The organism is Caldalkalibacillus uzonensis (assembly GCF_030814135.1).
GTDB classification, from domain to species: domain Bacteria; phylum Bacillota; class Bacilli; order Caldalkalibacillales; family Caldalkalibacillaceae; genus Caldalkalibacillus; species Caldalkalibacillus uzonensis.
The window spans coordinates 1-57,671 of the sequence record NZ_JAUSUQ010000005.1 but is presented as its reverse complement, the minus strand read 5'-3'; the positions used below and the strand labels follow the sequence as shown (position 1 = coordinate 57,671).

Below are 57,671 nucleotides of genomic sequence, written 5' to 3'. Positions count from 1 at the left end.
CGCCGTACATTTCTTCTTTCACAATTTCAATATATTCCCCAATTCCTTCTACAATGGGATGGCCTGGCCGAACCACCCACAACCGCTCTTTCTCGCCAGCTTCACGCCACTTGAGATCACATGTGGTTCCCATCAGGGTTTTAAAAATTTTAGAAAAATGAGCAGAGTGTAGTACAATCAATCCCATGCCATCCAACACTTTCTGTTGCACACGGGCCACAATCTCATCTTGAACCTCGTGGTGGGCTTTATGTCCCCACCATATGAGTACATCCGTTTGGTCTAGAACCTCTGTGGTCAACCCATGTTCAGGTTGATCTAATGTGGCTGTTTTCATGTTAAAGCCAACCTTTTCAAGATAGGAAGCCAGGGCATGATGAATACCCTGGGGATATAGATTGCGTACTTTGTCATTTTCTTGCTCATGACGAAATTCATTCCAGACCGTGACACGCACGATTGTGGACATAACGAACACCCCTTTAGTCAAATAAAATTTTAACCATCAATAGCAGGCAGTCCTCTCACCACAGTCTCCTGAGATTATAGCAGCTCAGAAACATTGATCCACGCTCCTTCCCGAGCTGAGCGTGCAATCGCCTCCAGAACTGCCTGGTTTCGTACCCCATCCTCAAAAGAAGGAGAGACCTGCTTCCCTTCGGCAATCCCTTGAATCAGTTCATAAACTAAATTAATGAAGGTATGTTCATAGCCAATGATATGACCAGCTGGCCAGTACTGATTGACGTAGGGATGCACTGATTCTGTCACATTGATGGTGCGGAAACCTTGCAGGCTTTTGTCATCATCAGTGAAATAAACCTCAAGCAGGTTCATATTTTCCAGATCCCAGCGAATAGAACCTTTGGAACCGTTAATTTCAAATTTATTTTTATTGCGGTTGCCGGCAGCAAAGCGGGTTGCCTCGAAGACACCCAGTGCCCCATTATTGAAACGGGCAAGGAAAGCCACAGCATCATCAACATCCACTTTTCCTTTTTGAACGGAAGATTGGGCAGCATGCAATCCTTCCGTCATTTCACCCATGGGACGCTCTTTAATGAAGATTTCGGTCATCCCTGTCACCTGTTCAATCTCCCCTACTAAGAACCGGGCCAGATCAATGATATGGGAGCCAATATCCCCCAAGGCGCCAGAACCTGTTACATCCTTGCGCAGCCTCCAGACAAGAGGAAAGTCAGGGTCCATGATCCAGTCTTGAAGGTACTGTGCCCGGATATGATAGATTCGTCCTAATTTACCTTCTTCAATCAGCTTCTTAGCCAGCTGCACAGCGGGAGCAAAACGGTAATTATGGGAAATCATGTGCACGACACCAGCTTCCTGGACGGCTTTTAGCATCTCTTTGCCTTCTTGCACATTCATGGCCAGTGGTTTTTCACATAAGATGTGCTTCCCCGCCTGTGCTGCTTCGATGACCATTTCGGCATGGGTATTGTTGGGGGTGACAATGTCAATCAGATCAATTTCGTCACTCTTTATTAGCTCCCGCCAGTCTGTATGGGCTGCTTCAAAGCCAAATTGGGCAGCTGCCTGCTTAACTCCCACTTCGTTCCGGCCGACAATCGTTTTAAGCACTGGTTTCAGAGAGGGGTTAAAGTAAAAAGAGACATCCCGATAAGCATGACTATGGGCTTTGCCCATGAACTTGTATCCAATCATGCCCACATTAAGTGTTTGGTTTACGCCCACCACAGTTCCTTCACCCTTTCCCGAATCAGGATATCCTTCAAGAACGCGACTGCCTTTTTAAACCCTTCATCAATAGACATTAAGCTGTCTTCATGCTCAATAGAGATGGCCCCTTCATAGCCCACCATTTGCAAGGTACTGATAATCTTCCGCCATTCATCATGTCCCTGCCCATAGCCGACGGTACGGAAGATCCAAGAACGGTGAAGTTCATCACGGTACGATTTGGTATCCAGGACGCCATTGAGGGCAGTGTTACGTTGGTCGATATACGTATCTTTAGCATGAACATGATACAGAGCCCCTTCTTTGGCTAATTCTTTGATACATTCTGAAGGGTCCATTTGTTGCCAGAAAAGGTGGCTCGGATCGAAGTTAACGCCGATATTATCACCAGCTTCCCGCCGCAAACGCAATGCCGTTTCATTGTTATAGACGACAAACCCGGGATGAGGCTCAATGGCCACCCGAACCCCGTGCTCCTTCATAAAGGCGGACATCTCTTGCCAATAGGGAATCACTTTTTCTTTCCATTGCCATTCTAACACTTCCATATGCTCTGGCGGCCAGGCGCACGTCACCCACACCGGATTTTGAGAAGTTTCAGATTCACCGGGACAACCTGAAAAACCGATCACCGTTTCCACACCAAGTTTTTCGGCCAGTAACACAGCGTTGGTAAAGTCTTGATGGAAAGATTGGGCCACTTCTCGCTTAGGATGTAATGGGTTGCCGTGACAAGAGATGGCACTAATCTCCAAACCCCGGTTCTCAATGGCCTGTTGGAAGGCTTTCAATTTTTGTTCATCAGCCAATAGAGCGGCAGCATCAGCATGTTTCTTACCTGGATAACCTCCCACACCAATTTCAACCGTATCTAAACCTTGCTTTTCGATCAGATCCAAAGCCTCTTCCAGTTTTTTTTCACCGAATAAAACGGTAAAAATGCCTAGTTTCATCATATCTCTCCTCTACAGTCATGGTTGTATTAATCTGAATGTCAATCTTAAAACCGAAAGTGATGTAAACTTTTACATTATCAACTTTCTACACTTCCTGATTGATAAAGACCTGCCTTCCCGTTTCACTGGACTGATAGATAGCATCCAGGATTTGATTCACCAATAAACCTTGCTCTGGTGAGCAGAGAGGGGTTTCACCTGTTTCTAAACAATGGAGGAAATGTTTCCACATATTGATGCGGGCCTGTTGATCATCATAGGTAATATGGGGCGTAATATCGTGCTGGAAGCCCTCCCGCTCGGTATAAATGGTCAGACCAGTATCATTGGTTAAGCGTATACCACTCTTGTTACCTAATAACTGAACATAAACGTCATCTTTGGCAATATTGGCAGCCCAGCTGACTTCCAAAGCCAATGTAGCTCCATTATCCAAACGAATGAAGGCAGTGGCTAAATCTTCCACGTCAAACATGCCGTTTTCATTCACATCCCCCCAAGATACCCTGTTGAGGCCCTCTTTTGTATGGCCAAATTTTATATACGTTGCACCAACCACCGAAACCGGTTTGGGGTTACCCATTAAGTACAACGTGACATCCAGCATATGAACACCGATGTCAATCAGAGGTCCTCCACCCGATTTGGATTTGGTGGTAAACCACGTTCCCCATCCTGGAATTCCAGCCCGGCGCATCCAGCCGCACTTAGCGTAATAGATTTCTCCCAGTTCTCCTTTATTAACTTGTTCTTTTATAAATTGAACGTCACTTCGGAAGCGATTATTAAGCCCAACCATTAGTACTTTACCCGTCTTCTTCTGAACCTCTACCATTTGCTGGGCTTCAAGGCCATTAATCGCCATCGGCTTCTCACATAAGACATGCTTACCCGCCTCCATCGCTTCAATGGCGACCTTAGCGTGCAGAAAGTTTGGTAAAGAGATTAACACAGCATCAACATCTGCAAGACGAAGCAGCTCACGATAACCAGAAAAGATATGTTTAGTATCATACTTCTCAGCCAATTGCACAGCCTGATGTTCATTAATATCCGCAATAGCAACTACTTCTGCCTGGTCTTTCAAAGCTGATAACGAAGTGTAATGGGCTAATTTCGTGATTGTTCCTGCACCTATAATTCCAATTCTAAACTTTTCCATTCAATTACCTCCCATGTATTCGGATAATGTACCCTAAGAATATTTATTATTTTTAAACGTTAATAACAAAACAAAGGAAAGCCGTTATTACCCTTTTACTGCCCCTCCTGTCAATCCTTTAACTACTTTATTTTGTGCGATGACAAATAAGAGTAATATTGGCAAACTCGCTAAAGTTAATGCTGCCATTAACCCGGGTATATTTATGCTAAATTCACTATAGAAGTTCTGTAGACCAAGAGGCAGTGTCATATTCTCCGGACTGGATAAAAGCACCAAGGCAAAGATAAATTCTGTCCACAAAAACACAAAATTATAAATAACAATAGTTGAAATAGCGGGAACAACTAACGGTAACATAATTCTCCAGAATATACTAAAATGACCGCAACCATCAATATAGGCGGCTTCCTCTAACTCTTTGGGCACTTCTTGCATGAATTGAGTAAGTATGAAGATAGAAACTGGTAGACTAAATGCTATATATGGACCAAGCAAGGCCCATAAAGTATCATATATTCCCATGTCTTGCGTGAGTATGAAAATGGGAATTAATGTTGCATGAATAGGTAACATCATGCCGGCCACGAAAAATAGGAGTAGTGGCCTGTTTAGTTTAAAGCTCATCCGGCTTAGTGGATAACTGGCTAGCGCAGAGATAAACACGATGCCTATAACTGAAACAACGGTAATCAAAATACTATTAACAAAATAACGTGTTAAGCCCATTTCAAATACAGAAACATATTGTTCAAACGTAGGCTGAGAAGGAATAATTGATAACGGACTCTCAAAAAACGAGTTGAGGCTCTTAAATGATGTTCCGATCATATACAAAAATGGATAACCAGTAAAGAACAACAATACGATGGCCAATGTATACAAAATTACCTTTTTAACAATGTCCATCAGGTTCATGGTGTTAAGAGCCCCCTCTTTCTGCGCTGATACTCAATTACTTGAATTAGAACCACTATCACAAAGGCGATAAGAAACATCATAAAAGCAATTGCGCTGGCATAGCCCATATTAAGATTGACAAATCCTTGCTTATACATATAGGTGCCCAAAATTTCAGTGGCATGGCCCGGACCTCCCCTGGTCATGATATAAAAGATATCAAAAGCCTTAAGAGAACCTACAACGGCGAGAACCGAAGAAGTTACAATAGTTGGCATAAGTGAAGGCAAAGTGATATACACAAATTTATGAAATGAATTAGCACCATCCATATCAGCGGCCTCATATAATTCATCAGGTATCCCAACCATTGCCGCCTTGAATAATATCATATAGAATGGTGCAAACTGCCAAACGATGACTATCAATACTGATGTCATAGCAAGAATAGGATCAGCAAGCCAAGCCACGGGTGAAAATCCGAATATGTCCAGAACGCGGTTAACCGGGCCGTTGACTGGGTCATACATATAGATCCATAAGAGACCAATGGCAACTGTAGACATTAAGTAAGGCAAAAAGTAAAGCACATTGAATACTTTACGACCTTTAATTGAACTGAACAGGATTAATGCCATCACTAACCCTAGTGGAATCTGTACAAAAACTGAAACGAGTACAATTTTAATATTATTTTTTAAAGCCATCCAAAATGTACTATCTGCAAATAGTTGAATATAATTTGTTAATCCCACAAATATTTTTTCCCGCTGTGTCCCACTCCAACTAAACAAACTATAGTTGAAGGTTGTAATGATGGGATAAACAACGTAAATCATATATACGATAAGCGCCGGCAGAATAAACAGCAAAATTGTGAGTCGCTTTTTAAATTGACTATTTCTTTTTGGAGCAGAAGATATTACTTTAGTTTGTTCTTTTTTAGAGACAATCTGATCAATGTTCATAGCCAATCCCTCCTCCCCACACATAAAATAATTGGATAAAAAGGGCTAGTTTCCGAGCCAATACATAACTAACCCTTACTTATTATCACTTAATTATCTTTTATTCCAGTACCTCTCTAGCCTTCTCTTCCATTTTTCGAGCTGCCTCTTCCGGTGTCATGGTTAAACCAAATAACTCTTGGGTGGTATCTTTGTGTAATTCTGCTAATGCAGGAGGAAGTGTTTGGTCATAAGGCATTTGGAGATGATTTGCTCGATGTAAATAATACTCAAACTTTTTAACAAATTCATCTTCAATAACTACATTTTCTACAGCAGAAAGCGTACCAGTCCGATTTGCATAAGATTGTGCAGTTTCTAAACTTGTTAACTCCCTAACCAGCTCAATGGCTAACTCTGGATGTTCTGTGTGCTGATACACTGAAAATACTGGTGAAACCGCTCCGCTTAAGTTAGTAGGGTCTCCTTCCCCATCGGGTAAAATCGGTGTCGGAAATACATCCATGATATTCTCAAATTCTGGTGACTCATTTCTTACGTTATTTAAAAATGCTGTTGTCATCAACATCATCGCTGCTTGACCAGAGTACATTAACTGTCTACCTTGCCCTGCATCATAAGGTATACCATTGAAACCGGGGTTAAATGCGTTGCGATTTACCAAGTCCTGGATATATTCTCCAGCTTTGACATATGCTTGATCATCAAATCCTCTACCTGTTCTATTAAATGCTTCTTGGAACAGTTCATGTCCACCCAATCTATCTGCAAAGTCCATAAGGTAAAATGCACCGGGCCATGCGGTCTGATTTGTCAAGGCAATAGGATAAATGTTCTTATTATTAAGAACATCTATGATTTGAATTAACTCCTCATATGTTTCGGGTGGCTGGAGTTCATATTCATTAAAAATCTCTGTATTATAAAAGAATAGATGAAGTGTAACAGCTAATGGAACTCCATAGACACGATCTTCATAAGTAGAATTATTTAAGGCAAGTTCTTTAAAATGATTTTTATCAATATGATCTGTAATGTCTAACACCTGACCTGAGTCAACAAACTCTTTAAGCCAACCTCCTCCCCAGCTGACAAAGATATCAGGTGGATTTCCTCCGGACATAGCCACTAACATCCGTTGCTTGTAGTCATCATTGGCAATATAACGGGCATTTACTGTTACATTAGGATGTGCTTCTTCAAACCTTTCTATCGCCTCTAGTAATACTTTCTCTTGTTCACCTGTTTGAATATACCAGAATTCAATTGTTGTCTCCTCATTAGAAGCAGTTGGAGCAGGATCAGTAGTGGATGTCGAAGAATCTGAGCTAGAATTGCAGCCTAATAAAAGCAAACTTAATGTTAACAGAGTCATGATTAACATTAAAACGTTTCGATTCATGCTTTTAAAACCTCCCCAGAAAATGTAATCGTTTACATATCAAGTTTTAATAATCTAAATGTTATATTTTGTTTATAAAATTGACTTTAAATAAGAAATGCTTATTTTTATACTTTCTAAAGGATCCCTCTTACACTTATCCTGTTCAACAACCCACCACTCAACTGAGTGCTGCCGACCAAAGTTAATGATAGGTTTAAAGTCAATCTTCCCTGTACCTAACTCTGCAAAAAATTCTTCTTTATCATCTGTCATGTCCTTTAGATGAATCAAGGGGATGCGATCTTGATACTTTGCTAACCACGTCAGAGGTTCTTCACCAGCTTTTTTTAACCAATAAATATCTAACTCAAATTGCATCCACTCAGGATTAGTTTCGTTTAAGAGTATTTCTAGTCCAGTCTCGTCTCCAAACCTGTGCAGTTCAAAGTCGTGATTATGGTAGATAAAAGTTATGCCATGTTCTTTGCACTTTTTACCAATTTCATTAAAAAGCCCGGCTAACCGTAGATAATCCTCTTTAGTCTTTCTCTCTTCAGGCAGTAAGTACGGGCAGATGATTTTTTTGTTTCCCAGCTCTTGTTGATACTCAATGACTTGTAATAAATCTGATTTCAACATATCCAGCGGAATATGGCTTCCGGCAATTCGAAGTCCCAGGTTATCTAATATTTTTTTTAGTTCTGTTGGCCTGTAATCTTCCCAATAACCCGCAAATTCAACACCGTCATAACCCATAGCTGCAATTTTTTCAAGTGTTCCAGCAAAGTCTTTTTTCACTTCCTCTCGCACCGTATACAATTGTACAGCAACCGGTATGTTTGCCACTTTTTAAATTCCCTCCCCTTTAAATTTCCTTTGAGTTAGAAAATCAAACACTTGAAAAGAACCACCTCCTGCTTGATTAAAATTTACTGTTAATAAAAACGTTTACATTTTAAACTGGGTCGTTAGTTACTTATATATTGTTGAGTCAATTACATAACCAGTTCAGGATTCAAAGTTGTAGAGTGACGAACAATCAGCTCATCTTCCAAGACGATTTGAGGCTGGTCAAGCGGTTCATGATTAATGACTTTTAGCAGCAGATCAACAGATGTTTGACCGATTTTATACCTTGGCTGCCGAATGGTGGTCAGACTGGGTGTGACAAAAGAAGCAACATTAATATCATCAAATCCGGCTACCGCCACGTCTTCTGGCACACGTATGCCTTTGTCTTGTATCGCCTTCATGGCACCAATGGCCATCTCATCATTGGCAGCAAAGATAGCAGTGGGAGGGTTCTTTAAACTTAACAGCTTATTGGCCAGATCATAACCTGATTGCAAAGTAAAATCTCCTTCCTGAATCAGGGCTTCATCTTCTATCAGGCCGCTTTGGTGAAGCGCTTGCAAATAACCTGTTAAACGGGCCACACTTAAAATTATGCTGCTTGGCCCGGCAATATGGGCAACCCGTTTGTGCCCTTGTAAAATAAGGTGTTTCGTGATTTTCCTGGCCGCACTCTCGTTATCAATGGACACTGAAGGATATGGGCTGCCGGGAATATATTCACAGGCCAGAACCAACGGCCGCCGCTGGGCTAACTCATCAATAAAGCGGCGGTCAATTTCAGCCGTGGTTAAAATAACACCATCAGCCCAGCTCTCTTTCAGCAGATTGATGTACTCTTTTTCTTTCTCTTTATTGCGGTCTGTACTCCCCACCAGGATCTTAAAACCTGCTTCTCTGGCCCGGTCTTCAATCCCCCTGAAAACCTCGGAAAAGAAAGGGTTTTTGATGTCAGGCATTAAAGCAATGATAATATTGGACTGCAGGCGCCGTAAATTTTGAGCCATGCTGTTTGGCCGATAATCCAGCTGATTCATGGCCTCCACAACCAATTGTCTGGTCTTAGGGCTGACCTTTTCGGGATGGGATAAAACCCTAGATACGGTAGCAATTGATACTTTGGCTAATTTAGCGACATCGTGTATGGTTGCCATCTCTAATCATCCTGTCCATATGTAAAGGTTTACATAAAGTTCATATTATAAGGGTTATAAAGGTCCTTAAAGCTAACAGAACCACTCTAAATTGGTTGCTTTATTTAATTTTCCACTTTTATATCGTTACATATTTATTACATATTTATAGGATAAAGTAATACAATTATTATTGTCAAGAGCACTTTAATAAAATTTCTGAACCTTCCATTTATTGATAAACGTTTACATAAGATGCACTGTTTTATTTTTACCGCTTTTTTATCAGCAAAAAGCGACACCTTTTTCCTTGGCGCCGCTTTTTATTGTCATCCCTAGGTCAACAAGGAATCTCATGATTCATGGTCAAGATTCAAGCGTTTCTAGACCTGAATAGTACTTGGTCTAATGAATACAAACGACTTCCACTGATTAAAAGCGCAATGGACATCGCCAAAAATGTCAAATCTAATTCATACCCGGCCATTTGCTCATTACCCAAAAAACCAGCCGACATTTTCACTGTAAATATAGCCCCTATCATAATGAAGGTGAATAAGAAAGCAACAAGGCGTGTTCCAATCCCTAAAATCATGGCGATGCCGCCTGCAAGCTCAATAATGGCGACAACATAGGCCAGGAATCCTGGCAGCCCAATGCTGCTAAACCATCCGGCTATGTTATTGATACCACTTTGAAATTTAACTAGGCCATGGACAAAAAAGCTTAATCCGAGGACGACCCGCAAGATTAATAAACTCCACTCATATCTCTTGGACATGCTGTTAATTTCACTTCCTTTTTATTATTTAATTATTATTTGTAACTTATGAACTAAAAATAATATGCTGCTACAGAACCAAGAGTTTAAAACCGAAAGCAGATATGGCTCAATGTCCCATGGTCATAACTCCGGTATAGTAATGTTGGAACCTCATGATCAGACCCGCTGCCCAGTGCAATAAAAAGCGGAACCAGGTGCTCGGCCGATGGCACGGCAAGGCGGGCGTGGGGAGCCAACTCTTCATATTTAAAAAGTGAATCTAAATTTTTTTGCTGGACCTTCTCAATGAGCCAGTCATCAAACTCAACTGCCCATTTTTCCGGTGTGGTTTCTCCCCAGCGTATCATCCCCAAATTGTGAACTGTTCCGCCGCTGCCAATGACCAGTATATCCTCTTTCCCCAATCTCTTAATTGCCTGGCCGATTTTATACTGTTCTTGAGGAGGCAAGTATGGATTTACTGATAATTGAACCACAGGAACATCAGCTTGAGGATACAAACGGCGCAAAACAACCCACGAGCCGTGATCCAATCCTCTTCTCTCGTCCCTTTTTGTCTTAATTCCATAATTGCTAAACTGTTGTTCAAGCAATGCAGCAATAGTTGTTGAACCTTTTGCGGGATACGTCAGTTTAAACAACTCCTCTGAAAAGCCGCCAAAGTCGTAAATGGTTTCGTACGCTTGATCAGTAGAAGAAATGGTCAGTGTTGGGCTTTCCCAATGGGCTGTAAAGATCACAACTGCCTCAGGCTTAATTTGTTGACCCAAACCCTGAAGAAAACGGGTATATTCATTTTCTTCAATAGCCAACGTAGGTGAGCCGTGACAAACAAATAATGAGGGGACCATGCTTTAACCTCCCTTGCAAAGCGTTTATTTATAATTACTTTACGTAAGTAAGTTTAAATTAGTAATAAACTGGTGTCAAGTAGTTAAATAATTAAACGTATATTAGTTTTGAATTACACACGAGAGAATAGTATAATCTGAATAGTGAAAGTGAGGTGAGCATTATGAAAAACTCCTCTCTCTGTCCCAAATTTGAAAAAGCCATGCAGTTGCTTGGCAAGCGTTGGACAGGCTTAATACTCTACCAGCTCCTTTCAGGTCCACAACGTTTTTCAGAAATTGAATCGGCTCTTCCAATTAGTGGGAGGCTTCTTTCTGAACGACTTAAAGATTTAGAACAGGAAGGTTTAGTCAACCGCCGGGTTTATCCTGACGTCCCTGTACGCGTAGAGTATTCATTAACTGATAAAGGGAAAGCGTTAGAACCTGTTATAAAGGAAATACAGTTGTGGGCGGACCAATGGATAGAGATTGACAATAAGGGTTAGTATACGATGAACAGAAACAAAAAATCACTTAGTTTGGCTATAAAATTCAATCATTGATTGATATTTTACGTACATCTGCAACCCGGCACGGTCCTCTACCAACTTTTTCAAAAGTATGATTGTATTCCACTAACTCAATCTCACAATGAGGACCAAGTGTAATCTTATTTCCCCTCACAATTTTGGCAGTGGTATACTCCAGGAAAATGCGGTCCCCTTCTATCACCTCAGCTTCAAGATGGTCATGCGGCTTGAAAAGTTTAAGTCTTTTGCGTTGCACTGTAATCTTCTCCGCTCCAATTTCCCGGATCCGGCTGGTGTTATGCTGCAAGCGGAGATTAAAAATTCCGGCGTTTAACAATCCCTCCACCTTTAAGCCGCCTTTGACGCTCAGCTCCTCCATTTCAACATTGCCCTTCACTGTCAACCAACCGGTGATCCTTCCTCTGTCACCCGTCATTTTTTCCATCACATCCAGATTGCCAAACACTTCTAATACATTGGCTATGAGTAAGCCATGGATTGAAGCTGTGCCAAAGACACACAACCGCTCGAGGACCGCTTTCCCTTCCAGTTCACCTTTCCCGAAAATCTTGCATTGTTTGCCTGTCAGGTCTCCCTCGACACAGCCATGTCCCATGATGCTGACCTTGTCAAATTTTCCTCCAGGCATGCTTCCGTCACCATATATTTTTATATGTTGTTTTTGCTCGTTCATTTAAGAAAAACCTCCACTCAGGATTTTATTTTTCAATTTCTCGAGCAATGTACGACATTTAACTGGCGTACAATTTTGGCTTGTTTACCCCTATATATCAGTCGGACTGGTTAAAAAACGACAGCAACTCCCATCTTTCTGATCAAAATCAGCCGGCAATCAAGATGCTCCTTGACAGAGTAATAGTCCACTATCTGTTGTTTGTAAAGTAACATAACATTGTTATGTTTTAAAGCTCAAGTTATCCCTTGACTGCTTACCGTTGTTCTGAAGGAGCTTAATATTAATAGAATTGCAACTTGTAAAACACACTCTAAATGGTAGAATAGTAATGGTAATAGTTGCTAGCACTACTTGCGGATGGAGGTTACGATGAAGCGGAGAAAAGTGAAACAGCGGCCAAAACATGTCACCATCCACATTGTCCCTGATGGCAAAGGAACAACTCACGCTTTTCGTTTACGCTTGTATACTACACTCTGGTTATTAATTGGAGCTCTTTTTGTCTTTGCCACTGCCTTATCAACCAGCTTATACTTGTGGGACAAGCAGCAAAAAACAGAAACCACACTAAAAAAATTTCAGCACTACGCCGTTGAAAATGAACAGTTAAAAGACTACTTAAACCAGGTGTATGATGATTTAACTGTGTTTAACCAGCAAATAGAGACTCTCAGTCATACTTTGGCAGATATTACCGGTATGGAAGAAACAATCAAAGCACTTGATGACGAATTGCAAAATATACTTCCACCTGCCAAATCAGAAACAGCCTCTATACACGATACCGTTCAACAGACGCTTATTACAGCAGATAACCAGTTGTCGTTCCAGCCTAAACCGGAGGAGAAGTCGCAAGTCAATATTGCCAGTCTGAATTCGGAACTTGAAGAGAATAAATTGTACCATCCGGACTCAATATCAGTCATTATTGAACGGTTGAAATTACATACTGAATATTTAAAAAACATAGCTGATGAACATGAATCCAATCTTTCCGTACTGAAAGATGACTTACACCAAGAGCTGGACAAAGCACGTTATATCCCCTCCATCATGCCGACTAACGGACGTATCACATCACCATTCGGTTGGCGGAATGACCCTTTTACAGGACAAAGAAGAATGCATAATGGGATTGATTTTGCCAACAAGCTAGGAACTCCCATCTATGCCACAGCAGACGGTACTGTCACTTTTGCCGGGAGAAACGGCGGTTACGGGAAACAAGTACGCATCAACCACGGCAATGGCTACATGACCAGCTACTCCCATCTACATAGCATAAAGGTCAGCCAAAAGGAGCAGGTGAAAAAGGGAGATATCATTGGGGAAATGGGCAGCACAGGTCGCAGTACTGGCGTTCATCTTCACTATGAAATACACCTGAATGGTCAACCGATTAACCCTTTCCCTTATATCAAAGGAGGAGAGTAAAGAACATGCTAGGCAAGAATGCACAGGAAGAAAAAGTGAATACGCTAATTGGAAAAGGCACCCGGTTGGAAGGAAAAATTGTTTCTTCTTCTTCTTTGCGTTTAGATGGTGAACTGGTAGGTGAAATCCAAACAGAGGGCAATATCACCCTAGGTAAAGAAGGAAACGTACACGGCAACCTGTATGCCAAGAACATAACCATTGAGGGCCGAATTGAAGGCAACCTGTGTGCTAAAAAACATATCTATCTTTCTTCTAGCGCTCAAGTGCTTGGAGATATTACAGCAGAGTCACTAGAGATGGAAAAAGGGGCAACATTCAACGGGAAAAGTACGATGGGAAAAGAAGAGGTCACAGATATGATGAAAAAGACTGAATCCAGTTAGTCCGGCCACTGTTAAAAAAGCGGCATCTCCAAGTGCCGCTTTTTTTATTACCCACTCTCATCCCCATTAATGTGAAAAGCCCTGGCATCCTTAGGTTTGCCAGGGCAGCTGTGTCCTTAAGTGAGCAATCACAGATAAGTTCCAAGACGAGCACGTAACGATCTACCTTGCACCATGATGAATCGCTTATTACCTGCCCATGATCTTTCGACCATGAACAAGCAGGTCACAACCCATCATGATGGTTCGTTCGACCGTACAGGATACCTGTACAGCTATATATGATCTCTCGACCATATATAACCGTTAACCCTTAAGAGAGCCTGCGGCACCCTGTACGATCTTAGCTCGACCCTATACGACAGGTTGGAACCTTATGACAATCAAATACTTATTTGTACCGACTGCCATAAAGCTTTTCCCCGCCGTATAGAATCTTCTCTCCGACCGTATATGAGCCAGGATGACCCATATACAATCTTCGACCGACCCATATACACCCCTTAACAGAGCATATATGGATCTGGGCTCAACCGTTACGTACCCGTTACTTATATCATGGACACATGTTCAAAGTTATATACATACTTCGTTAATTTTTCCGCATTAAATCTGGCAAAAAGGTTACGATGTCTGGAAAAATGGCCAAAATTAGCGTACAGACGATCATGGCGAGCAGCATGGGAATGGCACCCCTAAAGATGGTTTCAATGGGGACATCTTTGGCCACACCACTGATGATATACACACTGATTCCGAGTGGCGGAGTGATTAACCCAATGTTAAGTACCATCACCATAATAACTCCAAACCAAATCCCGTCATAGCCCAATTGGATGATTAAGGGATGAACAATCGGAAGTGTCAGTACGAAAATGGCGATCCCCTCAATAAACAGGCCCAGAATAAAGTAAATCACCAGAATGAGCAACAATATGACAAAGGGAGACAGATCAAGCTGAGTGACAAAGCTGGTGATTTGTACAGGTAAACGGCTGACAGACAAAAACTGGCTGAACAGGTTGGCGCCGATTAAAATCAGAAAGATCATGGCTGTCAAACGCACAGATTCATCGAGGGAAAGCATTAATTTATGCCAGTTCAGGCGACGGGTGATCAGTGCAAAAATCAGTGCCCCCATTGCCCCAGCAGCAGCGCCTTCTGTCGGTGTAAACACACCGAAATAAATCCCCCCAATACTCATAACAAACAACACCAGGAAGGGCCATACCTGCCCCAATGACTGAATTTTTTTCTGAAGAGGTGCTTTCCCTCTCACCGGTGCCAGGGTGGGGTCTCTTTTAATCAAGATATAGATGGTCAACATAAACAGGGCCACTTGCAAGATTCCAGGAATAATGCCGGCAATTAATAATGCACCAATCGGCTCCATGGTTAAAACCCCGTATAATATAAGAATAACGCTGGGGGGAATCAATACGCCTAAAGTCCCCCCTGCAGCGACAAGAAGTCGAAAGGCTTGGTTTATAATTGTATTTCTTCATCTCAGGCAATGTCACTTTGGCAATTGTCGCTGTTGTGGCGTTAACGGATCCAGAAATGGCTGAGAAGATGGCGCTTGTACCGATGGTTGCCATAGCCATGCCGCCTTTTAAATGGCCCATCCAGCGGTCGATCGCTTGATATAAGTCATTGCCCAGGCCACAGTTGGAGAGAATCATACCCATGAATATAAACAGGGGGATAACACTGAGATTATATGAACTGGCCGTTCCAAACGGGCTTGTACCCAATTGGACCAGCGCCACGGCAAGGTCTGTAATCGTAGCATAGCCCACAAAACCGACCAGAATCAAAGCCATTCCCACTGGGAACCGCAGCAAGATGAACAAAAGCAAAGCTAAAACACCAAGCACGCCGATCCATTCAGGACTCATTTCTTGTGCCCCCTTCATCTTTTACACTCGACCTAAATAAGGCTACAAGTGCAAATAACAAGGTGCCCACTGCGGCCAAATAGACAAACGGGTACAGTGGTAAACCCAAATCGGCTGTCACTTGATTAGAAGCCATTACCCTTGACCCGTATTGTATCATCTTCCAAGCGATGAGCAGCTGCAAGATAAAAATGATTAGCCCAACGACAACGTCGATCACTAATTGAATTCTTTTAGGGAATTTTTTAACGATAAAATCAATCGAAATATGTTCACGACACAGATGTGTGTAACTGAGAGAAAAAAATATTAACAGTCCAAGCCCGATCTCCGCTAATTCAAAGGTGCCCCTGATGGGCCGATTTAAGAAAAATCGGCCCAGCACATCAGTACACACTAGAAACATCATAAACAGCAATATAAACATTGAGCAAGTATGAAGGAGACGACTCATACCTTGCAAGACGTCATTGGTCCGTCGCAACAATTTCATCATAATCGTCCACCTAGTTCAATTCTGAGTTTAACCGTACCGCTCTGTCATAAATCTCGTGGCCAGGTAAGCTTTTGCTATTCATCTCCTCGATCCAGCCTTCGATTACTGACTCTAATTGACTCATCCACTCAGCAATTTCTCCTTCAGACAATTCATAAACTTCAACATCAGAATCTGCTAGTGCTTCTCTGGCCTCTCTGGCCGCATCATCAAATGCTTGCCCACCTTTCCGAGCCATGGACAGCCCGAGCTCTTCAAGTTTTTGCTGTTCTTCCTCTGTTAAACCTTCCCAAACTTGCTCATTCATTACAGCAAAAAAGGTTGTCATGTAGAAATTGCCTATCGTAACATAGTCGGTCACATCCATCAGATTAAAGGCCAATAACTCAGGCATGGGTGCAAAGGTGCCATCCACGACACCCCTTTGCATGGCATCATATACATCACTCATCGGCATAGACACTGGTGTAGCTCCAGCTAACTCAATCACCTTGTTCATAATAGGGGATGGCGAACGAATGCGCATACCACGCAAATCATCAATAGATTGTACTGGCTTGCCCACTGTCAGGAGTTGGCCAGGGGAAGAGGTAAATAACCACAAAGGCTTTGTTTGAGCATGCTCATCCTGCAATTCGGGGAATTCTTCATATAATTTCCACAAAATTTCAGAACCCTTCTCCCCTGAGTCACTGATAAAAGGAAGTTCCATGACTGACACCAGTGGAAATTGCCCCGGCGTATAGCTGTGTACACTGACTGCAATGTCTGCAACACCTGTCATTGCCATATCATACTGGGCTCCCGGTTCACCGAGGGCACTGGCAGGATAAATATCTACGGAAACACGTCCTCCAGAAAGATTGCTCATCTTTTCAACAAAGGGTTCAAAAACCCCGGTTTGAACAAAATGTTGGGGAGGCCAGAAGTGAGAGAACTTGAGTGTGATCTGTTCACCTGTAGCTGCCTCTGTTTTTCCACCCTCTGATGACCCTGCTTGCTCTGTCTGACAAGCGGTCATGAGCAGGATGAGTGCCATAAAAAGCCATAAGCCCAACCTTCTCCTTAATCTCGTGTTCATTGTCAATCCCCCTCTAATTTTCCATTCTTTTTCAGTACGCCTCTTTGCTTATTCTCTTTATTTTCTTGAAGATAGCTCTGACTATGGTAGCGTTCACAAAAATGATTCTCAGTCAACTGCAACAATCAGGAAATAGACATGAGTTGTACACTAACGTTTTCAATAAAGCTGGCGTATTAAGGTGCTTGACACTTTTGTCTGTTTCTCCGTAACGGGTGAAACGATGTCGACCGAAAAATATCCCTGACCAATTCGTTGTAAATCTTGAGCTGCCCGGCCCCATACCTACCAAAAGTGAAGTCATAGCCGACAGTGATATAGCGGCAATTTAAAGGGGCCAGGAAATGATGGATAAAATCTTCCGGCTCAAGACTAGCAAAGGAATGATCAAAGCGGACAATATAGACAACGTCGACCCCCATCTTTTCCAAAAGCAACAGTTTTTCAGTCAGCGGAGTGAGATAGGCACCATAATAGGTGATCCCCAATGCTTCCCGCGGATGGGGATCAAAAGTTATCACCCCGCAGGCCAAATTTCTCATTCTGGCCACTTGCATAGCATTCTTAATCAATGCTTGATGCCCTGCGTGCAGCCCATCAAATGTTCCAATGGTTATACTACTTGGCAGATAAACCTGTTCTTTGTTCAGCGGATAGTGAAGATGGAACACTTGCATCTGATTCACCTTGGTTCCCTAGCTCATTAAAGCCTGATACACTTTCTCATCCAGTTCTTTGGCCTTTTTAGGGTTGTATGTTTTCTCAAATAAGGGCTCCTGTATGATCTTTGCTCCCCAGAACATACTTTCAAAAACTTTATCTACATGTACTTCAAACTTTACTAATTTCAAGGGCACGCCATTCATCTCCTCAGTTAAGATGGAACAGGTCCCAGCAATTGAGTACACGCTTTCCAAGGCGATCACACACAATACCACTTGGGGATTGTTTTTAATATTGTGTATGATCCGCGAATCACGGGTGACAGCAAATCGGATATGTTTGTCATCCTTTGTTTTGACCCAGGATATGGCCGTCACATTAGGAGATGCCGTTTCCTTCTCAATTGTAGACAACAGAACCAGTTTTTCCCCGTCCAAATGGGCCATCAATTCAGGAGACAATCCTTCCAATACGGCTGGCATACCACTCCCTCCTTCACCTTAAACCAACATATCTGGTTTATGTTTTTCCAAAACAGCCTCTGACAGACGAACGGGTTCACCCGTTTGGATGTTCAAGAATGGGGTGGCCTCATTAAACCAGCTGTCCGGTGCCTGATGTCCCCAGAATGTCTGCCGACGAGGATCGTTTAAACTCCAGCGAATCGGTTTGAAATCCGGGTCACTGGTGAGGTAATCACCTGTATAAATTTCGATTCGATTGCCATCCGGATCACGGAGATAGAGGAAAAATGCGTTGGATAATCCATGGCGTCCCGGCCCTCGCTCAATGGCTTGTGTATAGCCCATTGAAGCCAAAACATCACAACCATGAATAATGCTCATGGGATCACTTACCCATAATCCAATATGATGCAAGCGCGGACCAGGTCCGTTCATAAACGCCTGGTCATGCACGTTGGGCTTACGGTGCAGCCAGGCAGCCCAGATCTGATCATCATCTGTGGCTGTATATTCCGAACATTTAAAGCCCAGTTCGTTGATATAAAAGTCGTATGCTTTTTGTACATCAGGGACAAAACAATTCACATGGTCAATGCGTTGGATCCTTGCGCCACGGTAAAGATCATAACGCTGCAGGTACCGATCCACTGTTTCCATCTTATAGAAAAATTCCAAGGGAATGCCTGAAATATCGTGAACGCGCAGGATTTTGCCCATAGCTCTCTGGCTTCCACCCTCTATCCATTTTATAGGGAATCCCTTCTCTTCAAATAAAGCAGCCAAAGCTTCCAAATCTCCTTCGTTGTACACTTTGTAACCTAGGGCGTGGACACCTGGCTGTTCAGCCTTTTTTAACACAAGACTGTGGTGTACATGCTCTTCCAATCCCCGTAAATACAGGTGGGAATCATCGGACTCTGTTTCAACCATCCCTAGTGCGTTGACATAAAAATCGCGGGCTTTGTCCAGGTCCGTCACATTCATCATCACACGGGCCACACGAACGATATTGAAACTCAAGGGAAACACCTCCAGAAGATATCAAGATTTGCAAGGTCAGACATATCTGGGAGCAGACGATTTAGCGCGTTTCAAAAACTCGTTAACCATTTCCTTGTAAGGCTCTTTATGGTAATGATCGTAGAAAGCATTGGACATGCGCACCGGATCACCGAAGAAGTAGTATTCATACAAAACCTGGCGGTTACCAAAAGCACTAATGCATATATCCCAGGCAAGGCGGAACAGTTGCACACGCTCATAACCATCAATATTGGCCCCTTGAGTATAGCGGTGAACCAACTCACCGATTTCTTCGTTACTAAAATCAGCCTTAGTTGGAATGGCCATTAATCCAGATGCCCCCAAGGTACGAATAATTTCCACAATACGCGGGTACATGCGCGGATACCAGTTACGGGCTGTATCTAGAGGCATGAAGTCCGGGGTCATATTGCCATACTGATCCTGTTGAGCATTTTCCTCTGCCCGGTACAAATGGGAACGCATCGTTTCCAAAATGCTCATCACTTCATACGCTTTTTCCTTAACGTGCTGGAAACGCTCAATACCGATCGCATCAATAATGCTCAGAATCACACCTAAAGTAAATTCAGTTTTGGCCACATTTTTGGCCACAACTTGGTGAGCCATATGAACAACGGCATTGGTTTCCCGGTAAGCCCTGTTGCAAATATTACTATTTTCACAAATGAAGACCCGCTCCCAAGGCACTAACACATCATCAAAAACGACAATGGCATCGCTTTCATCGAAACGAGCACCAAGAGGATGCTCCCACTGACTGCGGCCATAGTCGAACGACTCCCGGCACAGGAATTTTAATCCTGGTGTATTGTTGGGGATGGCAAATGCAATAGCATACGGATCGTCTTCCGACTGCATTTTATTGATTGTGGATGGAAAAACCACAATTTCATCCGTGATTCCGCCCAATGTGGCTAACAAACGGCAGCCTCGAATGACAATGCCATCTGCATTCTTTTCTACGATACGGGCTGATAAGTATGGATCCTTTTGTTCCGCTTGAATTTTGGAACGGTTAACCTGCGGGTGAATCAAGGTGTGGGTTAAACTGATATCATTTTCCCGCACGAATTCATAATAGTTTCTGACATTCTTGCCATACATGGGATCAGCCTGGGCAAAGAAAGATTCTGCCGAACCAAAAGCCATGATACTTGTGTTTAAGTAGTCCGGTGAACGCCCCATCATGCCCCCCGTATACCGGGCCCATTCCATGATCATCTCTCTTCTCCGGATCAGGTCCTCCTTGGTCTTGGGCTGGATAAATGACAGTCCAACCTTGTCTCCGGTGGTGGGGGAGGTGTACAGCATTTTCTCAGGCTTTTCATATTGCATATCATAGAGCCCGGCCAGACTGTTCACCACGTTTTTAAAAGCCGGATGTTCGGTCACATCTTCCACTTTTTCCCCGTGAATCCAGACGTTATTCTTCGCTTTTTTCAGTCCCTCGATATAATCTTTTCCTGTTCTGGCTGGCATGTTATCCCCTCCATCTTGTAAAATTTATACCTTTAGCTTCCCGAATTTGGGAATTGGTGTATCTCCGATGGCCACATGAATCACTTGGGTTTCCGTATAGAATTCAAAGGCATAATGTCCGCCTTCACGGCCAATACCGCTGTACTTGGCTCCACCAAAGGGAATACGCAAGTCACGCACATTTTGGGAATTAATCCATGTCATTCCTGCTTCAATGGATTGAGCCACCCGATGGGCACGCTTGATGTCGTTGGTCCAGATATAGCTGGCCAATCCATACTTAACATCATTAGCCAGTCGGATCGCTTCCTCTTCAGTGTCAAATAACATGACGGCCAGCACCGGACCAAAGATTTCTTCCTGAGCTACACGCATCTCATTGGTCACATTTAGTAACACAGTGGGAGGAACGAAATTTCCGTCCCGATATGCTATAGGAACATGGCCGCTGACCACTTCTGCCCCTTCAGACTCGGCAATCTTGAGATACTCCAGCACTCTTTGCTGGTGCACGCGGTGGATGAGTGGACCGACCTCAGTGTTGGAATCCATCGGGTCCCCAACCACGATGTGCGGCAAACGCTCCAACAAGGCGTCTATAAACTGTTCTTTGATGGATGATTGCACAAACAAACGGGAGTTGGCTGTACATCTTTCACCATTGAAGGAGAAAATACCAAAGATACACGCATCGACTGCCCGTTCAAAATCGGCATCCTCAAAAACGATAATTGGAGACTTGCCGCCCAGCTCCATGGAATAACGCTTCAACGTGTCAGCGCCATTTTTAATGATTTCAGATCCGGTCACGGTCTCTCCGGTGAAAGAGATTAGCTGCACGTCAGGGTGAGCCACGAGAGAAGCTCCTGCTGTTTCCCCAAAACCATGCACCACATTAAACACCCCAGAGGGGAGACCCGCTTCATTCACGATTTCGGCTAACTTATGGGCTGTTAGGGGTGACCATTCTGCTGGTTTCAAGATGCAGGTGTTCCCGGTGGCCAGCGCCGGTGCCACTTTCCACGTTTCCAGCATAAACGGAGCATTCCAGGGTGTTATCAGTCCGGCCACACCAACGGGTTTATAGATTGTATAATTGATAAAATCATTGTCTTTTTGATAAGCCTCGCCGTGCAAACGACTCTTAACCATTTCGGCGTAAAACCTAAAATTTTCAGCAGCCCGAGCCGCTTGCTTTTGTGTCTGTTTAATAGGCAGTCCTGTATCCAAGGATTCCAGATAAGCAATCTCGTCTGCTGCCTGATCAATTAAATCGGCGATTTTATATAAATAGCTCAGTCGTTCATTGACACTCATCGTCCGCCAAGGACCATGATCAAAGGCCTCCCGGGCTGCCTTCACAGCCCGGTCAATCTCTTCTTTATCTCCCTCTGCCACCGTATTGATCACCTTATTGGTAAAGGGATTAACGTTTTCAAAGCGTTTGCCAGAAGCACTCTCTACAAATTGCCCATTGATATAGTGTTGTACATGTTCAGGGTGTGCAAAGGAACTCATATCAACGCCTCCTATTTTTCAGTCCGTCCATCCAGTATGGGATTTTCCAAGGCACCGATGCCGTCGATCTCCAAACGCATGACATCACCGGGATACACATGGGAGATCCCTTTTGGGGTTCCGGTGAGAATCATGTCCCCCGGTTCCAAGGTCATAAAGGAGCTGATAAATTCAATCAGTTCGGGAATGGTATACATCAAGTCCTTGGTGTTACCCTGTTGCCTTAGCTCATTGTTGACATAGGTTCTCAGTTCAATGTTAGTGATGTCCGGAATATCCTCCTTGTCAACAAGCACAGGTCCAATGGGCCCAAATGTGTCGTGTCCTTTGGCCCGGACAGGCGGACGGTAAAAGTTATTCACGAAATCTCTAACGGTTACATCATTGGCAATAGTGTATCCGCGTACATAGTCGAACGCATTCTCACGTCTAATGAAGCGGCCTTCCCGGCCAATGACCACAGCCAATTCATTCTCGTAATGCATATACGTAGCCCCGTCAGGGTAATAAACAGGCGCTTTATGACCTACAACGGAACTGTTGGGCTTAATAAACAGCACTGGCTCAGCAGGCTTTTCCAGTCCCAACTCTACGGCATGATCGGCATAATTTAAAGCTAAACCAATGATTTTATTAGGCTCCACAGGAGGCAACCAAACATCAATAGCTACTTCTTGATACTGTTTTCCGGCGGGAGTCGTGATTACCCCGGCATCATACGTCCCTCTCTGAAGACGACCTTCGGCAATAAAGCGGACATGTTTCATCAGGCATTTCCCCCTATTTGTTCACTTGTTCAGGCAGTGTGACATAAGTTTCAAGTACAGAGCGGATCTCTTGCTGCAGCTCTTCAGAAGGCAGGTCCATGGGCAACCTCAGTTTAGGGGTAATTTTACCCATCATACCCAAGGCCGCCTTTAAAGGAGCTGGATTAGTATCTTTAAACAATACATCGTTTAATGGCATCAGTTCATAATGAAGTTGCTGTGCTCTTTCCACATCCCCTTCAAACCAGGCATTGTGCATTTCAGCTACTTTATCCGGGGTCACGTTTGCAGTGGCACACACAGAACCCGATCCACCAATGGCCAGCATCGGGTAGCACAGCAGTTCAATGCCTGAGAAAAGACGGAAATCCCGGCCGCAGTACAGCAAGACTCGGTTGACATGCTCAAAGTCCTTGTTAGATTCTTTAACCCCAACAATGTTCTTGCAATCTTCGTTCAAGCGGGCCAGCGTCTTCACTTCCATGTTAACCGCTGTCCTTCCGGGGATGTTGTAAATAATAATCGGAATGTCAACGGCATCTGCCACCGTTTTAAAATGCTTATATAATGCATGCTGAGAGGGTTTATTGTAATAAGGAACAATGACCATCGCTGCATCGGCACCCATTTCCTGGGCTAGTTTAGTGAGGTGCATTGTCTCATCGTGGTTGGTAGAGCCTGTTCCCGGCACAACCGGTACCCGTCCCCGCACTGTTTGAATGGCAATCTCCATGACCCGTTCCCGCTCCTGCAGAGTTAGCGAGCTGGGCTCCCCAGTGGTTCCTGTCACAGAAATCCCATGACTGCCGCTGGCAATATGCCACTCAATTAAATCGACCAAAGCCTGTTCATCAATATTCCCCTGTTCGTCAAACGGGGTCACGATCGGGGCAATCGACCCCCGCAAACGTTGAACCGTTTCTTCAAAATTTTTGGCCATCATTTATCCCTCCAACCCTTTGGCTATACTTTGTTAACAATAAACAGAAACACCTTTTGTTTAATAATGTTCAGTTAATATTAATTATTCTGATATTAATTTTCAAAAAAGAAAGGCTGTCCGCCCCCCTTTCATGGTGATACACTTAAGCTTCCGTCACGCGCAAACTAAATAGAAGACAAATAAGAAAATGAGGGGTTTGGTTTGCGGTTGACAAAAGCCCTGACTGTATTCAGTTTATGTTCTCTGGCATAAGCCTCAATCTGTTCCAAAGGTGCTTTGGTCCTGATCAGGCTTATGAGCTGGGCATGTTCCTCAATGGAGTGTTTGGCACGATGAGGAACCAGGGTAAATCCAGACCGGCGCACACTGTCCAAGCGCTGCCAGGCGCGCCTAATTGTGTCCAGCAAAAACTGATTGGGACACTGCTGATAGATCACTTCATGGAAGGCCCTGTTCAACCGTCCGAATTGTTCAAAGTCAAACTCCTCAAGGGCTTTTTGCATCTGCTCGTTGAGCTCTTCCAGTTCATTTAAGATGTGATCACCGATGCGTTCAGCACTGATTCTCGTTGCATAGCCTTCCATCACTGCCAGCACGGACAATGTATCCAAGTATTCCTGTTCGTTTATGGTACTCACAACAGCCCCTGAATTGGGTTTGTATTCGATCAGACCATCCGCTTCCAATTGCCTGATCGCTTCCCGGACAGGAATCGAACTAGATCCAACCTCCTTAGCAATTTGATCAATCACGATACGTTGCCCTGGTCCATAGGTGCCATCAAGTATTCTGGAGCGAATCACTTCATAGGCATATTGTTGCTTGTTGAGTTTAGCTTCCCGTTTCATATTTATATCATATATAAAATCATATATGATTTCAAGGTCTAAATCAAATATGATTTAAATTTTTTTAAGATTGTGTTAAAAACAGCCAGTGTGGTGCTCACCATCGTCGGAATACCTGTTGTCATGCTTAACAGCCACAGGTTGCATAGAGGAGACTATCCCCCAGCCAAAGATGAGTGAAAAAAGTAAGCTAAAAAAACAGGCAGGGTATTCCCGCCTGTTTTTCTTGTTTATCTTCAGCTCTCTAATGCTGAGAAAATATCTTCCGCTGTTTCAGCTTGATTTAATTGTTGGCGAAAATCTTCATGCATCAGTTTCCGGGACAAGGAGGCTAAAATTTTCAAGTGGGCATCCCCTGCCTGTTCTTCTGAAACAGCGATGAGAAAGACATTTTTCACCGGCTGGCCGTCTAAAGCATCCCAATCAATGGGGGCAGTCAAGCGGGCAAACGCTAGTCCGGGTGATTGTACCCCTCTTGACTTGCCATGGGGAATGGCCACGCCAAACCCAACACCGGTTGAACTCATTTGTTCCCTTTCCAATACCTTTTGAACATATTGTTCTTTATCACTGACTGCTCCTGTCTCGTGCAAGACAGAAGACAGTTTGCGTATGCATTCTTCTTTTGTTTCCGCAGATAAAGAAAGTTGTATGGCTTCCTCTTTAAGCAATTCTTTCAGGTTCATAAGTGCCTCTCCTTTAGACTTTCAAGTTTACTCGTTGCAGATGGTCATTCGCGTATCGTTATAAAACTTATTGTCCAGAAACGTTGACGGTGTTCTTTTTAGTTGTGAATGGAACTTCTTTCGTCTTTTTCAAAGCGTTTACCATTAAGGCGGTAACGACCGTACCGATGGCAATCGCCAAGGCATACAGTAACAGATTTTCAACCGCATTCGGAATCGGTAAGACAAAGATGCCTCCATGGGGAGCCAGCAGTTTGGCCCCAAACAGCATAGATAACCCACCGGCTACGGCAGAACCCACCATAATCGAGGGGATAACGCGGAAAGGATCAGCGGCGGCAAAAGGAATCGCCCCTTCGGTAATAAAGGAAATGCCAAGTACTCCGGCAGCTTTTCCAGCTTCCCTCTCTTCTAATGTGTATTTCTTCGGAGCCAATAAAGTAGCTAACCATAATCCCAGCGGCGGTGTCATGCCGGCAGCCATCACTGCTGCCATAGGCTCATAGATTTCACTTCCTAATAAACCGACAGCTACCGTATAGGCCGCTTTATTGACGGGGCCGCCCATATCAAAGGCCATCATGGCTCCCATAATCACTCCTAATAATACGGCATTCGCCGCCGTTAACCCCTGAAGCCAGTTGGTCAGTCCATCCATGATGGCCACAACCGGTGTGCCAATCACGTAAATCATGAGCAGGCCAACGGCCAAGGTGGATAATACCGGAATGATCAGCACCGGCTTTAAACCTTCAAAGTTCTTGGGCAGTTTGATTGTATCTTTTAACCATTTGGCAATATACCCGGCTAAAAACCCGGCTACAATTCCGCCTAAGAATCCTGCTCCTAATTGGCTGGCTAACATACCGCCCACAAGTCCAGGAGCCAATCCTGGTTTGTCTGCAATAGAGTAACTGATAAACCCGGCCAAAACCGGCACCATCAGGGCAAAAGCAGCGCCTCCCCCAATGTCCATCAAAGCAGCAGCAAGTGTGCCTTCTTCCTTAAACGCTTCAATGCCAAAAATAAACGATAGCGCAATGATAATTCCTCCAGCCACAACCAAGGGGATCATGAAAGAGACCCCATTCATCAAGTGTTTGTAAAAACCTTTGCGTTCCTGACTGCGTTTCGCCTTCTCCCGCTCAACTTGCGCGACCACATCCGCGCTTGTCGGCCGGGGAGTGTCGAGACGTAGCGCTTCGTCAATGAGTTTTTCCGCATTTTTTATGGCTTCAGCTACCGAAACCTGAACGACGGGTTTTCCGGCAAATCGTTCTTCGTCTACATCAGTATCGGCTGCAATGATGATAGCATGTGCTTCAGCAATCTCCGTATCCGTCAATTCGTTTTCCACACCGACGCTTCCACGGGTTTCAACCTTTAAATCCACATTTTTAGCTTGCGCTGCCTTTTGCAGGGCTTCAGCCGCCATGTAGGTATGGGCGATGCCGGTTGGACAAGCCGTCACGGCTAAGAGTTTTTTCATTTTTCTCCCTCCTTAGCATGTTGAAAAGTGAGCGGATATACGTGAAACTTGTACCCGCTGAAGTGCCTTTTCCACTTCCTGAAGGGTACAAACTTCAGTACCTGGTTTGGCTGCCGTCATAGTGCCGGCTGCTGTAGCAAAGGCAGCGATCTCCTGCAGAGATTTTTGCTTTTTCAATCCGTATACCAGAGCTGCGACCATTGAATCGCCGGCGCCTACTGTGCTTTGCGGCCTAATGGTAAATGGTCTCACCTTGTAGGCTTCATGTTGGCTGATGAGCAGCGCTCCTTCACTGCCCATTGAAATTAAGACAATGTTGATGCCTTCTGCGATAAGCTCCTTGCCTGCACGGACAAGGGCTTCATCTGTCTCCAGTGAGCGTCCCAACAACTGCTCCAATTCAAAACGATTGGGCTTAATGGCGAACGGCTTTGCCTTAATGCCTTCCTTTAGCGCTGTTCCATCTGCATCTAATACAGTGGGTATGGCTTTCTTTTTGGCCAGCTGAATAAAGTCATAATAAATGGATGAGGGAACCCCCGAAGGTAAACTCCCTCCTAAAACAAGACAGGAACAGTGATGTAAAAGCTCGTCTACTTTTTCCCGGAGCCGAAAGAGATCCTGCTCACCAACCTGAAATCCTGTCTCGTTCAGTTCAGTGGTGATATGATGAGCTTCATCCACAATCTTGATGTTGGTGCGTAATTCCCCGTCTACTTCAACAAAATCTAAATTCAATTGTTCTTTTCGCAGTTCTTCCAGAAAAACCTGTCCTAGCCTGCCACCTATAAACCCGGTTAAAATGACCGGCACATTGAAATTGTTTAACACTTTGGCAACGTTAACCCCTTTTCCGCCAGGGTCTGTCCTTGTCTTTCTTACACGGTTCAGCCCTCCAATATTTAAACCGGACACATGTATAGTTTTGTCCACAGCTGGATTTAAGGTCACAGTGAGAACAGTTGAACTCATAAGCTGCCTCCTACGATATGAACATTAATACCCATCTTCTGCATCTGTCTGACCAGTTCATCACTGGCCCCGTGATCGATAATACACTGATCGATCTCTTCCAAATCAGCGAATTTAGCAAAGGATACTTTGCCGGCTTTGCTATGGTCAGTCAATAAGATGACCTCTTTTCCTGCCTTGATCATGTTGCGCTTTGTTTTTGCTTCCAACACATTGGGGGTTGTGAGCCCTTCGTGAATGTCCAAACCGTTCGTGGCGATAAATACTTTGTCCACATTAATCATTCCCAATATTTGTTCAGCAAAAGGGCCAACGAGAGCCAAGGTTTCTTTTCTTAACGTTCCTCCCAACAGATGAACGTCTATGGTGGGATGTTCTTGAAACTCCTTAGCAATGACGAGGGAATTAGTCACTATGGTTAACCTCGAAAACGCTTTTAATTTTTTGGCCAATTGGAGCGTGGTTGTTCCGGAATCAAGTAAGATCGTGTCTCCTTCACGGATCAGTTCACATGCTTTTTGGGCTATCGCCTGTTTTTCAGGCAGAAATTTAGTTTCTTTTTCCATAAATGTTGGTTCAAAAGCAACATGTTCCAAAGCAATGGCCCCACCATGGGTTCTTTTCAAGAGCTTTTCCTCTTCTAAAAACCTTAAGTCCCTGCGTATGGTAGATTCCGAAACCTGAAAATGCTCACTTAACTCCTGAACAGAAGCACGTTGATGTCTGTTAATGTACTCGACGAGTTCTTTCCTTCTTTCTTCCTCAAACATCGCGCACACCCTTAAGTTTTTAGAGTGATTGATCAGCACTTATGATTATCATAAGATCTGGATGTGATTATAACGCTTACAATATGACCGTTAACACGACCGTTTTTGATCACTACTGATCATTTGTGGTTGTTTATGATCATTAATGATTGTATATGATCATTTATGAGATGTCAACGCTTTCTTTACAGTTAGACTTCAAAAGTATTATCGGAGCCGGTATTGATTGTGTCTTGACTAAAAAAAGGCGTCTTAATAGCAAGAAAGAGGCCCGTGTCTAGGCCTCTTGTATCATAATTCAACCTCACACTGAAACGGTCGGTTCAAGTACTGTCAACATATTATTCACGGTATCAAGATTAACCGTCGCCCCGATTGGAATAGCCGCCTTATAGAAACCATGGGCAGTGGCCAGGTTGACCATAAGCGGTTTTCCTAACGGCACCAATAAGGCATTAATCAAGTCTTGATACGTCGTACCGTAAGAGACAGGACAATTGGTGCATTCCCCCATGATAATACCCAGACAATTGTCAAATTTTCCTGCCATTAACAGCTGTATTAAATACCGGTAAATCAGCGTTGTGGGTGCATGGGTTTCTTCTAAAAAAAGTATTTTCCCATCCGTGTCAATTTCAAATGGCGTCCCGAGGGTATTGACGATTGAGGTCAGATTGCCACCCACGATAGGGCCGGTGACATTGCCTGGAACCAAACTGATCAGGGGGATACCCGGGGGATTGAGGATCATTCTGGGAGCAGTCAATGTGGAGGTTGCTGTGAAGAATTGATCGAAATTATAGGCAGGTGTGTCCGGCCGGAAATCAATCAGCATCAAACTGTGAAAGGTGATTAAGTCACTCCGTTGGTACAATGTATTGAGCAAGACGGTAATGTCACTGTAACCTGTTACGATTTTAGGGTTGTCTCTTATCACCTCATAATCCAGGTAAGGAAGCATGGTTTGAACCCCTGTCCCACCCCGTGTTGGCAGTATCATTTTCACGTTTGGGTCCGTGAACATCATCATGACGTCCTCAGCCCTCTGTTCATCTGGTGCCGCAACAATACCCTCAAATGAATAAACATACCTGCCAAAAACGACATTAAAGCCCAACGCTAGTAACGTTTGTACTCTGGCATTGATAATGTCTGCCTCAAGAGGGCTGCCAGGTGTCACTAATCCAATGGTATCTCCCCTCTGAAGTAACGGTGGTCTGATGGCCATGTTGTTCCTCCTGTAACGATACTCATATTAACAACTATATGTTTTTATAACCGTGATTATTATTGTACAGACGACAAAGAGACACCCTCTCGGTGAGAATAATGTGTGTACCGACATCTTTCCAGACGACTTGCATTTTCTTTTGTAAGAATATGTTTGAAAAAAGTTAAAAATCCTATCTGCCCATAAACAATGAGGCCAGGTGAGCACATATTAACTGAGAAGATATCTTTAAAACACTTATACTTTACTGGCCAAACATACCGTGCTATACTCATACAGGAAGATTATATAAGTATATGCTTATACATTTATCAAATCTGTATGGAGGGTTATGTTCATGACAACGATTAGCAGACGGCTTTCATTTTTAGATCGTTACCTGACTTTGTGGATTTTTGCCGCTATGGCCGGAGGGCTTATTATGGGGACTTTGTTTCCGGCCCTGAGCGAGTGGCTGGACCGTCTTTCCATCGGTACCACCTCTATTCCCATTGCCATCGGACTGATTTTAATGATGTATCCTCCTTTAGCTAAAGTCCGCTATGAAACGCTCCCTCTCGTCTTTAAAGATTGGCGCATTTTAGGTCTTTCTTTTTTGCAAAACTACCTGGTGGGACCCGTGTTGATGTTTCTGCTGGCGATCACCTTTTTGCGAGATTATCCAGAGTACATGGTGGGAGTCATTCTGATTGGCTTGGCCCGTTGCATCGCTATGGTGCTAGTTTGGAACGACTTGGCCAAAGGCAATAATGAATATGCTGCCGCATTGGTGGCTTTTAACTCCCTCTTTCAAGTCTGCTTTTTTGCCGTTTATGCTTATCTGTTTATTACCGTTTTACCCCCTGTCTTTGGCTTGGAAGGCGCCTTGGTGGACATTACCATGGGGGATATTGCGTCCAGTGTCCTGATCTATTTGGGTTTGCCGTTTTTGGCAGGCTTCCTCTCCCGCTTTATTCTGGTTCGCCAAAAGGGAGAAGCCTGGTATCAACAACAATTTATCCCTGCCATCAGCCCGCTCACGCTTGTCGCGCTGCTATTTACCATTGTGATCATGTTTGCCATGAAAGGGGACCAGGTGGTCCAACTTCCCTTTGATGTGCTGCGCATTGCTGTACCCTTGCTGATCTACTTTGTGGTTATGTTTTTAATCTCTTTTTGGATGGGGAAAATGCTTGGGGCCGATTATTCCCGTACCGTGGCCATCTCCTTTACGGCTGCCAGCAATAATTTTGAACTGGCTTTGGCTGTAGCCATCGGTGTGTTTGGTATTTACTCCGGCGTTGCCTTTGCCGCCGTGATTGGTCCCCTGGTGGAAGTCCCTGTCTTAATCGGTCTGGTTCATGTTGCCTTTTGGTTGCAGAGGAAGTGGTATGGTCACGTAGTGAAAGCATAAGATTGTTAAAAAGGGGCAGCTCTCTTGTGGCTGCCCCAATCTCGTGACTTAATCATCTGGATGTTTAATGTCCTCACATACTGAGTAATGTTCACGCTTTGGCTGCGGTGGTGACAAAATGGCATCGACCATGGCCAAAAGCGGAAACGGCATTTTCAGAATTAATACCGAATAATAATTTCCCTCTCAAATCATCCTGATTCCCAAGGTGTCTGCCATTTGGTTCAACTCCGCATATACCTCTGGTGATAAGGGAATCCATTCCTCCGAAGGGAAGAACAGCCCCTTTTAGCGCTTCAGCCGGGTTGGCCGTCTCTCGCCCTTGTTGATCAATCGCCCATCCTTCGGGGATGGTCTCTTTGTTTTTATTAGCCAGGATAATTTTACCTCTGGCGACAATACTGGAGGACATGTCAACAATAATAGGAGGACCGTCAGTTGGAAACCCAAAAGCGATGGGATTGGTTCCAAAGTAAGGTTCCCGACCACCCCAAGGGAATACCTTTAGGCGAGTTAGTAGTAAGCATACAGAAGAGGTGGACTCATCTGAATAAGTTGAAAATTTTTCATACAAAAAGAGAGGTGGGTGCGGATCAAGGGCACGAATACATTGTAAAAGATGATCGGTTATTTTGACCAAAGTGATATATCCTTGGGAACGCCTTGGAAACATATCTAAACGGATGAATGATTTCCAATATTTTTCGATGAGTGCCAGCACCTGCGAAGAACTTCTTTTTTCCTGTGGCAAGGAATAAAAATCCTTGACAACACGGTTGATTACATGCTGCACCCTTAATTAATATTGATAATCATTATCATTTTATGTTTCAAGTTTTGATTTAAGGCCGCTGTTGCAGCAAAATCCTCCTCCCAGCATCATTTAAAAGTTCAATCATCAATTCTTTTGAAACTGGTTTATATCTGTTTATTTTTACTGCGTAAGACTTTGGACAATGAAGTCAAGCTGTTCCTCCAAGGATACAGGATCATTATAGAACGAACCCACGGGATCAATTTTAAACACACGGTTATTTTTTACAGCAGGTAACGATTTCCAGATGGTGCTGTTATAAACCACGTCCGGATCGGCATCATCTCCTGCCCATGCGCTGGTAAATATGTAATCCCCGGCATAGTCGGGCAACATTTCAAGCGACAAGTCTGCCCATCCTTGACCGCTGTCAATCGCCTCTTTTTGCACCATTTCCGGTGCTTTCAATTCAAACTCTCCGTAAATGATTTCCCCGCCTCGGGCATAGTTATGTCCAAAAGCATAGATTCCTTTGGCATACGGTTGGAGGATGGAAACAGTTTGATCGCCTACAGCTTCCTGCACCTGTGGCTTGTATTCGGCTATTTTTTCCTCCCAACCGGCAATCCAGGCTTCTGCTTCTTCTTCCCTGCCGGTCAAATTACCGAAGTCTCTCAACTGCTCTCTCAAATCTTTCTGCCCGTATTCGATGGCTGCTGTGGGTGCAATTTTTTCAAGTTGGTCGATGTTTTCGGTGCCGCTGAAAGTAACAATCAGATCCGGCTTTAGTTCCAATATTTTTTCTAGCGACGGGTTGGCTGAGTCCCCTATACTTTCAATACCGTCAACTTTCCCTTCAAAGTACGGATTTTTCAATGCATTTTCAGAAATACCCACCGGTGTGATGCCAAGAGCCATAAAATAGCCAACATAGCTGTCGGCAATCACCACAATGCGTTCAGGCTGTTGAGGAAGCTCAATTTCCCCGTTTGCAGCCATAAATCTGATCGTTTCACTTTCCGTTGTGTCTGCCTGGGCCTGCTCTGCTTCAGATGCGGTGCTGTCGATGGTTTGGCCGCAGGCCGTCAGCAAAGTGCCTAACAATAAAATGGCACATATGATAATTAAACTTTTAGCATCACGATTAAGCCACATGTTTCTCTCTCCTTTGTTCTATGTTCTCATCTGTTAAAACCAGGGTGGATGATTAAGCCGGTGCATGGACCAGCTGTTGATCTTCAGCATGCTCTGTTCCGGATAGAAGATCATAGGTCAGACAAACAGGTTTGCCCGTCCGCGGGTCCTTTACAATCTCAGCATCAATGTTAAACACCTCCTTTAAAACATCTGGTCTCATCACTTCTTCCGGGGTCCCTTCTTTGATAATTGTCCCGTTGTTGATGGCCACCATGTGATGGGCAAAACGGGCGGCATGGTTGAGATCATGAATCACCATGACAATGGTCCGTTGCTGTTCCAGGTTCAGTTTATCCAGCAGTTGTAACACTTCCAGCTGATGGGCCAAATCGAGATAGGTGGTCGGTTCATCGAGCAAAAGAAGATCGGTTTCCTGGGCGAGGGCCATGGCAATCCACACCCTCTGCCGCTGTCCGCCTGACAGCGCCTCAATAGGCCGCTCACGAAACTGGATCACGCCCGTCACTTCCAATGCCCAGTGGACAATGCGGCGGTCCTCGTCCGTCAGACGTCCAAAACCGCGCTGATGGGGAAAGCGTCCATAGGAAACAAGCTCGGATACGGTTAAGCCGCTTGGCGCTTCAGGTGTTTGGGGCAGAATCGCCATTTTTTTGGCAATCTCCCTGGTCGATTGTTGATGGATGGCTTTCCCGTCCAGATAAACAACCCCGGTTTTGGGCTGAAGAATGCGGGCCAATGTTTTTAAAATCGTTGATTTGCCGCACCCGTTGGGCCCGATAATGGTTGTCACTTTCCCCTCCGGAATGGTTAAGTTAAGCCCTTTGACAATGTCCAGCTTCCCATAAGCAATGCCCAGCTTTTCAGCCGCCAACGTGACCACTTCAATCCCTCCCGCATCAGTTCGTTTTCATCAACAGATAAATAAAATAAGGTGCTCCCAAGGCGGAAACAACAAGGCCAACCGGAAGTTCCGATGGAGCCAGCAGGTATCGGCCGATGGTATCGGCGGTCAGCAGCAACAAAGCTCCCATCAAGGCAGAAGCCGGAATAAGGACCTGATGCTTGGGCCCCACAAGGCGTCTGGCCAAATGGGGAGCGACCAGACCTAAAAAGGCAATGCCTCCCCCAACGGCAACACAGGAACCCGCCAGGGCCACCGCAAGGAAAAGCAACATTCCCCGCTCCTTTTCAACAGCCGCTCCCAAGCCTGTTGCCACTTGATCGCCCAGATTTAACACATTTAAATATCTTGCTTTGTATAGGCTCAAAGGTATAAGCAACAAAATCCAAGGCAGAACAGCGACAACAAATTTCCAACTGGCTCCCCATATACTTCCCGCTAACCAAACGGCCGCCTGCATAAAATCATGGGGGTTCATTCTTAATTGGAAAATAATCAGCGCGGCGCTGAAAGCGGCATTCACCCCGATCCCGACAAGAATGAGCCGCACAGGGGCCATCCCTTTTTTCCAAGCCAGAACATAAATCAACAAGGCGGCCAACAACGCACCGAGCAAAGCGAAAAAAGGCATCACAAATATAGATAACAGACTTAAGGAAGAGGCAGAGCCCTGAAAAAAGAAAATATATAACACCACCGCCAATCCTGCTCCGGCATTAATGCCCAAAATGCCCGGATCAGCCAAACCGTTTTGGGATACCCCTTGTAAAATCGCACCGGAAACGGCTAATCCAGCCCCTATCAATAAGGCAATGACCAACCTTGGGAGGCGGAAATCCAACAGGACAAGCTGCTCTTTTTCAGTGCCCGACCCGGCCAGGGTTTTGATCACATCAAGCGGAGCAATACGGCTCACACCCGTGTTTAAGCTGATAAATAGCGAAAGAAGAATCAGACCCGATAAAATGCCCATCACCAGCAACGGCTTTTTGTTTGCCTGTTTAACCATGTCCACTACAATCCTCTCCCTTCGCGGCGGGCCAGGCAGAGGAAAAACGGCACACCGATCAAAGCGGTGATGGCCCCAACCGGGGTTTCATAGGGGGCATTGACCATCCGGGCCCCAATGTCAGCCAAGACCAGGAGAAGCCCGCCTAATACAGCGGCACAAGGCATAATCCAGCGGTAATCCATCCCGACCAAAAAGCGGGTGATATGCGGGATCACCAAGCCGATAAAACCGATGTTGCCGGCCACAGAAACCGCGGCACCCGTCAACAATAACACCACGACCGTCCCCAACACTTTAACCAGGACCGTGTGTTGTCCCAACCCTTTGGCCACTTCTTCCCCCAAACTGAGTACTGTAATTGAGCGAGCCAGCATCATGGCCAGACATAAACCGATAACGGCCACCGGAATGATCAGCTTCACGCTGACCCATTGGGTTCCGGCCACTCCTCCCGCATACCAGAAGCTGATGTCCTGGGCCACCCGGTAGTGAATGGCAATGGCCGAAGACAATGCGCTCAGAAGGGCCCCTACCGCGGCTCCGGCCAAGGCCAACTTAACAGGCGTCAATCCCCCTTTGGAAAGGGAACCAATGGTGAAGACGAGAGCAGCGCCAATCCCGGCCCCTGCAAAGGACCACAACATCAGGCCGAGATAGGAAGTTCCCGGAAAGAAGGCAAAGGCAATGGCAATCATAAAGGCTGATCCTTCCGTGATACCCATAATTGAAGGCGAAGCAAGGGGATTGCGGGTCATCCCTTGCATGATGGCTCCGGAAACAGCCAGAAAGGCACCCACTAAAGCTGCTGCCAATGCCCTTGGGATTCTCAATGCTTGGATAATCTGATGGGATGTCAGTTCAGGATCATATTGGAATACTGCCGTCCATACCGTTCTCAAGCCTATGTCAGCCGCCCCCAGGGAAATGGAAGCCCCAAGCCCCAACACAAGGGCAACAATCCCGCCACCAAGAATAATTGAGGCCACAAGAGGACGTGAGGTAACCTTTTTGTGTTCCTCTTGTGGCGGTTGCCGCTGTACAAGCTCAATTTCTCTCATGGCCATATGTATCCAATCCTTTGTTTTGATCAAAGATATGTTCTTCCAAAACAGAAATTGATAATCATTATCATAGATAAGTATAATCATTCTCACTTACTAATTCAAGATAATATTTTGTTTGTGCCATCGTTAAGGGTTTTGAAGTTAAATCAAAATGGCACAACATAAAAAAGGACAACCCCATTATGAGCTGTCCTCATCTTGTTCAGACCTGTCATCAATAACGTACTGGGTTCTGTGCAACCCAATCGTGCTTATGCTTTTTTAACCGGCGGCGGCGACAAAATGGCAGCAAACACGGCCAACAACGGAAACAGCATGATCAGCAACAACACTTCGGAATATCTGCCATACAAATCATAGGCGATACCAAAGGGCAACGGACCCAACGCTGAACCTATTACCGTGACCGTCGTGACCACACTGCGGATGGTGCCCAAATGTTCTCGCCCAAAATAATTGGGCCACACCACGCCTACACACACTCTTAAAAAGCCTTCAAAAATGCCCCACAACAGGACAAAGAACAAAATCGTGTACACGGATGAACCCAATAGCAGAATCATGATAGACCCCAGTTCTATCAGGAAGGTGACACACAGGACATAATGGACTTTTACTTTCTCCATAATAAAACCGGCAGCTAACGAACAGACAAAACCGATTAACGGCACCAGGCTTAAGAGAAAGGCTGTTGTGCCCCGGCCAATGCCGCTTTCGGCCAGGATTGAAAACAAATGAAAGGTTATGCCTGTATTGACCATGGACGGCACACCGACACAAAACAAGATCAGCCAAAAGGCCCTGGTGCGCATCGCCTCTTTTAATGTCCATGATTCTTCTTGTATGGAGGATGTGGACATGGTCGTGCCCACGCTCCCAGTTGACTTTCTCCGACGGTCATTATCCGGAAGAAGCCCCACATCCTCCGGTTTATTGCGAATCAGATACAACGCCAAAGGAGCAAAGAAAAAGACCAGAACAACGAACCAAACCCTCCAGGCCACAGGCCAGCCCCAGTTTTGGATCAGCCAGTTGTTCAGCGGCGGAAAGGCAGCGGCACTTAACAAAACACCGACGCTCATAAAGCTTATCGCCCGCCCTCTATAGCGGACAAACCATTGAGGCACCAACGTATTGGGCAATAAGGTCATGGACCCTTGACCCAGCAGGCGAATCAGGAAAAAGCCGATAAACAGCATGACAGGCCCCATGACAAAACTGTTCCATAAACAGGCCAGGCCCAAAAGCAAAGCAACGGCCACCGTCATGGGCCGCTGGCCGAATCGGTCTACCAATTTGCCCACCACAAACAGCAAAAGACCGGCAAGCAAGGTTGCTCCGGAATAGATGCTGGACACCAAAGTACGGTCCCAGCCAAAGGCTTCAATATAAGCATCGATAAATACACTGACGGAATAGGTTTGTCCGGGCCCGGAAAAAAAGAGCCCCAAAGCGCCCATGACGACAATAACCCAGCCATAAAAAAACGGGCTTTTAAAGGGCAGCTTGTGTGAAGACAATCCATAATCCCGTCTGACGAAACCTTGTTGTTCAGGTGTTGTTTTGGTTTGTATCAATGTTTTTCCCTTTCTATGATCATGGTTTTGTTAATAAGCCCCGCGGATATGGGGATGAACCTCGTTTTCATAAAACTGGTGCAATCCAGCTCAACTGACGGCTGAGCTCAACCCCTTTTTCAAACGGCAGCCCAGCAAATGTTTCCCCCACATTGAACGCCTCACCGTTGCAGGGCTTTAACGTTTGGATCGGTTAAGCAAAACAATCCTTCCTCAACCGTTTCCACACTGACCCCGTAATAACAAATCTTTCCTTCTTCCTGCAGTTTGTCCAGCACTTCAAACACGCTTCCATCTTTCAGAATATGTAAAGGCAGGCAATGAATCTGGTACAAATCGATCCTTTCCCGTTGGAGCCGTTTTAATATCAAGTTAATCATCAGCGTCAATCGTCAATTACCGCTCTAGGAAGGATCAATATTATGTCTCTTTATCTTTTATCTTCCAATATAATTAAAAAGATTTTACCATTATTTTAGTCAAGAAAACAATGACATAACATCAAAAAACTATTTATTCAAATGCGCGTAAAGTCGCAGAGGCTTTTAGTGTTCTAAAATAATATCGTAAAAACAAAAAACACGTTGCCTTAACTGTTGTTCCGCACAAGCTGTTCTTCCAGCCAGCTGACAATATCTGCATAAACTTCTTTTCTGTTCAATATCGCCAACCACTCTGTCAAAGCCGTCCTCATCTGCAAAATAACCGGCAATGCCCATTTTTTGGCCTGTTAAACCATGTCCCCGGTGATCATTCCCATAAACGGCAAAATGGTGCTTAACCAGGTGCCTGGCAAAATTATCATAACGCTGGATATGTTCGGCCATACCATGGGCAATTTGGACAACCGCTTTTGGCTGGACCTGATCGGGCGCCCATCTCCTGGCAACAATCTCCACGCCATCTTGAGTGATAAAAGTAAAGGTGTTGGCAGACATTGGCAATCCCCTTTCTTTAAAATAACGGGTAATGAGGCTGGATGATATAGGCGCAAAAATAAAAAGGGATTGCCGATCCTCCCCTCCTAACTAAACAAATTAGCTATAAAGCCGATAATGATACCCACAATGCCGAAGTCCGTATCTCCAAATGTTGTATTGGCAAAGCCGAGGTTGCCCAGCACCGGTAACAACAAGGCGGGAATAAAGCTGATCAACACACCGTTGACAAATCCTCCAACGGCAGCGCCCACTCTTCCCCCTGTAGCATTGCCGAACACACCGGCTCCGCCCCCCGTAAAAAAATGAGGAACAAGGCCCGGGATGATTAACGGCAGTGAGAGCAAGCCCAAAAAAAACATGCTGATCAGACCGCCGGCAAAGCTGAATAAAAAGCCAATGATCACTGCCGTAGAGGCATAGGGAAACACAATGGGAATATCCAGGGCAGGTTTGGCACCCGGGACAATTTTTTCAGCAATTCCCCGGAAAGCAGGTACAATTTCATTAAGGATCATGCGCACCCCTAAGAGGATAATGCTCAACCCTGCTGCAAATGTAACCCCCTGGATAATGCCGAACATGATGAAGTTTTGCTCACCAGCATAATGGCTGACAACGGACGGACCGGCAAACAGCACCATGATAACAAAGATAATCACCATGGTCAGGGCAGTGGCCACCAATGAATCCCGTAAAAAGGACCACTTTTCAGAAATCTGAATCTCCTCTGTAGACTGCTCTTTATTGCCCACCCATTTTCCAACCAACCCGGCAGACACATACCCAATGGTGCTGAAGTGTCCGATGGCAATATCGTTGCTGCCCGTAATTTGCCTCATAAATGGTTGGCCAATGGCCGGCATCAATACCATCAGAAACCCTAAAATGATCGAACCTGTCAGCACCAAAGCAAAACCGCTTAATCCCGCGGTACCCAGCACGGCCGACAACAAGGCTGCCATAAAAAATGTATGATGTCCGGTTAAGAAAATATATTTCAGCGGGGTAAACCTGGCAAATAATATATTGGCGATAAAGCCAAAGCCCATGATTAGAGCTGTTTCCCTCCCTAACGTCTGCTGGGCCAAGGCAACAATGGCCTCATTGTTCGGGACCACACCATGAATACTAAAGCCTTCTTCGATAATGCCGCCCAAAGCATCAAGAGAACCGATAATCACCGTGGCACCGGATCCGAGGATAATAAAACCGATAATACTTTTCAGCGTCCCTGAGAAAATCTTAGACAGATCGGCTCTTTGGACGGCCAGACCGATCAAAACCATAATGCCGACCAGCACAGCCGGCAAACTTAAGATTTCATTCATCAGAAATTCAAAAACAGCCATGCCCCTCACTCCTCCTGTTACAGATTTAGTCTTCAAGCAACTGCTCCAAAACTGTGGACACTTCTTCCTGACTGGCGATATTACGCACCGCAGCCACTTTGGCTTGAGCATGATTGATCTGTTTAGCAAATTCGGCGTTGGTTAAAATAATATCGGCCTCCACACCGGAAACCGCGCTGAAATCACAAGTTTCCACCGTGGCTTTGATTCCTTTTTCCTTTAAGACTTTTTCCACTGTCATTTTGAGCATCAAACTGGAGCCCAATCCCATGCCGCATACGGTTACAATTTTCACCTGCATCACCTCCCCTAGGCTCATTTGTAAGCATACATATGATCCATTTCGATATTTAAGAAGCAGCAAACAAAGCTTCAATGTCTGCAGCGCTTTTTGCTTGAAATATTTGATTTAGATTATCTTCATTCTGCAGCACGTCCGCCACCTGCTTTAAAAGATCAAGGTGGGAATGATTATCCGTGGCAGCCAGACTAATCAACAGCCTCACCTCTTCCTCACCGAAACGCACAGGCTCTTTTAACAGGACAATGCTTAACCCTTTCTGCTTAACCCCGTTTTCGGGGCGGGCATGAGGCAAAGCGACGCCCGGGGCAATGATCATATACGGTCCCAGCTGTTCGATGTTGTCAATCATGGCCCGTACATAGCGCGGCTCTGCTTTTCCGGCTTTCACCAACAAATCACCGCCGTATTGGACCGCTTCTTTCCAGTCAGCGGCCGTTACATTCACTTCAATAAGGGGACGAAATGGGTTCTTATCTGTCATGGCGTTGACCAACTCCTTTTAATGGAATGGATATGATGTTGGCAAGAAGCTTTTTCATGCCTCGATAAAGAGCAGCACCGCTCTTCACTCTTTCATCATCTTATGATCATGATAAAGAGGAAAAAACCGAAAAATGAATGCGCCTCCAATATGCAGAAAAAAAGACTGGAGATCTGCTCACCAGTCTTGATTCATGATCAATCACCTTGAGATGGTTTTGTGAAGGGGTTAACAGCTCCAAAAGCTATTTATTCAAAAGATTCTTAGCGGCTAAGCGCAATGACGAAGGTTCTGCACCAACTTTTTTCCACAGTCTATTCAGCTCGTCAATACCAGCTTCTTCCCAGTAATCAAGATCAATATGCCTGTTGTCAACTAAAAAACGGCTCAAGCGCTCTACAGCTTCATAGGCATCTTTGCCCTTGGCCTGTATCAAAAACCGGTCTCCTCTGTTTAAATACCAAAAGAATGAAACAAGCCCTAACAAGCTTTTAGCATTACATGTAATGGATTGACGTTTAAAATAGATGTTGCTTTCAAATGATTCAGCCAATCTGACCAAGGGTAATACCTGGCGATAAGTAAAATGCTCCGGTTAAAACCCTGCAGGGTTTATTCCCTGCAGGGCTGTTTGGGGTTGCTTATTCCTTTTCATAGAGACACATTGCGGACTTCAGGCGGTGAGAATTCAGATCAAAGGGACTTACACACTCGAATTCATCTCAGCTGAAACCACATGTTTAATGTCCTCAAGCACATTTGGATCTTCAAGCCCGGTGAGATCCCCTGACACTTCACCTTTTACCACGATTTCCTTTAACAGGCGGCGCACGATCTTGCCGCTGATTGTTTTCGGCATGGCTTCCACAATAAAGACCATTTTAGGCCGGGCAATTTGACCAATCCCTTTGACAATGTTGTCTTCAATTTGTTCTTTTAATGCTTCCTTTGAAGGTATTTCTCCTTTAAGAGTGGCAAAAACCACCGGAACTTCACCTTTGATCTCGTCCGGTACACCGATAACCGCCACTTCAGCCACTGATTCGCACTCAAGGACAGCGCTCTCCATTTCCATGGTACTCAGACGATGCCCTGAAACATTAAAGGCATCATCGGAACGACCCACCACCCAGAAATACCCGTCTTCATCCTGTACAGCAATGTCACTGGCGTAATAGCAGCCTTCCACCTGGCTGAAATATTTCTCATAATAACGCTCAGGTTCTTTCCATAGTGTACGGCACAGCATGGGAAAAGGCTTCCGTATAACCAGGTTGCCCAATGTGCCTGGAGGGACAGGTTTGCCTTCATCATCCACAATGCCTAAATCAGCGCCCAAAAATTGAATGCCGGCCGATCCGGGTTTCATCGGTGTCAGCCAGGCTGCACCCGCCAGGGGCGTGCCTGCTGTTTCCGTCTGACCCCAAGTATTGTTCACGCAAATATTTTTTTGTCCGAGCACTTCATATGTCCAATTCCACGTTTCCGGATCAAACGGCTCTCCCACCAGAGAAACTACTTCGAGACATGCAAGATCATAAGGCTTAACGGCATCATCACCCAGACTGCGAAGCATTCGCAACACAGTAGGAGCCGTGAACAGTTTGGTCACCCGGTATTTCTCAATAATCTGATAAATCCGGTCCTGATCCGGATAATTGGGAGCGCCTTCATAAACCAGCGTGGTGACCCCATTGGCCAAAGCACCGGCAACACCCCAGATATGCATCGTCAGCCAGCCAACATCGGCCGTACACCAAAAGACATCGTCCGGCCTAAAGTCCATATGATATTTGGCATAAATGTAGTTTTGAACGACGAAGGCCATGCCGGCATGAACCACTCCTTTTGGTTTTCCTGTGGTCCCGCTTGTATAGAAAACAATGCCGGGTTCATTCGCTTCGATACGGGCGGGCTCGCAGTGAATACCGGCCTTGGCCCGTTGTTCATGCCACCAATAGTCCCTTCCTGTTTTCATCTCCGGATTTGTTCCCAGGCGGTCGACGACAATCACTGCTTGCACATCAGGAATTTGATCGATGACACGGTCGACTTTTTCCTTCAGCGGAATCACATTTCCGCGCCGGAGGGTGGCATCTGCAGTGATGATCACTTTGGGCTCATAACTAGACAACCGGTCCAGCAAAGCTTGTTCGGAAAAACCGGAAAAAATCGTGCTATAGACCGCCCCCAGCCGGAAACAGGCAAGGATAGCAATGAAGGACTCAGCAAGATTGGGCAGGTAAATGGCCACAGGATCGCCCTTTTTCACCCCAAAAGATTTGAGCACATTGGCAAAGCGGTTCACTTCGGCCAGCAGCATCTGGTACGTATAAAATTGCGTTTGTCCGTCTTCACCTTCCCAAATCAGGGCTGTTTTATTGGCTGCACCATTGGCGATATGGCGGTCAAGGAGATTGTAACAAGGATTGCTGATGCCCCCTTTGAAAAATTCAAAGTCGGGCAACGAGCCCCTGATTGTTTCTTGCCACGGTTCAAACCAGTGCAGTTCCCGAGCGACCTCATCCCAAAAAGCTGCGGGATCTTCCTGTGATTTTTTTAACAAATCCTGAAAAGCTTCACTGCTTCCCAAAGCCGTTGAGCGTTGTTTCGCTTCGTCCGGATAAACAAGCTGAACATTTTTGATGACTTCGTGAATGCCTCCTACATCTGTACTCATCCAATCCCCTCCCCCACGCTGAAAGATTAATCTCCACTCTTTTTAAAATATTCATAAAGGCACCCAAACACCTTACTACAATGGAATCGCTTTCAATTTCTCATAGGAATATCAGGAACATTATTCACAATCGTATGTTTGTACAGGGCGGATGCCTTGGTAAATCTTATTTCAGTGTGAGGTGAATCATTCCTATCCGTTCACGGCAAGGGTTTTTAGAATGGGAGCTGGACTCTATTTGAATTTTATAAGGCAAGGGGTTCTGTCAGCAAGTTCTAATTTTGTCTTATACAGTCGAATAGCATGTTAAGCTTAAAGTAAACTTTAACTTCAGGTAACATGACGTTAAACTTTTTCCAGTAATATGAAAGAGGATGAATAACCATAGGAAGGGGCTGGGTCCATGTTCAACAAAACAAGGTTGACCATGCGTGCCGTTGTTTTATGTGTTCTCTTGTCCGTGATGATCACCGGCCTGGGTTTCGGGGCTGGAGTTGCCGAAGGGGCAGGCGCTGCACAGACTGACAGTGAAAGAACAATAACTGCGGAACACAACAGTCTGTCCGGCAGCAAACCGGTATCAAAAGCCACATTTCTGAAGGCACTCGTTGAAACCATCGGTGTCCAGTTGTATGATGTGAGCGCAGCGGATATGGAATGGGAGCATATTGATGATGAATTTGCCCCATATGTGGAGGCAGCGCTTCGTTTACAATGGCTGGACGAGGAGCAAGTGAAAGATTTCCATCCGCGACAACACATTAGTCGTCAGGAAGCCTGTCATATTTATGTACAGGCCTTGAATCTGGCCTCTGCTTATGACGATCAGGCCTTGACCCAATTCAGGGATCATCGCGCTGTGAGTGAATGGGCAAAGCAATCCATGGCTGCTGCATATGAATTAGAGGTGCTGACTGTCAAGAAAGGACACACCTTACAGCCCAAAGCTCCCCTTTCAAAACAAGACTTGGATCATATGCTCCGGCATTATGAGCAGCTCGATAAAGTGAACATTATACATATGAACGATTTGCATGGCAGAGTACTGGGCGATCCCGAAAAAGGGGAGATGGGATTAAGTAAAATCGCCACGTTGATCAACCGTGCCCGGGAACAGCACGAGCATGTGTTTGTCTTTGATATGGGAGATACGTTTCACGGCACCAATTATGTTAATTTCAACCAAGGGATGGCAGCAGTAGAGGTGATGAACGAAATCGGCTTTGACGCCATGGTGCCCGGCAATCATGATTTCAACTACGGGCTGGACCGGTTTAAAGCATTTGCTGAACTGGTTGATTTTCCCCTTATCAGCGCCAACATCGTCCAAAACGGTGAGCCCATTTTGGAACCGTATGTCATCTTGGAAACGATGGGCAAAACATTCGCCATCGTGGGTTTAACCTCCACGGATACACCCATCACCACACACCCGGACAACGTAAAGGGCATTGAATTCCAAGATGAAGTGGAAACAGCACAAAACTATGTTGACAAACTTAAAGACGAGGTAGATCACATCATTTTCATCACCCACGCCGGACTGGCGGTTGATCAAAGAATTGCAGAAGAAGTGGAAGGCATCGATCTGATTGTAGGCGGTCACAGCCACTCCACCCTGCACACACCGCAGTTCATCGGCGACACCTATGTGACCCAAGCCTATGAATATGGCAAACATCTGGGTTCCACTACCATGCTCTTTCACAACGGGCGATTGATCGGAATAAACGGTTATTTATGGCAAGATTCGGCTGATATCGCGCAAGATCCGCACGTGCAGGATATTCTGGAGCGCTATAAACAGAAAGCAGACGAAGCGTTACAGGAAGTGATCGGGTATACGGACCGCTATTTGGATGGGGCCAGAGAATCAGTTCGCACAAAGGAAACCAACCTGGGCAATTTAATCGCTGATGCCATGCGGGACATGGTCAGTGCCGATATCGCTTTGCAAAACGGAGGAGGCATCCGGGCCAGTCTCGGGCCAGGAGAGATTACCTTGGGAGATGTGATGGAGGTCCTCCCTTTCCAAAACACCGTTGTTAAACTGCTCATCACCGGAGGGCAACTGGAGCAAGTGCTGGAACACAGTGTGTCCCGCTATCCAGACCAACACGGCGGATTCCTGCAAGTATCGGGCCTGAACTTTACGTTTGATCCCAGTCAGCCACCGGGCAGCCGCGTACAAGACGTTTGGATAAACGGAGAACCGTTGCAGTATGACCGCACATACTCGGTGGCGACGAATGACTTCCTGGGATCAGGGGGAGATGGTTATACATGGCTGGCAGAAGGGGAATTGGTGGCAGACACTGGGGAATTGTTGAGCACCGCACTCATGCAATACTTGCATCAGGAACCGGACATTCCTGATGTGGAAGGACGCATCGTCGTTATTCCTTAAGAACTGCACAGCAAAGGCTTACAGATAGTTGTATAAGCAGGAAACGAACATGGCGGCCGCACGGCTGCCATGCTTCTGTTATGAGATTAAGTTTTTCGTTAATTACGGGCTCTCTTCCTAGTTTCCTTTTAGGTATCATTCTCCTTTTAAAGGGATTCATCTTCAATTAGCTTTATACGCTTTCCTTTTGCCCTGATTTTATATATTCACAAGCCCTTGATATCACACGTTCTTTATCCATAGTAACCACTTCCAATTAAATTTACTGGCCCTTCCTCCACCTTTCAATCATATTCAACAGCTTCTTGGGCCTGAAACGCAAATCGGCCAGAGATACCTCCCGGTGATCCTTCCCCATCTGGATCAACACCTTGCCCCGGCGGGGATGAACAGTCAACCTGATGCCCATCAATTCATAAACCAATTCATCTTCCTTAATCCGGTCAGCCCAACGGTTCTGCAAATGGAGACGCACATTTTGATCTACCCGGCGCAGCTCACGCCACAGACGGTATTGTTCTTCATTTTTCAATGTCAGTTCAGGAAGTTCCACCGCCTGGTTGAATAATTCCCAAGAGGTGAATAAATGGGATGACACCCCGTACCCCCTCGGTTCAATGGGCTCTTTTCTCTTTCCCAATCCTGCACATTGAACCGGACATACAGCCGCGCCTCCCGCTCCGGTCTTCGGGGCAGCTCCTTTATTTCTCTGCGCCTCACGATCTGAAAGTCTTTCACCTTGCCGTAATAGAGGATGCCTCCCGGCGGATAATCATGTTTTTGCTGATACAAGGCCACATATTCAATGTGGCTCAAATGGTATTGCACAAGCTCCAGAGGAATATGGTAAAAGCGGTGTTGCAAACAAAGGGAAAGCTGGTCATATCCTTGCCTGGGCCGGCGCAAGGAACCCACCAGGACGTTGAGACTGGCCTTTTTCCGGGCAAAAAACTCGCTCATACCCCGCACCGGGGTGGCCCGTTCAAATGAAGCCTCCGCCGTTTCGGTGATCAGCTGGTCCAGCAGTTCTTCCACCATCGATGTCGTCCCGGGCAGAAAAGGCAGCCCCCCGATATTGACCGTATCGATACTGCGGTAAAAGGGATGCTGACGGTACCTTCCTTCATCCCGGTAAGGAAACAGCACATAGGCCCCGTACATCAGGCGTTGGTAACCTCCTCCGTGAGCTTCATCCGTCCTGTCCTGGACAATGATGGCATCCCGGTAACGGTGCATGGTGTTGATGTCGTCCTCTTCCGGACCCGGCTGCCCGTATTTACGGGCATAATCGCTGCCCGGCACGGCCGGATTGAGGCGGTATTTGGCATCAAAGACAAACTTGTACGTTATCTGTGAATCTTCTTTCTGCAAAGAGAGGACATGATCTGGACGCTGATTGACCACGCCATCCTTATACAGGGGATTGTAAACCAGTTGATATCTTTCTCCGGTCCGGGGATTGCGGTAGGTTACTTTGCCGCTTGCAGCCCTTTCCAGAGTCACGTATAAGCCCCTGTCATTGATTTTGATAAGATCATTTTTCACCACTTCGTATTTTTTGCTGAGCAAACGGTGCAGGGTGAGGAAACACCAGTACTCATACAGCGTGGCCAGGTCTTTGGGAGAGAGACGGAAAATATCGCTTTGGATGGATAAGCCTTTGCGCAACATCAGGTAAAAACGGTACACATCCCGGTAACCCGTCCCCATCTGCATGACCAGGGTGATGGAAATATGCTGCAAAGCCCCCACTTCAGCCAGAAACGGTTTGTGAACCAGGCGGCGCAACGTCTGTTTTGTCCGCTCGACCCGGGCCAAAAATGTCTCATTCTGATCCCGCTGGGCAAAGGCCTCCCTGTAGGCTTGTTCAAAGCTGTTCAGCTGCCTGATCAGTTGTTGCAGCATCCACTTTAAAAAGCGGTTTTCCGGTGTGTCAAAGGATGGCCGTTTCCGCTCTTCCCGTAAACGTAAAGGATGATAGGCCTGCCCTTCGATCTGTAACATCCCCAGTTGATGGGGCTGGAGGAGATGGAGCTTTTTGGCCAGCCAGCGGTGATTTCTCCGGGAGGCCTTGCGCACCCTGTCTGCCGGACGTATCCGCTCTTCTCTTTCCAGCTTGGTTTGGGGAAACAGTTCAATCCGTTCCACCGCCTGGACCAGCTGGTCCATGATGGTCTCCAGGATGGCAAAAAACTCCGCTTTGGTGGGTTTTTGCCCCTCATACAGCCCCATGGTATGAAATGTTTTGCGCAAAAAATCATAGGCCAGGTTGTAGACGGTCCGGTTCACCTCGTCCAACAATTGCATATAATCCCGGCGGTAATCCATTTTGGAAGGGGTGACCTTCAGCAACAAAACTTTTCCCGACCTGATTCTAAACTCGGTATAGCCCACCTCGTTGCGAAAATTAAGGTGTCCGGTCCACAACCGGTCCATGCCTCTTACCTTGGAAACGGCTTTTGAAAGGGAAGGATTGTCATGCTCAAAGGTGATAGTCAGATCCGGATCCTTCACCTGAATGACCAGCTCATAATCCTGGTTCTCATAGAAGACCGGATAGACGTCGGGGCCGCTATAGGGAACCAGGTGATCCTCCGTTGCGGCCCGGGGATCAAAATGATACACCTCCGCCTCAGCCGGATACACTTCCAACAGGGCTTTGTTCTCTTCATCATGGAGCTGCAGTTGCCGCACCGTGGGATGAACGGGCCTGCCCTTAATTGTCAGCACCAGTTGCTCCGTTTCGATATGGAGAAGGTCCTGAACTTGATCAGGCCATCCAGAATGAGGTGAAACCATCCTCTTCAAACCTCCTGACCATCTCTGCCAGCTTGCTCAATGAGCGGCGGTAAGGGGAATTTGCTTCCACACGCAGTTTCATTTCATCGTATAGTCCGTGATCCTGTTCAGACAAGTTGGTGTTCCCCAATGTGTTAAACAGTTCTACCAGGATGCGCTTGATATTCATGCTGCTCCCCTGAATGCGGGGCAGGATTTTTTGCATGATCTGAAAATCCAGCGCCTCCTGTTCCGGCATGAGCTGAAAGCGGTCGTTGTACAGCATGTAAAAGAGGATCTCATCCCGTACCCGGAAACCGACCTGCAGATGGGCCCCGGCCAGAATGCCATTAATCTCGCTTAATTTTTGCACGGTCCGCCTGATTAATGGTTCGTTTTCCCCGGTAAACGCATCTTTCAGTATGAGATAATCCGCTTTTAAAAACGAGTTGCCAAATACCTGTTGTTCAGCTGTTTCCCGCTCTCTAGTTTCCTCTAAGTAAAAATCGAGGGATGCCTCCAGATTAACCTCGTTTAGCTCAATCGTGTTGGCCCGGTCCAGGACCTTTTTGCTAAAGGGATGGGTGGTTTCATCCATGTTGACAGTCCCAATGATATAGACGTTATCCGGTATGTACAGATCATTGGGGGCACTCCCGTTAGTTGTATTTGGAGCCGAGTCCAAAAGTTGATGGGTGACAATGGTCTTTTTTTGCTCATCCCACTTACGGGTCTCCATCACACTTAACAGGTCACTGAAATAGTGTTCCACCCGGGCCAAATTCATTTCATCCAGACAGACAAAATAGGGCTTGTCCCTGTTTTCCGGTCTTAAAGCGTCTTGAAGCACCGCAGTCAACGGACCGGGACGAAACTCTCCCTGCAAATCCGCATAACCCAATAAATCCGAGGGGTCGCTCCAGTCGGGACGGACGGGGATCAGTCTAAACCGTCCATTCTTCTCGGTGGCACCCATGGCCTCGGCAAAGAGCTCAACCAGTTTGGTTTTACCTGTTCCGGAGGTCCCGGCCAGAATAACAAACGGCTTTGTTTTAAGTGAAAGATAAAAGTTTTCTATAAACCGGTCTGAATAGTAGAATCCTTTGGAACGGATGTAGGATTGGATGTGGGATAAACCTTCCTTAGCAGGTATATTCAACACCACGGATTCACTTTTTTCGAGATTGTCCGAAAGAGAGGAATAATAGTCTTGCAATGCTTCTGTGGCATACACTCTTAAGGCTGCAATAACATCCTGATTCATCTCTTTCCACATTTCAGGTTTAAACCTTAAATATTCAACTTGCTCATGCTCAATTTTCTCCAGAACGTCCTGCATATGACGATAGGGATTTTTCAGTAACAGCCGTCGAATATAACCGGGATCTTTCCAGTCACTTTTGACAAGCTCCGTTTTTGAATTTTCAATGATTTCACCCTTGTCTTCCCTTTGTTTGTAATAAGCAATCGCGTCTTCGGCTACATCGGACAGCCTGGCAATTCCGTTTTGATCCATGGTGTTTAGCAAAGCTAAAGTGAGAACCATTTTATATGAGGCTTGCCTGCGGCCGGGTGAAAACAGGTTTCTCAGAGAGGAGGGGAGCAGCATATGATTTTTGCCACCCGTGGTGTAATCATAAAGGGGCAGCAGCTCTTTTAACCACTGGGCAAGTTTTTCTTCGATATTGTCCCACTGTACAACCTCTTCTTTCGGTACAACAACGCCGATCCGGACCCAATCATGATTATGATTAACGTGATTTTGATATTGTTGTTGGTAAGATGAATCCCTTAAATAGTCGGTTAAAGACAAATACTCTTGTTCGTCACCATCCTGGGATGTCCATACAAAATAACGGTTACTGTTGACGTGCTGTTCATCTGCCCATTGTTTAACAAATTGTAAATAATCGTTATGATCCTGCAATGAATTCGCTGATTTATCCGTTGCTTTATTATGCCACTCCAAATAAACCCGCAGGTTGAGACGGTTGATCATAACAGCGATACAGGATGCCGAATCTAATCTATCTTCACGCTAAATCTGGTCCAAAATCGACGGGATAACCGACCACTGTTTTGCCAGTTTTCCGTTCTCTCTTTTTTGATACCGTCACCTTCAAGCCTAGTTAATGTCAAATCCATTAATCGGTTCCAATCTTGCCAAGCGGTCTGGTATTCTTGCCGCACTTGTTCAGCATTCGGTGAATTGACGCGGTATTCGTACGAGTCGCGGTCGAAAACATCGAAGTGGTGGTTTGTTAGTTGCATGGAGTCACTCCTCTATGGATTCAAAGGCTCATTGAAATATACTATTATATATTATATTTTTAAAGATCATATATAATAAATCTGCTCTATATTTTGTTAAATAGCATTCTATACTGTTTCAATATATGCAGCTTCACCCTTTAACATAGCATCTAAACCCTCTTCCTTAATAGGAGAAGTATACATTTTTCCGTGTCGAATATCATGTATACCAACATTCATATCTGATGAATTTTCTTGGACGAGCACATTCTTCATTAAATATAATATAACGCTAACTTTGTTTTTTGATAATTTATCAGATTTAAAGTAAAGTTTAATTAACAATTTCTTACCATCTTTTATCAGCCCGAGTTCAGGATTAATAGTCACTTGTACAGACCCGTGAGTCCATTTGCCTGAGGGAGGATTAAACCAATCATATTTTGTTCTGCCCCACCATCTACAATATTCCTCAATCAGAGGTTCATAATTATGTAGTTTACGTTGATCCGTAATATATTGTAATAAGTTCTTTAAATAGCTTTTACCTAAATTTTTTTCATGAGTCTCAATTAATCTATTACGAAGTAATTTATAATAATCTAGAGCAGGATTATAGTCAGGCCTAACTTTAATTTGACGAATCTTAGTGATTTTAGGTGTCCCAGATTTTGATACTATATCAACAAAATCGGTTAAACTTAGCAGAGGCATTAAGATACACCCCTTTTAAAATATATATTATTTTTATATATTTCTGCTTTTTCGATTGATATCCTGCATTATTTAATAAAAAGTGAAAGACACGATCAAACGTAAAATCGTGCCTTTCAACATCGTAAGTGACAACTATACTGCAGGTTCAATGCCCATTTCGGCAAGTTTTTTCCATAAAGGCTCCATTGCTTTTTCTGGATCAAGGTAAAAATCGCTGCCTCTTACTCGCCAGAACGTCCAGCCTACGCGTTCTAATACACGTTGGCGTTCCATATCCGCTTCCCATTGTTCAAGCCCATGCCATCTGTCTCCATCACATTCTACAGCCAAGCGGTTGCGCATGCCCTCAACCACTAAATCTATTCTTTTACCTGCTGTTCCGACTTTAAATTGTGGAACAACACGATACCCTCTAGCCGAGATTAAACGGAAGACATCCTTTTCAAATTGAGAATCAAATTCATGCTCATATTGTTCTAAGTCCGTTTGGACACGGGCAGGATTGAGGCAGTAATTTAACAATTGATATCGGACACAGTTAGGGTTTAAATCGTTTAGGTCCACAGAATGGAATAAGATCATTTGGTCTCTCGCTCGACTCGATGCTACATTAAAACGTCTCATATCAGAAGCTTTGGTTAAAGCTCCAATCCTCATATTTGTTGCCACGACCATAGATAAAAGAATAATATCTCGTTCATCACCTTGGAACGTATAAGCATCTCCACACAGCAATTTCCGTTCTAACATCTCTTCTTCACCAATTCGCTCTCTAAGCATATTTTCGATCAGACGGGCTTGATCTGATTGTTGCAGGGAAATTACACCAATTGTTTTATCTTTTAACTTCGGATTGGAACATATTTTTTCAATATAATCAACAATAGCCTCTGCTTCAGGCCGGTTAATTTGTTTGGTCGTATGTTCTTCTCGATAACCTTCTTCGACTCGCACGGCTAAGACAGGGGGCTCGATCATTTCGTCTGGATGGGGAATCCGCAAGGGATCCATCTTCCCTCCGTACATTAGATCGTTGCTAAATTGAATGATTTCCGGTACACAGCGGAAATGCTCTCGCAATAAAATTTTACCTTCAAATATTTGATTGGCGATGTCATACAAACTGGTCGTCATTTCAAACCGTTTCTTTTGAGGGATATCCGTTAGGTGTCTTTCAATCAGCTCATGGACCTCGGCGACGTTAATCCCTACACTTTCAGGGCTAATTTGATTATCGTCCCCTACAATAACAGCCTTCTTTCCACGCAACAACACACAAAGGGACATGAGGTTGCTTTGACTACTTTCGTCCACGATAATCACATCAAAAAAGTTTGTATTTAATTCAATATTTTCCACTACTTTTTGAATTGGCATAATCCACACAGGGATGGCATCCTTACATGTGGTCATCTCTTTTTGTGCTTCTTTTCGATACATGTTGGCATATTTACCTGTCCCTTTTCCGATTCTTTTAATGGCATTTAACCACGCATGTAAACTTCGTTTTTGAGCGGATGTTGTGCGTTTAATTTGAGCTAACCAGGTTGACTCAGCCACTAATTGGCGAATCAATCTAGACTCGGTTTTACGTAAAAGAGTCAGTTCCTGCTCAAGTTGTTCAATACTTGGCTGTTTTCTGAGTTCATTAAGCCATGCATCAACTTTTTTCCATTTCCATGCCAAGAATACATCTTCCGGCAAGTCTACAGATTGTCCTTCTTGTCGTGTTGTTTCTAATTGAGTTTGCCATCTTGGACACGTTTCTTTTAACCTAGATCTATACTTAACAAACTGAGCATAATCGGCTTCCATTCCTTCAAAACGAAGCAGCTCTTGATAAACCAGATTCCATTTATCCTCATTCAACTCTTCACAAGCTTGAAACAATTGATCCCACGATTCATGGGCATGATGTGCTTCTTTTCCTTTGATCAATTGATTCTTCAAATCTTGAAAGAAGACCATGGCTTGTTGATATTGCCTTTTGATCTTAAGCCCTAGGAGACCTTTCTTAAGCTTTTTAAACCAATCTCTTTTAGTCCACTGAGGGTTCTCCGGAAGCCCTAGGACTTCTACTTGTGACCTTAATTGTTCCATTTTTTCTGGCCATGTAAGTAGAGAAACAATTTCGTATAGATACTCTTCTAGTTTGATAATAAAACGTGGATCGGACGACTTAATTTCTGGTCCATTCACTTCAGCCATATGTCTGTTCCAGACTAAGGCAATTTTCCGACTTAATTCTTCAATCTTTAAATAGTCTAAGATGATATCACAGTCCTGCTCTGATTGGATTGGGCGTCCATCAATTCGACATTGATCTAACAAATAGGCTAATTTTCTACCAGTGATGTTTCTAAATAACCATCCAGTTCCCTTCTGTCTGGCAAGGTGATCTTTCAACTTTTGAAGATCTTGTATGAGTTGAAATTGCTCTTTTTCCTCAGGTACAGTCACACTGTGCTGGATTAACGTTTGTCGTAAGGTTCGCCATTCAGCAATAAGTTCATGGCACTGATTAGCCAATGTTGTCCACATTTGCCCCCTCTCCCCACCACTCACTATGTCCTCAATGATCATATGTAGCCAAGGGGTCGACGGATCTGGAAGAATAGTGATTGCTTGATCAACACTTTTAATTAACTGGTCTAAATTGGATGGGATTTCACTTAAAGTCCAGTCCGCATAATACACTTGTTGTTCTTTGGCCTGATTCGCTAATTGTTTGACATGAAAAGCGTTTTCTTCAAACTGTGATGGAGAAGGGAGACTATCTGTGGATGGCCGATATTGTTGCAATTGTTGAATATCTTCAATCTCTAAATCATTTAGCAAGGTGATGAAGTGTTTAAGTTCGTCTGACGTTAAAGGGAATGGTTGATCGACGTTTGGTGAATCAGGAAACCAATCATGTCTTTTATTGGCCGCTAACCATTTGCTCATCTCCAACGGGGTCATAACCAAATCATCAATGGTCATCCGTTTATTTTCACCCTCTGCCGAATCATTGATTTGTTTCTGCAGTTTGGCCATCTGTCTCCTGGTTTCATCCAACTCTCTTTTCATCCGCGAAATATTCTTCTGAATGATTTCAGGTTGTCTAGAATCCATTCCCTCGGCAATATTTTTAATTGTCGTTTCTAATTCTTTCAGTGATTTTGAATCTCCACCAAGCAGACTGACACACAACGATCTAATTTCGGGCGGAATTTTTTCTTTTAATACCCGTAAAGCCGGTTCTTTTTCACTGGTCACCAATACGCGTTTGCCATGAGCTAACAAATGTGAAATGAGATTAGCTATCGTGTGGCTCTTTCCTGTTCCCGGAGGGCCTTGGACAACGACCCCCGGTTGAGTCGCTAATTTCTGAGCAATTAATTTTTGTTCTTCATTGGCTGGCAAGGGAAATAATAATTGTTCCCCTGACTTAGCCCATTGTTTGTCCTGTTGATGCCGGGAGATAATCTGCTCTGTATCTGTTGTGGCGAGGAGTTGAACCGGATCAGACACAGGAAAACCATTACGCAGCTTCTCTAAAATACCTAATAATTCCCGTTGCCATACCCTGTTATTTTTATATCTTAAAAATAAGACGGGTGTATATGTCACCACCGGTATACGAGGTTGCTGGGGACGATGCTTTTCATCTTCCACATAACGGCCCTGGGGATGGATTGTGTGCACAATTTCCCTCAAAAGGGGCGTAAGACTATCCCTATCCCACACATTAAGGTCTATTTCTCCCACTTGGCGTTCCATTTGTTGTAAGCGCCTAATGTTGGGAATATCTAGATTGTTAAGCATATCCAATTCTAAAGTGGTGCCTTTGCTAGTAGGATAAAGTTTAAACACCCCTTTTTTAGCCTCAAATTGTAATTCCAAAGGGGTAACAAAAAAAGGCCGTTCAATTTTTTCAGATCCAACACTCCAATTTAACAGCCCATGTCCCCACGCCAGCTCAAGGAGTTCTCCTTCCCGTTGGAACCTTTGATATAAGGTAAAGAGTTCATTGTATAAACGTTGAATTTTCATTTTTCGAGAAGCCACCTGTGCCCAAGGTTCCCACTGATGGCGATACCATTCATTGTAGGCTGCCACCCGTTTGGGGTCGTCCTCAAACAGGATCTTTTTATGTTCTCCCTGGTCCTCATTACCGATCAAACGGGATTTGATCACCTCCGGATTTTTATCCGGGGAATCAGAATACTCAACCCATTGTTTTAGAATGAAGGGTAATACAAGTTTGGGTGGAATCTCTTGTTTATGTACCTCTAACCATGCCGCCTCATCAGACCCCCGACCCGCAATATAACATCCCTCATCTTCAACCAGCTCATGAAGCCACCATATTCGTTCATAGTCAATTAACTTTCGATCAATTTTTTCGTTCAAATTTCTAACGGCAAGTAAGTACTCAAAAATCTGAGCCACTTTTGAAGTGGTACCAAGCATGCTAAAACCACCTCACATTCTTTCGATCTACTCTCTTTCTTCCATTAATGGGGCACGATTAAATGAAGTTAACCGTGCCCTTTTTAATCACCAATCAGTATTATATCTTATTTCCATATAATCTTAGCCATGTCAAACAAAAGCTGGTGTCTTTCTTCTAACTCCTCTGGACCAAACTTATCCATTGGCCGGAAGTTAAGGTTATACTTTCTGATCATCTTTTTAAAATCTAACTTTGATTTATAGCTGTCCCGCCGTAAGGTTTCATTCCAATACAGTGTGTTGGCATAGGATTTCAATTTTTCAGAATAAGATTCATTATTACTGGATATATTATCCTTCCCTTTTAATAACAATAATCCACCTAGACGATTTCTCTCCCGTTCAAATCGGTCTTCATCATGTCCAAATGCAGCCAGATTTTCAGGATTATCCGCCAAGATATGCTCGATATGAAATCCGTTCACGGGACCCGTATTAGCCACTAAATCATACAATGAATGTTTCATTTGCATGTTTGTATTATCGGCAATAAATTGTTCAATCCGAGCAAAAAAGTATCGCTTAAATCGCTTATTTAACTCAATGCCGGTATCACGGAATAAGTTATAGGAGAAAACATCAGCAATTTTAACACCGCGGTTTTCCGATAATAGCTCAATCAATTTTTGATCAAACACTTTTCTAATCACGCTAACATCTTGTTCCCTAATTTTGTTGCTAATATCATAAATGGACTCATTAAAATCATTACTGTCATAACTTCTTTGAAGTTGTAGTAATGTAAAGAGGCGATCAACCTCATACGATATCACTTTTATCTTTTCATCTTCTTGTGGATCATGGAGCTTACAAGCCGATAAGATAAGAGTAAACTGACTATCCATTTCAGTCAGTCGATTATAATAAACGTGAATATAATCATCATGAGGTTCTCGACGATATTGTAATATGCGGTGATACAGTTCGGTGTAATAATGAAAAGCATTTTTTAAGAAGTCTTTCACTGCCCTAGGATTATTTTGTAAATGTAAGTGTTGATCCATTTCGATGACGTACAATATTTTGTGTAAGCACTTGAAAAAATAAAAATAGGTAGGGTATCCTCGGAATTGGCGACATTCCATAAAAGAAAGGAGTACCCTACCTTATGGTATCAAGTGTAACAAATTCCGGGATAGAAAATCAACTAGATAACTTGTTAAGAGCATTTGTTAAAGAAAAACTTGAGCTCATTATGAGAGAGGAGCTTGAAAACTTTTTTGGTGTTAGTATAGTTTCATGGACACATTTTAGTTAAGTCCCTTACAATAAAAATTGGGAGAGGATGTGTCCAATATGAACCGTAAGAAATTCA

51 protein-coding genes and 2 pseudogenes (1 of these 53 running past the window's edge) are annotated in these 57,671 nt (G+C 44.6%); 5 read left to right on the top strand and 48 right to left on the bottom strand.

Annotation, left to right across the window (positions count from 1 at the left end):
- The 11 genes from J2S00_RS07875 to J2S00_RS07825 form a co-directional block, all read right to left on the bottom strand.
- Positions 1–469: the 5' portion of a ThuA domain-containing protein gene (locus J2S00_RS07875; RefSeq protein ID WP_307337808.1), read on the bottom strand. It extends 263 nt beyond the left edge of the window; only the first 469 of its 732 coding nucleotides appear in the window; its start codon is at positions 467–469; its stop codon lies off the left edge, out of view.
- Between the two features lie 74 nt (positions 470–543).
- Positions 544–1,713: a Gfo/Idh/MocA family protein gene (locus J2S00_RS07870; protein WP_307337806.1), complete on the bottom strand. Its 1,170-nt coding sequence runs from the start codon at positions 1,711–1,713 to the stop codon at positions 544–546.
- A complete protein-coding gene (locus J2S00_RS07865) occupies positions 1,704–2,672 on the bottom strand; it encodes a sugar phosphate isomerase/epimerase family protein (protein ID WP_307337803.1) in 969 nt (322 codons plus the stop codon). Before J2S00_RS07865 ends, J2S00_RS07870 begins: the two co-directional genes overlap by 10 nt.
- 88 nt (positions 2,673–2,760) lie before the next feature.
- Positions 2,761–3,837, bottom strand: coding sequence for a Gfo/Idh/MocA family protein (locus tag J2S00_RS07860; RefSeq protein ID WP_307337801.1), 1,077 nt, complete (start codon positions 3,835–3,837; stop codon positions 2,761–2,763).
- 87 nt (positions 3,838–3,924) lie between these two features.
- Positions 3,925–4,755: a carbohydrate ABC transporter permease gene (locus J2S00_RS07855; RefSeq protein WP_307337798.1), complete on the bottom strand. Its 831-nt coding sequence runs from the start codon at positions 4,753–4,755 to the stop codon at positions 3,925–3,927.
- A complete protein-coding gene (locus J2S00_RS07850; protein ID WP_307337796.1) occupies positions 4,752–5,705 on the bottom strand; it encodes a carbohydrate ABC transporter permease in 954 nt (317 codons plus the stop codon). Before J2S00_RS07850 ends, J2S00_RS07855 begins: the two co-directional genes overlap by 4 nt.
- 100 nt (positions 5,706–5,805) lie before the next feature.
- Complete coding sequence (locus J2S00_RS07845) at positions 5,806–7,107, bottom strand: extracellular solute-binding protein (RefSeq protein ID WP_307337793.1); 1,302 nt, start codon at positions 7,105–7,107, stop codon at positions 5,806–5,808.
- Positions 7,108–7,179: 72 nt separating this feature from the next.
- The gene (locus J2S00_RS07840) at positions 7,180–7,935 is read right to left on the bottom strand and encodes a sugar phosphate isomerase/epimerase family protein (RefSeq protein WP_307337791.1); all 756 of its coding nucleotides are present in this window, start codon (positions 7,933–7,935) and stop codon (positions 7,180–7,182) included.
- A gap of 149 nt (positions 7,936–8,084) precedes the next feature.
- Positions 8,085–9,095: a LacI family DNA-binding transcriptional regulator gene (locus J2S00_RS07835; RefSeq protein ID WP_307337788.1), complete on the bottom strand. Its 1,011-nt coding sequence runs from the start codon at positions 9,093–9,095 to the stop codon at positions 8,085–8,087.
- Between the two features lie 352 nt (positions 9,096–9,447).
- Positions 9,448–9,855, bottom strand: coding sequence for a DoxX family protein (locus J2S00_RS07830; RefSeq protein ID WP_307337785.1), 408 nt, complete (start codon positions 9,853–9,855; stop codon positions 9,448–9,450).
- Positions 9,856–9,941: 86 nt separating this feature from the next.
- Positions 9,942–10,709, bottom strand: coding sequence for a DODA-type extradiol aromatic ring-opening family dioxygenase (locus tag J2S00_RS07825; RefSeq protein ID WP_307337782.1), 768 nt, complete (start codon positions 10,707–10,709; stop codon positions 9,942–9,944).
- Between the two features lie 164 nt (positions 10,710–10,873).
- On the opposite strand from J2S00_RS07825, the gene J2S00_RS07820 reads away from it, so the two are divergent.
- Positions 10,874–11,197: a winged helix-turn-helix transcriptional regulator gene (locus J2S00_RS07820; protein ID WP_307337780.1), complete on the top strand. Its 324-nt coding sequence runs from the start codon at positions 10,874–10,876 to the stop codon at positions 11,195–11,197.
- Between the two features lie 46 nt (positions 11,198–11,243).
- Here the strand turns inward: J2S00_RS07820 and J2S00_RS07815 are convergent, their stop codons facing one another.
- Positions 11,244–11,915, bottom strand: a complete 672-nt coding sequence (locus J2S00_RS07815) for a hypothetical protein (RefSeq protein WP_307337776.1) — start codon at positions 11,913–11,915, stop codon at positions 11,244–11,246.
- Between the two features lie 372 nt (positions 11,916–12,287).
- Here J2S00_RS07815 and J2S00_RS07810 point away from each other — a divergent pair, with 372 nt between their 5' ends.
- Positions 12,288–13,352, top strand: a complete 1,065-nt coding sequence (locus tag J2S00_RS07810) for a M23 family metallopeptidase (RefSeq protein ID WP_307337773.1) — start codon at positions 12,288–12,290, stop codon at positions 13,350–13,352.
- Positions 13,353–13,357: 5 nt separating this feature from the next.
- Positions 13,358–13,738 carry a bactofilin family protein gene (locus tag J2S00_RS07805; protein WP_307337770.1) on the top strand — a complete coding sequence of 127 codons (381 nt, stop codon included), beginning with the start codon at positions 13,358–13,360 and terminating at the stop codon, positions 13,736–13,738.
- Positions 13,739–14,330: 592 nt separating this feature from the next.
- On the opposite strand, the pseudogene J2S00_RS20025 reads toward J2S00_RS07805, so the two are convergent.
- From J2S00_RS20025 to J2S00_RS07720, 16 genes and pseudogenes are all read right to left on the bottom strand, one after another.
- Positions 14,331–15,636, bottom strand: a pseudogene (locus J2S00_RS20025) (TRAP transporter large permease).
- Positions 15,626–16,129, bottom strand: a complete 504-nt coding sequence (locus tag J2S00_RS07790; RefSeq protein WP_307337763.1) for a TRAP transporter small permease — start codon at positions 16,127–16,129, stop codon at positions 15,626–15,628. The pseudogene J2S00_RS20025 and the gene J2S00_RS07790 overlap by 11 nt, the downstream one beginning before the upstream one ends.
- Positions 16,130–16,142: 13 nt before the next feature.
- Complete coding sequence (locus tag J2S00_RS07785; RefSeq protein ID WP_307337759.1) at positions 16,143–17,213, bottom strand: TRAP transporter substrate-binding protein; 1,071 nt, start codon at positions 17,211–17,213, stop codon at positions 16,143–16,145.
- 176 nt (positions 17,214–17,389) lie between these two features.
- Complete coding sequence (locus J2S00_RS07780; protein WP_307338360.1) at positions 17,390–17,890, bottom strand: nucleotidyl transferase family protein; 501 nt, start codon at positions 17,888–17,890, stop codon at positions 17,390–17,392.
- 18 nt (positions 17,891–17,908) lie between these two features.
- Positions 17,909–18,358 carry a pyridoxamine 5'-phosphate oxidase family protein gene (locus J2S00_RS07775; protein ID WP_307337755.1) on the bottom strand — a complete coding sequence of 150 codons (450 nt, stop codon included), beginning with the start codon at positions 18,356–18,358 and terminating at the stop codon, positions 17,909–17,911.
- Positions 18,359–18,376: 18 nt separating this feature from the next.
- Positions 18,377–19,360: a 3,4-dihydroxyphenylacetate 2,3-dioxygenase gene (gene hpaD, locus J2S00_RS07770; protein ID WP_307337752.1), complete on the bottom strand. Its 984-nt coding sequence runs from the start codon at positions 19,358–19,360 to the stop codon at positions 18,377–18,379.
- 36 nt (positions 19,361–19,396) lie between these two features.
- Positions 19,397–20,866, bottom strand: a complete 1,470-nt coding sequence (hpaB, locus tag J2S00_RS07765; RefSeq protein WP_307337750.1) for a 4-hydroxyphenylacetate 3-monooxygenase, oxygenase component — start codon at positions 20,864–20,866, stop codon at positions 19,397–19,399.
- Positions 20,867–20,890: 24 nt separating this feature from the next.
- Complete coding sequence (gene hpaE, locus J2S00_RS07760; RefSeq protein WP_307337746.1) at positions 20,891–22,384, bottom strand: 5-carboxymethyl-2-hydroxymuconate semialdehyde dehydrogenase; 1,494 nt, start codon at positions 22,382–22,384, stop codon at positions 20,891–20,893.
- A gap of 11 nt (positions 22,385–22,395) precedes the next feature.
- The gene (locus tag J2S00_RS07755) at positions 22,396–23,151 is read right to left on the bottom strand and encodes a fumarylacetoacetate hydrolase family protein (protein WP_307337743.1); all 756 of its coding nucleotides are present in this window, start codon (positions 23,149–23,151) and stop codon (positions 22,396–22,398) included.
- Between the two features lie 13 nt (positions 23,152–23,164).
- Positions 23,165–24,094, bottom strand: coding sequence for a 2,4-dihydroxyhept-2-ene-1,7-dioic acid aldolase (gene hpaI, locus J2S00_RS07750; protein WP_307337740.1), 930 nt, complete (start codon positions 24,092–24,094; stop codon positions 23,165–23,167).
- 164 nt (positions 24,095–24,258) lie between these two features.
- Positions 24,259–24,942 (bottom strand): GntR family transcriptional regulator, encoded by a 684-nt coding sequence (locus J2S00_RS07745; protein WP_307337736.1) that lies wholly within the window; start codon positions 24,940–24,942, stop codon positions 24,259–24,261.
- A 236-nt stretch (positions 24,943–25,178) separates the two neighbouring features.
- The gene (locus J2S00_RS07740) at positions 25,179–25,628 is read right to left on the bottom strand and encodes a PTS sugar transporter subunit IIA (RefSeq protein WP_307337733.1); all 450 of its coding nucleotides are present in this window, start codon (positions 25,626–25,628) and stop codon (positions 25,179–25,181) included.
- A gap of 67 nt (positions 25,629–25,695) precedes the next feature.
- Complete coding sequence (locus tag J2S00_RS07735; protein ID WP_307337731.1) at positions 25,696–27,117, bottom strand: PTS fructose transporter subunit IIC; 1,422 nt, start codon at positions 27,115–27,117, stop codon at positions 25,696–25,698.
- A 12-nt stretch (positions 27,118–27,129) separates the two neighbouring features.
- Entirely contained in the window at positions 27,130–28,089 is a 960-nt protein-coding gene (gene pfkB / locus J2S00_RS07730) for a 1-phosphofructokinase (protein ID WP_307337728.1), read from the bottom strand.
- The gene (locus tag J2S00_RS07725; RefSeq protein ID WP_307337726.1) at positions 28,086–28,859 is read right to left on the bottom strand and encodes a DeoR/GlpR family DNA-binding transcription regulator; all 774 of its coding nucleotides are present in this window, start codon (positions 28,857–28,859) and stop codon (positions 28,086–28,088) included. The genes pfkB and J2S00_RS07725 overlap by 4 nt, the downstream gene beginning before the upstream one ends.
- Positions 28,860–29,163: 304 nt before the next feature.
- A complete protein-coding gene (locus J2S00_RS07720; protein ID WP_307337724.1) occupies positions 29,164–30,087 on the bottom strand; it encodes a S66 peptidase family protein in 924 nt (307 codons plus the stop codon).
- Positions 30,088–30,427: 340 nt separating this feature from the next.
- Between J2S00_RS07720 and arsB the strand changes: the two genes are divergently transcribed.
- Positions 30,428–31,483, top strand: coding sequence for an ACR3 family arsenite efflux transporter (gene arsB / locus J2S00_RS07715; RefSeq protein WP_307337721.1), 1,056 nt, complete (start codon positions 30,428–30,430; stop codon positions 31,481–31,483).
- A gap of 91 nt (positions 31,484–31,574) precedes the next feature.
- Here arsB and J2S00_RS07710 read toward each other — a convergent pair whose 3' ends face one another.
- The 13 genes and pseudogenes from J2S00_RS07710 to J2S00_RS07650 all read right to left on the bottom strand — a co-directional run bounded on the left by J2S00_RS07710 (position 31,575) and on the right by J2S00_RS07650 (position 43,704).
- Positions 31,575–32,234 carry an Ldh family oxidoreductase gene (locus J2S00_RS07710; RefSeq protein ID WP_307337719.1) on the bottom strand — a complete coding sequence of 220 codons (660 nt, stop codon included), beginning with the start codon at positions 32,232–32,234 and terminating at the stop codon, positions 31,575–31,577.
- Between the two features lie 183 nt (positions 32,235–32,417).
- Positions 32,418–33,392 carry an iron-hydroxamate ABC transporter substrate-binding protein gene (locus J2S00_RS07705; protein WP_307337717.1) on the bottom strand — a complete coding sequence of 325 codons (975 nt, stop codon included), beginning with the start codon at positions 33,390–33,392 and terminating at the stop codon, positions 32,418–32,420.
- A 52-nt stretch (positions 33,393–33,444) separates the two neighbouring features.
- Positions 33,445–34,275: an ABC transporter ATP-binding protein gene (locus J2S00_RS07700; protein WP_307337714.1), complete on the bottom strand. Its 831-nt coding sequence runs from the start codon at positions 34,273–34,275 to the stop codon at positions 33,445–33,447.
- 16 nt (positions 34,276–34,291) lie between these two features.
- Positions 34,292–35,305: a FecCD family ABC transporter permease gene (locus J2S00_RS07695; protein WP_307337711.1), complete on the bottom strand. Its 1,014-nt coding sequence runs from the start codon at positions 35,303–35,305 to the stop codon at positions 34,292–34,294.
- A 5-nt stretch (positions 35,306–35,310) separates the two neighbouring features.
- Positions 35,311–36,366 (bottom strand): FecCD family ABC transporter permease, encoded by a 1,056-nt coding sequence (locus J2S00_RS07690; protein ID WP_307338357.1) that lies wholly within the window; start codon positions 36,364–36,366, stop codon positions 35,311–35,313.
- 257 nt (positions 36,367–36,623) lie between these two features.
- Positions 36,624–37,949, bottom strand: a complete 1,326-nt coding sequence (locus J2S00_RS07685; RefSeq protein WP_307337709.1) for an MFS transporter — start codon at positions 37,947–37,949, stop codon at positions 36,624–36,626.
- Between the two features lie 79 nt (positions 37,950–38,028).
- A pseudogene (locus J2S00_RS07680) lies at positions 38,029–38,314 on the bottom strand (aldo/keto reductase); the annotation flags it as partial.
- 180 nt (positions 38,315–38,494) lie between these two features.
- Positions 38,495–38,887 carry an alpha/beta hydrolase gene (locus J2S00_RS07675; protein ID WP_307337707.1) on the bottom strand — a complete coding sequence of 131 codons (393 nt, stop codon included), beginning with the start codon at positions 38,885–38,887 and terminating at the stop codon, positions 38,495–38,497.
- A gap of 86 nt (positions 38,888–38,973) precedes the next feature.
- Positions 38,974–40,239 carry a PTS ascorbate transporter subunit IIC gene (gene ulaA, locus J2S00_RS07670; protein WP_307337705.1) on the bottom strand — a complete coding sequence of 422 codons (1,266 nt, stop codon included), beginning with the start codon at positions 40,237–40,239 and terminating at the stop codon, positions 38,974–38,976.
- 25 nt (positions 40,240–40,264) lie between these two features.
- Entirely contained in the window at positions 40,265–40,534 is a 270-nt protein-coding gene (locus tag J2S00_RS07665) for a PTS sugar transporter subunit IIB (protein WP_307337703.1), read from the bottom strand.
- A 55-nt stretch (positions 40,535–40,589) separates the two neighbouring features.
- Positions 40,590–41,024, bottom strand: coding sequence for a PTS sugar transporter subunit IIA (locus J2S00_RS07660; RefSeq protein ID WP_307337701.1), 435 nt, complete (start codon positions 41,022–41,024; stop codon positions 40,590–40,592).
- A 244-nt stretch (positions 41,025–41,268) separates the two neighbouring features.
- Positions 41,269–41,577, bottom strand: a complete 309-nt coding sequence (locus J2S00_RS07655) for an HPr family phosphocarrier protein (RefSeq protein ID WP_307337700.1) — start codon at positions 41,575–41,577, stop codon at positions 41,269–41,271.
- 150 nt (positions 41,578–41,727) lie between these two features.
- On the bottom strand, positions 41,728–43,704 hold the full coding sequence (locus tag J2S00_RS07650; RefSeq protein WP_307337698.1) for an acetate--CoA ligase: 1,977 nt from the start codon (positions 43,702–43,704) through the stop codon (positions 41,728–41,730).
- A gap of 403 nt (positions 43,705–44,107) precedes the next feature.
- On the opposite strand from J2S00_RS07650, the gene J2S00_RS07645 reads away from it, so the two are divergent.
- The gene (locus J2S00_RS07645; RefSeq protein ID WP_307337696.1) at positions 44,108–46,111 is read left to right on the top strand and encodes a bifunctional metallophosphatase/5'-nucleotidase; all 2,004 of its coding nucleotides are present in this window, start codon (positions 44,108–44,110) and stop codon (positions 46,109–46,111) included.
- Between the two features lie 262 nt (positions 46,112–46,373).
- Here the strand turns inward: J2S00_RS07645 and J2S00_RS07640 are convergent, their stop codons facing one another.
- From J2S00_RS07640 to J2S00_RS07610, 7 genes are all read right to left on the bottom strand, one after another.
- On the bottom strand, positions 46,374–46,709 hold the full coding sequence (locus tag J2S00_RS07640) for a hypothetical protein (RefSeq protein ID WP_307337692.1): 336 nt from the start codon (positions 46,707–46,709) through the stop codon (positions 46,374–46,376).
- Positions 46,646–48,910, bottom strand: a complete 2,265-nt coding sequence (locus J2S00_RS07635; RefSeq protein ID WP_307337689.1) for a restriction endonuclease-like protein — start codon at positions 48,908–48,910, stop codon at positions 46,646–46,648. The genes J2S00_RS07640 and J2S00_RS07635 overlap by 64 nt, the downstream gene beginning before the upstream one ends.
- Entirely contained in the window at positions 48,882–50,888 is a 2,007-nt protein-coding gene (locus J2S00_RS07630; protein WP_307337686.1) for an McrB family protein, read from the bottom strand. The genes J2S00_RS07635 and J2S00_RS07630 overlap by 29 nt, the downstream gene beginning before the upstream one ends.
- Positions 50,889–50,911: 23 nt before the next feature.
- Positions 50,912–51,160 carry an HI_0552 family protein gene (locus tag J2S00_RS07625; protein WP_307337685.1) on the bottom strand — a complete coding sequence of 83 codons (249 nt, stop codon included), beginning with the start codon at positions 51,158–51,160 and terminating at the stop codon, positions 50,912–50,914.
- A gap of 108 nt (positions 51,161–51,268) precedes the next feature.
- A complete protein-coding gene (locus J2S00_RS07620; protein ID WP_307337682.1) occupies positions 51,269–51,856 on the bottom strand; it encodes a hypothetical protein in 588 nt (195 codons plus the stop codon).
- A 135-nt stretch (positions 51,857–51,991) separates the two neighbouring features.
- On the bottom strand, positions 51,992–56,314 hold the full coding sequence (locus tag J2S00_RS07615) for a PDDEXK-like endonuclease domain-containing protein (RefSeq protein ID WP_307337679.1): 4,323 nt from the start codon (positions 56,312–56,314) through the stop codon (positions 51,992–51,994).
- A gap of 107 nt (positions 56,315–56,421) precedes the next feature.
- Positions 56,422–57,360, bottom strand: coding sequence for a GmrSD restriction endonuclease domain-containing protein (locus J2S00_RS07610; protein WP_307337676.1), 939 nt, complete (start codon positions 57,358–57,360; stop codon positions 56,422–56,424).
- Positions 57,361–57,671: the final 311 nt, after the last annotated feature.

Bases quoted from the DNA above. Each gene is read 5' to 3' on its own strand.
- J2S00_RS07625 (WP_307337685.1), bottom strand. From the start codon at position 51,160: ATGCAACTAACAAACCACCACTTCGATGTTTTCGACCGCGACTCGTAC.
- J2S00_RS07720 (WP_307337724.1), bottom strand. From the start codon at position 30,087: ATGGCCATCAGACCACCGTTACTTCAGAGGGGAGATACCATTGGATTA.
- J2S00_RS07630 (WP_307337686.1), bottom strand. From the start codon at position 50,888: ATGATCAACCGTCTCAACCTGCGGGTTTATTTGGAGTGGCATAATAAA.
- J2S00_RS07850 (WP_307337796.1), bottom strand. From the start codon at position 5,705: ATGAACATTGATCAGATTGTCTCTAAAAAAGAACAAACTAAAGTAATA.
- hpaI (WP_307337740.1), bottom strand. From the start codon at position 24,094: ATGATGGCCAAAAATTTTGAAGAAACGGTTCAACGTTTGCGGGGGTCG.
- hpaE (WP_307337746.1), bottom strand. From the start codon at position 22,384: ATGAGTTCCTTTGCACACCCTGAACATGTACAACACTATATCAATGGG.
- J2S00_RS07745 (WP_307337736.1), bottom strand. From the start codon at position 24,942: ATGAAACGGGAAGCTAAACTCAACAAGCAACAATATGCCTATGAAGTG.
- J2S00_RS07695 (WP_307337711.1), bottom strand. From the start codon at position 35,305: ATGGTTAAACAGGCAAACAAAAAGCCGTTGCTGGTGATGGGCATTTTA.
- hpaB (WP_307337750.1), bottom strand. From the start codon at position 20,866: ATGCCAGCCAGAACAGGAAAAGATTATATCGAGGGACTGAAAAAAGCG.
- J2S00_RS07705 (WP_307337717.1), bottom strand. From the start codon at position 33,392: ATGTGGCTTAATCGTGATGCTAAAAGTTTAATTATCATATGTGCCATT.
- J2S00_RS07615 (WP_307337679.1), bottom strand. From the start codon at position 56,314: ATGCTTGGTACCACTTCAAAAGTGGCTCAGATTTTTGAGTACTTACTT.
- J2S00_RS07785 (WP_307337759.1), bottom strand. From the start codon at position 17,213: ATGAACACGAGATTAAGGAGAAGGTTGGGCTTATGGCTTTTTATGGCA.
- J2S00_RS07830 (WP_307337785.1), bottom strand. From the start codon at position 9,855: ATGTCCAAGAGATATGAGTGGAGTTTATTAATCTTGCGGGTCGTCCTC.
- J2S00_RS07820 (WP_307337780.1), top strand. From the start codon at position 10,874: ATGAAAAACTCCTCTCTCTGTCCCAAATTTGAAAAAGCCATGCAGTTG.
- J2S00_RS07675 (WP_307337707.1), bottom strand. From the start codon at position 38,887: ATGTCTGCCAACACCTTTACTTTTATCACTCAAGATGGCGTGGAGATT.
- pfkB (WP_307337728.1), bottom strand. From the start codon at position 28,089: ATGAGTTCAACTGTTCTCACTGTGACCTTAAATCCAGCTGTGGACAAA.
- J2S00_RS07825 (WP_307337782.1), bottom strand. From the start codon at position 10,709: ATGGTCCCCTCATTATTTGTTTGTCACGGCTCACCTACGTTGGCTATT.
- J2S00_RS07620 (WP_307337682.1), bottom strand. From the start codon at position 51,856: ATGCCTCTGCTAAGTTTAACCGATTTTGTTGATATAGTATCAAAATCT.
- J2S00_RS07650 (WP_307337698.1), bottom strand. From the start codon at position 43,704: ATGAGTACAGATGTAGGAGGCATTCACGAAGTCATCAAAAATGTTCAG.
- J2S00_RS07855 (WP_307337798.1), bottom strand. From the start codon at position 4,755: ATGAACCTGATGGACATTGTTAAAAAGGTAATTTTGTATACATTGGCC.
- arsB (WP_307337721.1), top strand. From the start codon at position 30,428: ATGACAACGATTAGCAGACGGCTTTCATTTTTAGATCGTTACCTGACT.
- J2S00_RS07740 (WP_307337733.1), bottom strand. From the start codon at position 25,628: ATGAACCTGAAAGAATTGCTTAAAGAGGAAGCCATACAACTTTCTTTA.
- J2S00_RS07845 (WP_307337793.1), bottom strand. From the start codon at position 7,107: ATGAATCGAAACGTTTTAATGTTAATCATGACTCTGTTAACATTAAGT.
- J2S00_RS07635 (WP_307337689.1), bottom strand. From the start codon at position 48,910: ATGGTTTCACCTCATTCTGGATGGCCTGATCAAGTTCAGGACCTTCTC.
- J2S00_RS07645 (WP_307337696.1), top strand. From the start codon at position 44,108: ATGTTCAACAAAACAAGGTTGACCATGCGTGCCGTTGTTTTATGTGTT.
- J2S00_RS07735 (WP_307337731.1), bottom strand. From the start codon at position 27,117: ATGAAAAAACTCTTAGCCGTGACGGCTTGTCCAACCGGCATCGCCCAT.
- J2S00_RS07690 (WP_307338357.1), bottom strand. From the start codon at position 36,366: ATGAGAGAAATTGAGCTTGTACAGCGGCAACCGCCACAAGAGGAACAC.
- J2S00_RS07805 (WP_307337770.1), top strand. From the start codon at position 13,358: ATGCTAGGCAAGAATGCACAGGAAGAAAAAGTGAATACGCTAATTGGA.
- J2S00_RS07775 (WP_307337755.1), bottom strand. From the start codon at position 18,358: ATGCCAGCCGTATTGGAAGGATTGTCTCCTGAATTGATGGCCCATTTG.
- J2S00_RS07755 (WP_307337743.1), bottom strand. From the start codon at position 23,151: ATGAAACATGTCCGCTTTATTGCCGAAGGTCGTCTTCAGAGAGGGACG.
- J2S00_RS07810 (WP_307337773.1), top strand. From the start codon at position 12,288: ATGAAGCGGAGAAAAGTGAAACAGCGGCCAAAACATGTCACCATCCAC.
- J2S00_RS07865 (WP_307337803.1), bottom strand. From the start codon at position 2,672: ATGAAACTAGGCATTTTTACCGTTTTATTCGGTGAAAAAAAACTGGAA.
- J2S00_RS07860 (WP_307337801.1), bottom strand. From the start codon at position 3,837: ATGGAAAAGTTTAGAATTGGAATTATAGGTGCAGGAACAATCACGAAA.
- J2S00_RS07610 (WP_307337676.1), bottom strand. From the start codon at position 57,360: ATGGATCAACACTTACATTTACAAAATAATCCTAGGGCAGTGAAAGAC.
- J2S00_RS07790 (WP_307337763.1), bottom strand. From the start codon at position 16,129: ATGAAATTGTTGCGACGGACCAATGACGTCTTGCAAGGTATGAGTCGT.
- J2S00_RS07780 (WP_307338360.1), bottom strand. From the start codon at position 17,890: ATGCAAGTGTTCCATCTTCACTATCCGCTGAACAAAGAACAGGTTTAT.
- J2S00_RS07660 (WP_307337701.1), bottom strand. From the start codon at position 41,024: ATGACAGATAAGAACCCATTTCGTCCCCTTATTGAAGTGAATGTAACG.
- J2S00_RS07815 (WP_307337776.1), bottom strand. From the start codon at position 11,915: ATGAACGAGCAAAAACAACATATAAAAATATATGGTGACGGAAGCATG.
- J2S00_RS07725 (WP_307337726.1), bottom strand. From the start codon at position 28,859: ATGTTTGAGGAAGAAAGAAGGAAAGAACTCGTCGAGTACATTAACAGA.
- ulaA (WP_307337705.1), bottom strand. From the start codon at position 40,239: ATGGCTGTTTTTGAATTTCTGATGAATGAAATCTTAAGTTTGCCGGCT.
- J2S00_RS07835 (WP_307337788.1), bottom strand. From the start codon at position 9,095: ATGGCAACCATACACGATGTCGCTAAATTAGCCAAAGTATCAATTGCT.